This window comes from Kitasatospora sp. NPDC088548, from assembly GCF_044753005.1.
Taxonomy (GTDB): Bacteria; Actinomycetota; Actinomycetes; order Streptomycetales; family Streptomycetaceae; genus Kitasatospora.
In genome coordinates this window covers 39,260-95,815 of the sequence record NZ_JBIVMI010000007.1, presented here as the reverse complement: position 1 = coordinate 95,815, position 56,556 = coordinate 39,260, and the positions used below count along the sequence as shown (strand labels likewise).

At 71.5% G+C, this 56,556-nt stretch carries 51 protein-coding genes (1 of these 51 running past the window's edge); 14 read left to right on the top strand and 37 right to left on the bottom strand.

Features of this window, described 5'->3' with window-relative positions; translation table 11 throughout:
* From ACIP82_RS11905 to ACIP82_RS11885, 5 genes are all read right to left on the bottom strand, one after another.
* On the bottom strand, positions 1–700 hold the 5' portion of the coding sequence (locus ACIP82_RS11905; RefSeq protein ID WP_400653154.1) for an ABC transporter permease. It extends 461 nt beyond the left edge of the window; the window shows 700 of its 1,161 coding nt (coding positions 1–700); the start codon lies at positions 698–700; its stop codon lies off the left edge, out of view.
* A gap of 5 nt (positions 701–705) precedes the next feature.
* Entirely contained in the window at positions 706–2,229 is a 1,524-nt protein-coding gene (locus ACIP82_RS11900; protein WP_400653312.1) for an ABC transporter ATP-binding protein, read from the bottom strand.
* A 344-nt stretch (positions 2,230–2,573) separates the two neighbouring features.
* Entirely contained in the window at positions 2,574–3,635 is a 1,062-nt protein-coding gene (locus tag ACIP82_RS11895) for a BMP family ABC transporter substrate-binding protein (protein WP_363605615.1), read from the bottom strand.
* Between the two features lie 232 nt (positions 3,636–3,867).
* Positions 3,868–5,121 (bottom strand): amidohydrolase, encoded by a 1,254-nt coding sequence (locus tag ACIP82_RS11890; protein WP_400653152.1) that lies wholly within the window; start codon positions 5,119–5,121, stop codon positions 3,868–3,870.
* A 213-nt stretch (positions 5,122–5,334) separates the two neighbouring features.
* Positions 5,335–6,924, bottom strand: a complete 1,590-nt coding sequence (locus ACIP82_RS11885) for a methylmalonyl-CoA mutase (RefSeq protein ID WP_400653150.1) — start codon at positions 6,922–6,924, stop codon at positions 5,335–5,337.
* A gap of 197 nt (positions 6,925–7,121) precedes the next feature.
* Between ACIP82_RS11885 and ACIP82_RS11880 the strand changes: the two genes are divergently transcribed.
* From ACIP82_RS11880 to ACIP82_RS11870, 3 genes are all read left to right on the top strand, one after another.
* Positions 7,122–7,862: an SDR family oxidoreductase gene (locus tag ACIP82_RS11880; protein ID WP_400653148.1), complete on the top strand. Its 741-nt coding sequence runs from the start codon at positions 7,122–7,124 to the stop codon at positions 7,860–7,862.
* Between the two features lie 67 nt (positions 7,863–7,929).
* Positions 7,930–9,585: an alpha/beta hydrolase gene (locus ACIP82_RS11875; protein WP_400653146.1), complete on the top strand. Its 1,656-nt coding sequence runs from the start codon at positions 7,930–7,932 to the stop codon at positions 9,583–9,585.
* Between the two features lie 307 nt (positions 9,586–9,892).
* A complete protein-coding gene (locus ACIP82_RS11870; RefSeq protein ID WP_363605607.1) occupies positions 9,893–10,378 on the top strand; it encodes a 2-oxo-4-hydroxy-4-carboxy-5-ureidoimidazoline decarboxylase in 486 nt (161 codons plus the stop codon).
* Between the two features lie 67 nt (positions 10,379–10,445).
* On the opposite strand, the gene ACIP82_RS11865 is transcribed toward ACIP82_RS11870, so the two are convergent.
* Positions 10,446–11,207, bottom strand: coding sequence for a hypothetical protein (locus tag ACIP82_RS11865; RefSeq protein WP_400653144.1), 762 nt, complete (start codon positions 11,205–11,207; stop codon positions 10,446–10,448).
* Between the two features lie 255 nt (positions 11,208–11,462).
* Here ACIP82_RS11865 and sdhC point away from each other — a divergent pair, with 255 nt between their 5' ends.
* From sdhC to ACIP82_RS11845, 4 genes are read left to right on the top strand one after another with little or no spacing between them, the layout of a single operon-like run.
* Positions 11,463–11,843, top strand: a complete 381-nt coding sequence (sdhC, locus tag ACIP82_RS11860) for a succinate dehydrogenase, cytochrome b556 subunit (RefSeq protein ID WP_363605604.1) — start codon at positions 11,463–11,465, stop codon at positions 11,841–11,843.
* Between the two features lie 8 nt (positions 11,844–11,851).
* Positions 11,852–12,343 (top strand): succinate dehydrogenase hydrophobic membrane anchor subunit, encoded by a 492-nt coding sequence (locus ACIP82_RS11855; protein WP_363605603.1) that lies wholly within the window; start codon positions 11,852–11,854, stop codon positions 12,341–12,343.
* Between the two features lie 39 nt (positions 12,344–12,382).
* The gene (gene sdhA, locus ACIP82_RS11850; RefSeq protein WP_363605602.1) at positions 12,383–14,125 is read left to right on the top strand and encodes a succinate dehydrogenase flavoprotein subunit; all 1,743 of its coding nucleotides are present in this window, start codon (positions 12,383–12,385) and stop codon (positions 14,123–14,125) included.
* Entirely contained in the window at positions 14,125–14,898 is a 774-nt protein-coding gene (locus tag ACIP82_RS11845; protein ID WP_363605601.1) for a succinate dehydrogenase iron-sulfur subunit, read from the top strand. Before sdhA ends, ACIP82_RS11845 begins: the two co-directional genes overlap by 1 nt.
* Positions 14,899–14,957: 59 nt before the next feature.
* Here ACIP82_RS11845 and ACIP82_RS11840 read toward each other — a convergent pair whose 3' ends face one another.
* Positions 14,958–16,619, bottom strand: a complete 1,662-nt coding sequence (locus ACIP82_RS11840) for a hypothetical protein (RefSeq protein ID WP_400653140.1) — start codon at positions 16,617–16,619, stop codon at positions 14,958–14,960.
* Positions 16,620–16,716: 97 nt separating this feature from the next.
* Positions 16,717–16,929, bottom strand: coding sequence for an SCO4848 family membrane protein (locus ACIP82_RS11835; RefSeq protein ID WP_400653138.1), 213 nt, complete (start codon positions 16,927–16,929; stop codon positions 16,717–16,719).
* 86 nt (positions 16,930–17,015) lie between these two features.
* Here ACIP82_RS11835 and ACIP82_RS11830 point away from each other — a divergent pair, with 86 nt between their 5' ends.
* On the top strand, positions 17,016–17,267 hold the full coding sequence (locus ACIP82_RS11830; protein ID WP_400653136.1) for an SCO4848 family membrane protein: 252 nt from the start codon (positions 17,016–17,018) through the stop codon (positions 17,265–17,267).
* 75 nt (positions 17,268–17,342) lie between these two features.
* Here the strand turns inward: ACIP82_RS11830 and ACIP82_RS11825 are convergent, their stop codons facing one another.
* The 13 genes from ACIP82_RS11825 to ACIP82_RS11765 all read right to left on the bottom strand — a co-directional run bounded on the left by ACIP82_RS11825 (position 17,343) and on the right by ACIP82_RS11765 (position 26,796).
* On the bottom strand, positions 17,343–18,521 hold the full coding sequence (locus ACIP82_RS11825) for a methyltransferase domain-containing protein (RefSeq protein WP_400653134.1): 1,179 nt from the start codon (positions 18,519–18,521) through the stop codon (positions 17,343–17,345).
* A complete protein-coding gene (locus ACIP82_RS11820) occupies positions 18,518–18,667 on the bottom strand; it encodes a hypothetical protein (RefSeq protein ID WP_400653133.1) in 150 nt (49 codons plus the stop codon). Before ACIP82_RS11820 ends, ACIP82_RS11825 begins: the two co-directional genes overlap by 4 nt.
* A 339-nt stretch (positions 18,668–19,006) precedes the next feature.
* Entirely contained in the window at positions 19,007–19,204 is a 198-nt protein-coding gene (locus ACIP82_RS11815) for a hypothetical protein (RefSeq protein ID WP_400653131.1), read from the bottom strand.
* On the bottom strand, positions 19,201–19,395 hold the full coding sequence (locus ACIP82_RS11810; protein WP_149030330.1) for a hypothetical protein: 195 nt from the start codon (positions 19,393–19,395) through the stop codon (positions 19,201–19,203). Before ACIP82_RS11810 ends, ACIP82_RS11815 begins: the two co-directional genes overlap by 4 nt.
* Before the next feature lie 100 nt (positions 19,396–19,495).
* A complete protein-coding gene (locus ACIP82_RS11805) occupies positions 19,496–20,344 on the bottom strand; it encodes a helix-turn-helix transcriptional regulator (protein ID WP_033260162.1) in 849 nt (282 codons plus the stop codon).
* Positions 20,345–20,372: 28 nt separating this feature from the next.
* Positions 20,373–20,897, bottom strand: coding sequence for a DUF6879 family protein (locus tag ACIP82_RS11800; RefSeq protein WP_400653129.1), 525 nt, complete (start codon positions 20,895–20,897; stop codon positions 20,373–20,375).
* Positions 20,869–21,129: a hypothetical protein gene (locus tag ACIP82_RS11795; RefSeq protein ID WP_400653128.1), complete on the bottom strand. Its 261-nt coding sequence runs from the start codon at positions 21,127–21,129 to the stop codon at positions 20,869–20,871. The genes ACIP82_RS11800 and ACIP82_RS11795 overlap by 29 nt, the downstream gene beginning before the upstream one ends.
* Before the next feature lie 173 nt (positions 21,130–21,302).
* A complete protein-coding gene (locus tag ACIP82_RS11790) occupies positions 21,303–21,527 on the bottom strand; it encodes a hypothetical protein (protein ID WP_400653126.1) in 225 nt (74 codons plus the stop codon).
* 670 nt (positions 21,528–22,197) lie between these two features.
* Complete coding sequence (locus ACIP82_RS11785) at positions 22,198–22,857, bottom strand: hypothetical protein (protein ID WP_400653124.1); 660 nt, start codon at positions 22,855–22,857, stop codon at positions 22,198–22,200.
* Between the two features lie 88 nt (positions 22,858–22,945).
* Entirely contained in the window at positions 22,946–23,530 is a 585-nt protein-coding gene (locus ACIP82_RS11780; protein WP_400653122.1) for a hypothetical protein, read from the bottom strand.
* Between the two features lie 149 nt (positions 23,531–23,679).
* Positions 23,680–24,054 carry a hypothetical protein gene (locus tag ACIP82_RS11775; RefSeq protein WP_400653121.1) on the bottom strand — a complete coding sequence of 125 codons (375 nt, stop codon included), beginning with the start codon at positions 24,052–24,054 and terminating at the stop codon, positions 23,680–23,682.
* A gap of 80 nt (positions 24,055–24,134) precedes the next feature.
* A complete protein-coding gene (locus tag ACIP82_RS11770) occupies positions 24,135–24,509 on the bottom strand; it encodes a hypothetical protein (protein ID WP_400653120.1) in 375 nt (124 codons plus the stop codon).
* Positions 24,510–25,011: 502 nt separating this feature from the next.
* On the bottom strand, positions 25,012–26,796 hold the full coding sequence (locus ACIP82_RS11765; protein ID WP_400653119.1) for a recombinase family protein: 1,785 nt from the start codon (positions 26,794–26,796) through the stop codon (positions 25,012–25,014).
* A gap of 270 nt (positions 26,797–27,066) precedes the next feature.
* On the opposite strand from ACIP82_RS11765, the gene ACIP82_RS11760 reads away from it, so the two are divergent.
* Positions 27,067–28,266, top strand: a complete 1,200-nt coding sequence (locus tag ACIP82_RS11760) for a D-alanyl-D-alanine carboxypeptidase family protein (protein ID WP_400653117.1) — start codon at positions 27,067–27,069, stop codon at positions 28,264–28,266.
* 29 nt (positions 28,267–28,295) lie between these two features.
* Here ACIP82_RS11760 and ACIP82_RS11755 read toward each other — a convergent pair whose 3' ends face one another.
* The gene (locus ACIP82_RS11755; protein WP_400653115.1) at positions 28,296–29,258 is read right to left on the bottom strand and encodes a YihY/virulence factor BrkB family protein; all 963 of its coding nucleotides are present in this window, start codon (positions 29,256–29,258) and stop codon (positions 28,296–28,298) included.
* Between the two features lie 66 nt (positions 29,259–29,324).
* Positions 29,325–30,323 carry a glycosyltransferase family 2 protein gene (locus tag ACIP82_RS11750; protein ID WP_400653113.1) on the bottom strand — a complete coding sequence of 333 codons (999 nt, stop codon included), beginning with the start codon at positions 30,321–30,323 and terminating at the stop codon, positions 29,325–29,327.
* Between the two features lie 173 nt (positions 30,324–30,496).
* On the opposite strand from ACIP82_RS11750, the gene ACIP82_RS11745 reads away from it, so the two are divergent.
* A complete protein-coding gene (locus ACIP82_RS11745) occupies positions 30,497–34,069 on the top strand; it encodes a CDP-glycerol glycerophosphotransferase family protein (protein WP_400653111.1) in 3,573 nt (1,190 codons plus the stop codon).
* A gap of 115 nt (positions 34,070–34,184) precedes the next feature.
* On the opposite strand, the gene ACIP82_RS11740 is transcribed toward ACIP82_RS11745, so the two are convergent.
* From ACIP82_RS11740 to ACIP82_RS11715, 6 genes are all read right to left on the bottom strand, one after another.
* The gene (locus tag ACIP82_RS11740) at positions 34,185–34,736 is read right to left on the bottom strand and encodes a 2'-5' RNA ligase family protein (RefSeq protein WP_363605588.1); all 552 of its coding nucleotides are present in this window, start codon (positions 34,734–34,736) and stop codon (positions 34,185–34,187) included.
* The gene (gene trpS / locus ACIP82_RS11735) at positions 34,736–35,776 is read right to left on the bottom strand and encodes a tryptophan--tRNA ligase (RefSeq protein ID WP_363605586.1); all 1,041 of its coding nucleotides are present in this window, start codon (positions 35,774–35,776) and stop codon (positions 34,736–34,738) included. Before trpS ends, ACIP82_RS11740 begins: the two co-directional genes overlap by 1 nt.
* Positions 35,777–35,806: 30 nt before the next feature.
* The gene (locus ACIP82_RS11730; RefSeq protein ID WP_363605585.1) at positions 35,807–37,129 is read right to left on the bottom strand and encodes a hemolysin family protein; all 1,323 of its coding nucleotides are present in this window, start codon (positions 37,127–37,129) and stop codon (positions 35,807–35,809) included.
* A 131-nt stretch (positions 37,130–37,260) separates the two neighbouring features.
* Entirely contained in the window at positions 37,261–38,253 is a 993-nt protein-coding gene (locus ACIP82_RS11725) for a malate dehydrogenase (protein WP_363605583.1), read from the bottom strand.
* Positions 38,254–38,455: 202 nt separating this feature from the next.
* Positions 38,456–38,884, bottom strand: coding sequence for a DUF3017 domain-containing protein (locus tag ACIP82_RS11720; RefSeq protein ID WP_363605582.1), 429 nt, complete (start codon positions 38,882–38,884; stop codon positions 38,456–38,458).
* A 20-nt stretch (positions 38,885–38,904) separates the two neighbouring features.
* Positions 38,905–39,759, bottom strand: coding sequence for a bifunctional methylenetetrahydrofolate dehydrogenase/methenyltetrahydrofolate cyclohydrolase (locus ACIP82_RS11715; protein ID WP_350593833.1), 855 nt, complete (start codon positions 39,757–39,759; stop codon positions 38,905–38,907).
* A 455-nt stretch (positions 39,760–40,214) separates the two neighbouring features.
* Here ACIP82_RS11715 and ACIP82_RS11710 point away from each other — a divergent pair, with 455 nt between their 5' ends.
* Positions 40,215–40,979, top strand: coding sequence for an RDD family protein (locus tag ACIP82_RS11710; protein ID WP_400653109.1), 765 nt, complete (start codon positions 40,215–40,217; stop codon positions 40,977–40,979).
* 75 nt (positions 40,980–41,054) lie between these two features.
* Here ACIP82_RS11710 and purH read toward each other — a convergent pair whose 3' ends face one another.
* Both purH and purN read right to left on the bottom strand, forming a co-directional pair.
* Positions 41,055–42,632, bottom strand: coding sequence for a bifunctional phosphoribosylaminoimidazolecarboxamide formyltransferase/IMP cyclohydrolase (gene purH, locus ACIP82_RS11705; RefSeq protein WP_363605579.1), 1,578 nt, complete (start codon positions 42,630–42,632; stop codon positions 41,055–41,057).
* Entirely contained in the window at positions 42,629–43,288 is a 660-nt protein-coding gene (gene purN, locus ACIP82_RS11700) for a phosphoribosylglycinamide formyltransferase (RefSeq protein WP_363605578.1), read from the bottom strand. The genes purH and purN overlap by 4 nt, the downstream gene beginning before the upstream one ends.
* 344 nt (positions 43,289–43,632) lie before the next feature.
* On the opposite strand from purN, the gene ACIP82_RS11695 reads away from it, so the two are divergent.
* A complete protein-coding gene (locus ACIP82_RS11695) occupies positions 43,633–44,283 on the top strand; it encodes a hypothetical protein (protein ID WP_400653106.1) in 651 nt (216 codons plus the stop codon).
* A gap of 76 nt (positions 44,284–44,359) precedes the next feature.
* Here ACIP82_RS11695 and ACIP82_RS11690 read toward each other — a convergent pair whose 3' ends face one another.
* Entirely contained in the window at positions 44,360–45,700 is a 1,341-nt protein-coding gene (locus ACIP82_RS11690; RefSeq protein WP_400653104.1) for a DUF6350 family protein, read from the bottom strand.
* A gap of 135 nt (positions 45,701–45,835) precedes the next feature.
* Between ACIP82_RS11690 and ACIP82_RS11685 the strand changes: the two genes are divergently transcribed.
* Entirely contained in the window at positions 45,836–47,626 is a 1,791-nt protein-coding gene (locus tag ACIP82_RS11685) for a LuxR C-terminal-related transcriptional regulator (protein ID WP_400653103.1), read from the top strand.
* Between the two features lie 72 nt (positions 47,627–47,698).
* Here ACIP82_RS11685 and sucD read toward each other — a convergent pair whose 3' ends face one another.
* The 5 genes from sucD to ACIP82_RS11660 form a co-directional block, all read right to left on the bottom strand.
* Positions 47,699–48,580 (bottom strand): succinate--CoA ligase subunit alpha, encoded by an 882-nt coding sequence (gene sucD / locus ACIP82_RS11680; protein WP_363605572.1) that lies wholly within the window; start codon positions 48,578–48,580, stop codon positions 47,699–47,701.
* A gap of 18 nt (positions 48,581–48,598) precedes the next feature.
* Complete coding sequence (sucC, locus tag ACIP82_RS11675) at positions 48,599–49,771, bottom strand: ADP-forming succinate--CoA ligase subunit beta (RefSeq protein ID WP_400653101.1); 1,173 nt, start codon at positions 49,769–49,771, stop codon at positions 48,599–48,601.
* A gap of 314 nt (positions 49,772–50,085) precedes the next feature.
* Positions 50,086–51,258, bottom strand: a complete 1,173-nt coding sequence (locus ACIP82_RS11670) for a VWA domain-containing protein (protein WP_363605570.1) — start codon at positions 51,256–51,258, stop codon at positions 50,086–50,088.
* Between the two features lie 25 nt (positions 51,259–51,283).
* On the bottom strand, positions 51,284–53,587 hold the full coding sequence (locus ACIP82_RS11665; protein ID WP_400653098.1) for a DUF5682 family protein: 2,304 nt from the start codon (positions 53,585–53,587) through the stop codon (positions 51,284–51,286).
* Positions 53,588–53,624: 37 nt separating this feature from the next.
* The gene (locus ACIP82_RS11660; RefSeq protein WP_400653096.1) at positions 53,625–54,707 is read right to left on the bottom strand and encodes an AAA family ATPase; all 1,083 of its coding nucleotides are present in this window, start codon (positions 54,705–54,707) and stop codon (positions 53,625–53,627) included.
* A gap of 176 nt (positions 54,708–54,883) precedes the next feature.
* Here ACIP82_RS11660 and ACIP82_RS11655 point away from each other — a divergent pair, with 176 nt between their 5' ends.
* Positions 54,884–56,194, top strand: a complete 1,311-nt coding sequence (locus ACIP82_RS11655) for an SWIM zinc finger domain-containing protein (protein WP_400653094.1) — start codon at positions 54,884–54,886, stop codon at positions 56,192–56,194.
* Positions 56,195–56,556 lie beyond the last annotated feature (362 nt).

Sequence of the window (56,556 nt, the reverse complement as noted above, 5' to 3'; positions counted from 1 at the left end):
CGAAGCCGAAGCGGGTGCGGGTCAGGGTGAACTGGAAGACCACGCCGACCAGGGCGGCGATGAAGATGAAGCCCCAGAGCGGGCCGCCGGCCGTGTCGAACGCGAAGAAGTGGCTGGACTGCGAGAGCGGGTCGGTCTGGATCGAGTTGCTGGTGGTGCCCTTCTCCGGCGCGAAGATTCCGGGGACGAGCAGCAGACCGACGATCGCGATCGCGATGGCGTTCAGCATGATGGTCGAGATGACCTCGCTGACGCCGCGGTAGACCTTCAGCAGGCCGGCGATGCTGGCGTAGAGACCGCCGACCAGCATCGCGGTGATCAGCAGCAGCGGGATCTGGATGAACGACGGCAGGTCGAGCCGGCTGCCGACGAAGGCCGCGAACAGCGCCGCGACCTTGTACTGGCCCTCGACGCCGATGTTGAAGAGGTTCATCCGGAAGCCGAAGGCGGCGGCCGCGGCGGCCAGGTAGTAGGTGGTGGACCGGTTGAGGATCGCCACCTGGCCGTCCGACTTGGTGCCGTACGTGATCATCACGTTCCAGGCGTCGAACGGGTTCTTGCCCGAGGTCGCCAGCAGCACCGAGCAGATCGCCACGGAGAGGACGACGGCGAGCACCGGCGCCGCGAGGGCGAGCACGATCCGCTCGCCGTTGAACCGCTGGGCCAGGGTGCTCTTGGCCGCGGGGTTGGGACTGGTCATGGTGGTTACTCCCCCGCCTGCGGGTCGTCGGCGGTGTCGGTGGGGGCGGCGTCCTCGGCCTCGGTGCCCTCGGCGGCGATGGCCCGCTCCTCGGCGACGGCCTCCGCGTCGGACTCGAGGTGGCCGCGGGCCGCACCGGTCATCGCGGTGCCGAGGTCCTCCGCGGTGACGGTGGCCGGGTCGGCGTCGGCGACCAGACGGCCGCGGTAGATGACCCGGATGGTGTCGGAGAGACCGATCAGCTCGTCCAGGTCGGCGGAGATCAGCAGCACCGCGAGGCCGGCCCGCTGGGCCGTCCGGATGTGCTCCCAGATCTGCGCCTGCGCGCCGACGTCCACACCCCGGGTGGGGTGCGAGGCGATCAGCAGCTTGGGCTGGTGGCTCATCTCGCGGCCGATGATCAGCTTCTGCTGGTTGCCGCCGGAGAGCGAGGCCGCGGTGACCTCGATGCCGGGGGTGCGGACGTCGTACTGCTCGACGATCCGCTGGGTGTCCTTGCGGGCCGCGGCCGGGTCCAGCAGCAGGCCCTTGGAGTTGGGGGGCTCCGTGACGTGGCCGAGGATCCGGTTCTCCCAGAGCGGGGCCTCCAGCAGCAGGCCGTGCCGGTGGCGGTCCTCGGGGATGTAGCCGATGCCGGCCTCGCGGCGGGCCCGGGTGAGCGAGCCGGAGAGGTCCTGGCCGTCCAGGGTGACGGCCCCGGCGTCCAGCGGGAGCATGCCCATGATGGCCTCGACCAGTTCGGCCTGGCCGTTGCCCTCGACCCCGGCGATGCCGAGGATCTCGCCCTTGTGGATGCGCAGCGAGATGTCGTCGAGCACGACGCGCTCGATGCCCTCGGCGTCGGTCTTGGCGATCCGCAGGCCGCGGACGTCCAGCATCTCGGTCGTGGTGACGGTGGACTCGCGGCTCTCCGGGGAGGGCAGTTCGGCGCCGACCATCATCTCGGCGAGCTGACGGGCGCTGACGTTCCGCGGGTCGGCGTCGCCGACGGTGGTGCCGCGCCGGATCACGCTGATCGCGTCGGCCACCGACAGCACCTCGTGCAGCTTGTGCGAGATGAAGATGACGGTGACGCCCTCGGCCTTGAGCTCGCGCAGGTTGTCGAAGAGCGCGTCGACCTCCTGCGGGACGAGGACGGCGGTGGGCTCGTCGAGGATCAGGATCTTGGCGCCGCGGTAGAGCACCTTGAGGATCTCGACCCGCTGGCGGTCGGCCACGCCGAGGTCCTCGACCAGCGCCTCCGGGCGCACGCCCAGGCCGTACTGGTCGGAGATCTCCTTGATCTTCGCCTTCGCCCTGGCGCCGATGCCGTGGAGCTTCTCGCCGCCGAGAACGACGTTCTCCCAGACGGTGAGGTTGTCGGCGAGCATGAAGTGCTGGTGCACCATGCCGATGCCGCGCGCGATGGCGTCGCCCGGGGTGTTGAACTCGCACTGCTCGCCGTTGATCGCGATGGTGCCCTCGTCCGGCTTCTGCATGCCGTAGAGGATCTTCATCAGCGTCGACTTGCCGGCGCCGTTCTCGCCCATGAGGGCGTGCACGGTGCCGGTGCGGACGGTGAGGTTGATGTCGTGGTTGGCCACGACGCCGGGGAAGCGCTTGGTGATACCGCGCAGTTCGACGGCCGGTGTCGCCGTCCCCGCGCTGGGGGTACCGCCCTTGCTGAGGGCGGGGTCGGATGCGGTGATGGCGATCTCCTGGTGGTCTGGAGGCGCGTCGTTGCGCTGGAGGGCCAAGAAAAGACGGTGGGGTACGGGACGGGGCCCGGGGGTACGCGTTGAGCGCACCCTGCCGGGCCCCTCCCTGATGCTGTGTCAATCATTGCGCTGCCAGGCAGGTGGCAGCGGCAGCGACGTCCGCTACGCGGCGGCCCTTACTGGGCGGGCGCGGTCGGGACGGTGGTGGCGCCGCTCTTGATGGCCGTGGCGGCCTCGTCGAGCTTGGCCTTGATGTCGTCGATCTTGTTGCCGGTGGTGGCGAGCGAGACACCCTCGGACTTCAGGTCGAAGTTCTTGATGCCGGTGAAGGGAGTGCCCTTCTTGATCGACTCGACGTAGGCGAAGACGGCGTTGTCGACGTTCTTCACCATCGAGGTGAGGATGCTGTTCTTGTACTTCGCCAGGGCCGGCTGGTTGGCCTGGTCGGAGTCGACACCGATGGCCAGCGCGCCGGGCTTGTTGGAGACGGCCTCGATGGCGCCGTTGCCGGAGGAGCCGGCGGCGGTGTAGATGACGTCCGCGCCCTTGTCGAGCTGGCCCTGCGCGGCCTCCTTGCCCTTGTCGGGCGAGTTGAAGCCGGAGAAGTCCGGGGGCGTGGTCAGGTAGGTGACCTCGACCGGCATCTGCGGGTCGACGGACTTCACGCCCGCCTTGAAGCCGGCCTCGAACTTCTTGATCAGCTCGGTCTGCACACCGCCGATGAAGCCGACGTGCTTGGCCTTCGACTTGTTGGCGGCGGCGACGCCGGCCAGGTACGAGCCCTCCTGCTCGGCGAAGAGCAGCGAGGTGACGTTGGAGGGCTGGTCGTCGGCGTGCGAGTCGATGATCGCGAACTTGACGTCCGGGTTCTCCTTGGCGATCTTGTTGACCGCCGGCTGGTACACGAAGCCGACCGCGATGATCGTCTTGTAGCCGCCGTCGATCAGGTTCTTGAGACGGGTCTCCTTGTCGGCCTCGGCCTCGCCGGTCTTGGCGTCGGCCTCGGTGACGGTGGCACCCAGCTCGGCCTTGGCACGGTCCAGACCACGCGCGGCGGAGTCGTTGAACGACTGGTCGCCGCGGCCACCGATGTCGTAGGCCATGCCGACCTTGAGCGAGTTGTCGGAGGAGCCCCCCGAGGAGGTGTTGTCGGTGCTCTTTGCGCCGCAAGCGGCGAGCGAGGCAATGCCCAGGGAACCCGAGAGCACAACCGCGGCGAGCTTAGTTGAACGGCGCAAGGGAGTATCTCCTTCTCACACGCACCCGATGAGCGTGGTCGGACGCCACCGTAACGCGCGTAGAACACGGTTGTATTACGGGGTGGCGGAGCACCCGGGTTGTTACCAAACCGTGGTCTCACGGTCGTCCCGACGCCCCGCTCCCGTCCGCGAACGGTGGTCCGGAACTGGCGACGCCCAGTCTACGTAACCGGGGGAAAGGGCCAGAATCCCGCCAAAACGGGCGAGTGGCTCAGAGCTCGTCCGGCTCCAGCGCCAGCGCGGTGAACAGCTCGACGCCGATCCCGATCGCCCGCTCGTCGACGTCGAAGCGGCCCTGGTGCAGGTCCCGCACGGTCGGGTCGCCGGGGGGCCGGACGCCGAGGCGGGCCAGCGCGCCGGGGGCGTGCTCCAGGTACCAGGAGAAGTCCTCGCCGCCCAGGCTCTGCTCGGTCTCCTCGACCACCTGCCGGCCGCCCTGCCCGAACCGCGCCGTCATGGCGGCCTCCAGCAGCGCCACCGAGACCGCCTCGTTGACCACCGGGGGCACGCCGCGGTGGTAGTCGAGCGTCCACTTCGCCCGGTAGGTCTCGGCGAGCTTGGCGATCAGCTCGTGCAACAGCTCCGGCGCCTCGCGCCAGCCGGCCAGCTCCAGGCAGCGGACGGTGCCCTCCAGCTCCGCGTGCTGCGGGATGACGTTGGGCGCGGAGCCGGAGGAGATCCGGCCCCAGACCAGGCTGACCCCCCAGCGCGGGTCCATCCGGCGGGCCAGCGCCCCCGGCAGATCGGCCGCCATCCGGGCGATCGCGGTCACCAGGTCGGTGGTCAGGTGCGGCCGGGCGGTGTGGCCGCCGGGCCCGTCCAGGTGGAGCACCAGACGGTCGCAGGCCGAGGTGATCGCGCCGGTGCGCAGGGCGATCCGGCCCGCCTCCACCTTCGGGTCGCAGTGCACCGCGAAGATCCGGCCGACGCCCTCCATCCCGCCCGCGCCGATCACGTCCAGGGCCCCGCCCGGCATGACCTCCTCGGCCGGCTGGAAGACCAGCCGGACCGGGCGGCGCAGCTCGTCGGCGCGGGCGGCCTCGGCCAGCACCAGCGCGGTGCCGAGCAGCACGGAGGTGTGCACGTCGTGGCCGCAGGCGTGGGCCCGGCCGGGCACGGTCGAGCGGTAGGGCACCTCGGTCTTGGCGTCGTCGATCGGCAGCGCGTCGATGTCGGCGCGGAAGGCCAGGAATTCGGCGCCGCGCGGGGTGCCGTCCGGGACGATGTCCGCGATCAGACCGGTGCCGCCCGGCAGCACCCGGGGGGTGAGGCCGGCCGCCAGCAGCCGGTCGCGCAGCAGGCCGGTGGTGCGGAACTCCTGGCGGCCCAGCTCCGGGTGCCGGTGCAGATCACGACGGAAGGCGATCAGCTCGGACTCCAGTCCGCCGACCCGGGCGCGCAGGTCTGCGGCGGGGCGGGCAGCGGTGAGAGTGGTGGCCGACTGGGCGGACTCAGGGCGGTTCATCTCATCAAGGGTAGGCCTGTTGGGGGGATTTGGCCCGACTTCCGGGAAAGAAGTCCCCGGATGGGTGCATACCGGCCGCACAGGTGGGTATGACATCTCGTTTCAGCCGCCTCCCCGGGGTCACCTGACCTGTGCAACGACCACCCGGGCCGGGGGTCACGGGCAGGCCGGCAAACCCCACCACCCTTGCCTCCCAGGCACCTTGACGTCCACTCAGAACCGTTCGACGGGCGTGTAGGTGCCCCACACCTCACGCAGCGCATCGCACACCTCGCCGACCGTGGCACGGGCGGCCAGCGCCTCCTTCATCGGGTACAGCACGTTCTCCCGGCCCCCGGCGGCCCGGCGCAGCCCGGTGAGGGCGCGGCCCACGGCCGAGGAGTCGCGCTCGGCCCGCAGCCGGGCGAGCCGGCCCGCCTGCCGCGCCTCGATCGCCGGGTCCACCCGCAGCGGCTCGTACGGCTCCTCGGCGTCCAGCTGGAAGCGGTTGACGCCGACCACGGTCCGCTCGCCGGAGTCGGTCTCCTGCTGGACGCGGTAGGCGGTGCGCTCGATCTCGGCCTTCTGGTAGCCCGTCTCGATCGCGGCCACCGCGCCGCCGAGCTCCTCCACCCTGGCCAGCAGCGCGACGGCGGCGGCCTCCACCTCGTCGGTCAGCGCCTCCACCGCGTACGAGCCGGCGAACGGGTCGACGGTGGCGGTGATGTCGGTCTCGTACGCGAGCACCTGCTGGGTGCGCAGCGCGAGCCGGGCGGCCTTCTCGGTGGGCAGCGCGATGGCCTCGTCGAAGCTGTTGGTGTGCAGCGACTGGGTGCCGCCGAGCACCGCCGCGAGCGCCTGCACGGCGACCCGGACCAGGTTGACCTCGGGCTGCTGCGCGGTGAGCTGCACCCCGGCGGTCTGGGTGTGGAACCGCAGCATCCACGACTTCGGGTTCCTCGCGCCGAACTCCTCGCGCATCACCCGGGCCCAGATCCGGCGGGCGGCACGGAACTTGGCGACCTCCTCCAGCAGGGTGGTGCGGGAGACGAAGAAGAAGGAGAGCCGGGGCGCGAAGTCGTCGACGTCCATACCGGCCGCGACGGCGGTGCGCACGTACTCGACGCCGTTGGCGAGGGTGAAGGCGATCTCCTGCGCGGGGTCCGCCCCGGCCTCGGCCATGTGGTAGCCGGAGATCGAGATGGTGTTCCACTTCGGGATCTCGGCCCGGCAGTAGCGGAACACGTCGGCGACCAGCCGCAGCGAGGGCTTGGGCGGGAAGATGTACGTGCCGCGGGCGATGTACTCCTTCAGCACGTCGTTCTGGATCGTGCCGGTCAGCCGGCCCGGCGCCACCCCCTGTGCCTCACCGACCAGTTGGTAGAGGAGCAGCAGCAGTCCCGCGGGCGCGTTGATGGTCATCGAGGTGGAGACCCCGTCCAGCGGGATGCCGTCGAACAGGACGCCCATGTCCTCGACGCTGTCGATCGCGACGCCCACCTTGCCGACCTCGCCGGCCGCGATCCGGGCGTCCGAGTCGTAGCCCATCTGGGTGGGCAGGTCGAAGGCGACGGACAGGCCCGTGGTGCCGTTGGCGATCAGCTGCCGGTAGCGGGCGTTGGACTCGGCGGCGGTGCCGAAGCCGGCGTACTGGCGCATCGTCCACGGCCGGCCGGTGTACATCGACGGGTAGACACCCCGGGTGTAGGGGTACTCCCCCGGCCGGCCCAGGCGCTGCCGGGGGTCCCAGCCGGCCAGGTCCTCGGGACCGTACAGGGGCTCGATCGGGAAGCCCGATTCGGTGCGGCGCGGCTCGGCTGCCATGGGACTCTCCACGGGGGTGAGGAGGGGGATCGTCGGCCGGTAGTCGGCTGATCCCGCAATGTAACGGGCCTGCTCCCGGCCGGGCGGCCGCCACGACAGCGGGGTTCCCCGCACGGGGGACGGCCGTCTCCGTTGAGATGATCGGGTGAGCGACTGAAGTACTTCCCAAACCGACGTGTTCCCCCGAGGGAGTGGCAATGACCGAGCAGAAGGTGGCCGTGGTCACCGGCGCCAGCAGCGGAATCGGCGCGGCGACCGCCCGCCGGCTCGCGGCCGAGGGCTTCGACGTGGTGCTGACCGCCCGGCGGACCGACCGGATCGAGGCGCTGGCCAAGGAGATCGGCGGCCGCGCACACACCCTGGACGTCACCGACCGGGCCGCCGTGGACGCCTTCGCGGCCCGGGTCGGCCGGGTGGACGTGCTGGTCAACAACGCCGGCGGCGCGATCGGCGCCGAGTCCGTGGCGACCGGCGACCCGGCCGACTGGCTGGCGATGTACCAGGTGAACGTGCTCGGCGTGCTGCACATGACGCAGGCGCTGCTGCCGGCGCTGCGGGCCGGTGGCGACGGCACGGTGCTGGTGCTCTCCTCCACCGCGGCGCTGGCCGCGTACGAGGGCGGCGGCGGCTATGTGGCGGCCAAGCACGCCGCGCACACCATCGCGGCGACGCTCCGGCTGGAGCTGTGCGGGGAGCCGATCCGGGTGATCGAGATCGCGCCGGGCATGGTGAAGTCCGAGGGCTTCGCGGTGACCCGTTTCCGGGGCGACGAGGAGCGGGCGGCGGCCGTGTACGCGGGCATGGCCGAGCCGCTGACCTCGGAGGACATCGCCGACACCGTCGCCTGGGCGGTCACCCGGCCGTCGCACGTCAACATCGACCTGCTGGTGGTGCGCCCGCGGGCGCAGGCCGCCAACCACAAGGTCCACCGGGCCTGACGCCGCGCGGGGCGGACGGCCCAGGGGCATGATCAAACGTGTCGCCCGGCAGTGGTACACACGTGCGATGACATCTCTTCGGGCCGCCCGCCCACGGGTGCTGCTGACCGTGCTCGCGGCCGGCACCCTGCTCCTCGCCTCCGCCTGCGACGACGGCGCCACGTCCGGCCAGGACCGGGCCGCCGGCACCACCTCGCCCGCACCGGCCGCACCGGCCGCACCGACGGCCACCCCGACGCCGGCCCCCCGGCCCACCGGGGCCGACGACCCGGCACTGAAGCCCTTCTACGGCCAGCAGATCACCTGGGCCGCCTGCCCCGCCGATCCCAAGGCCGCCGAGGCCAAGATCGACATATCCGGGATGCAGTGCGGCCGGCTGCACGTCCCGCTCGACTACGCCGACCCCGCCACCGACGCCCTCGACCTCGCGCTGATCAAGCTGCCGGCCGCCAGGCCGGACCAGCGGATCGGCTCGCTGATGGTCAACCCCGGCGGCCCCGGCGCCTCCGGCGTCGAGATGGTCAAGTACGGCGCCGAACGGTTCGACGGCACCCTGCACAAGCGCTTCGACGTGATCGGCTTCGACCCGCGCGGCACCGGCGACAGCTCCCCGGTCGTCTGCCTCGACGACAAGCAGCACGACGCGCTCGGCGAGCAGGACGACCTGCCGGACCCCCAGGCCCGCAAGGCCCGGCACCAGCAGCGGAACGCCGAGTTCGCGGCCGCCTGCCAGGCCGGCTCCGGCAGGCTGCTGCCCTTCATCGGCACCCGCAACACCGCCCGCGACCTGGACGTGCTGCGCGCCGCCGTCGGGGACCAGAAGCTCAACTACCTCGGCGTCTCCTACGGCACCTACCTCGGCTCGCTCTACGCCGAGGAGTTCCCGAAGAACACCGGCCGGCTCATCCTGGACGGCGCCGTCGACCCGACCCAGGAGAGGCTGGACAGCAGCATCAAACAGCAGATCGGCTTCGAGAAGTCCTTCGAGCGCTTCGCCGCCGACTGCGTCGAGAACCACGCCGACGAGTGCTCGCTCGGCAAGGACCCGGCCAGGGCCGCCGAGAAGGCCGCCGACTTCCTGGACGGCCTGCGCGACCACCCGCTCACCGTCAACGGCCGCAGGGTCGGCAGCGGCCAGGGCTGGACCGGCACCATGAGCCTCCTCTACGGCGACGAGAAGACCACGTGGAAGTACCTGCGGCTCTCGCTCAACCTCGCCATGCTGCACGGCAAGGGCGACGGCCTGCTGGCCTTCGCCGACGAGTACAACGGCCGGGACGAGAAGGGCCACTACGACCCCAGCCAGGACGCGCTGAGGGCGATCCGCTGCGCGGACGTCGCAGCCCCGGCCCCCTCCCCCGAGCGGGCCCAGGCGGCGGTGAAGCAGCTCCAGGAGCAGGCCCCGCTGCTCACCAAGGGCACCACCGCCGACGACCTCAGCGAGCCCCAGTGCGCGAACTGGCCGTTCGAGACGCCCGAGAAGCCGCACACCGTCCGCGCCGAGGGCAGCGCGCCGATCCTGGTGGTCGGCACCACCGGTGACCCGGCCACCCCCTACGCGGCGGCCGAGGCGCTGGCCAAGGGCTTCGCCAACGCCACCCTGCTGACCCTGACCGGCGAGGGCCACGGCGCGTTCGGCAAGGGCAACGTCTGCGTCGACCGGGCCATGGAGGCGTATCTCACCGAGGGCACCCTGCCGGCCGCCGGGACGCGCTGTTCCTGACGGCCGCTCCCGTGCGGGGCGGTTATTAGCAGATGAACACGGGGAGGGTGCTGACGCAGAGCTGTCAACGTCACAACTTGATAGCTCGATCGGATGAATTCCGCGTGCGCCCTCCCCAACTGATGACCGCTCAACTACCGTTGAGCCGCTGCCCGGCGGGCGCTGGACGCCGCCCCGCAGCTCCATACTTCAGCTGCTCCACCACCCCATTTCACCGGCACCTTCCCGCCCTCACGAGGAGGACCCGCTGGCCAGCGACATCCCGTCACAGCGGCTCGATCCCAGTTCCGAGCCGACCCTCCTCGGGTTGCACCGCTTCAACGAAGCCGACGTCGGCGCCGCCGAGGAGGCCCTGTTGGCCTGCTGCGGCAGTCACCGCTGGGCCCTCCGGCTCACGGCGCACCGTCCCTACCCCGACATCGAGTCCCTGCTGGCCGCCGCCAGCGAGGCCTCCTACGACCTGCGCCCGGCCGACCTGGCCGAGGCGCTGGCGGACGAGAGCTGGATGCCGCAGCCCCTCCTGGGCATGCGCGCACCCGGCAGCCAGGCGGCGCACACCGCGCTGCGGGCGGCCCACGCCGCGTACGAGGCCAGGTTCGGCCACGTCTTCGTGGTCTGCCTGGAGGGCGTGGCCCCCGAGGAGATGCTCGACACCGTGCTCTCCTCGATCCGCACCCGACTGGCCAACGACCCGGACGAGGAGCGGCTGACCGCGGCCGACGAACTGCGCCGGATCGCCCTCACCCGCCTGGAGCACCTGGTCGCCACCCAGACAACGACCGGGGCGCGCTGAGCCCCGGTCACCACGCCCCGTCCCCTCACCGTCCCCTCACCGTCACCTCATCCCTCCCCACCTCTCCTCACCGCTTCGTCTGCGCGGCGCGCAGCTTGGCCACCTGCTGCCGGACGATCCGCTCGTCCGGCGCGGCGGCCGGCCCCGCGCCGACGCCGACGGTGGTGAAGACCGCCAGCACCGGACCGACCCGGGCCAGCACCGCACGCTGGGAGAGCGTCACCGTGCCCGATTCATTCGTCAGAGTGAATCCGGTCACGGTGTCCGCTCCCCCGTGCGTGGGCGTGTCGTCCCGGCCCAGCCGGTGCCTGGTCCGCACCCCCCGCTTCCCCTTCTCCGCGGGCGGCGGCGGGGCGGTGGAGGCGAACGACGCGCACGGGCCGAACAGCTTCTCCAGCTCCGCCAGGAGCTGCGCCGCCCGCCCCGCCCGGTAGCCGAGCAGCCCGCCGTACACGCCGCCCCTGGGGTCGGCCGCCCGTGCCACGCTCAGATCGGTCTCGGCGTACGGCCGGCCGGGACCGGGCGAGGCCGAGCCGCCACCGGCCGCCACGGCCGGGGTCACCACGTCCAGCAACGGCTGGCAGGCGGGCGTGTCCGAGAACTCCCGGCCGCCACCCGAGCCGGTCTCGCCGTGGCCGGGCGTCATCACCGTCACCGTGTAGCCGGGCCCGAGGTCGCCGTCGGCCACCGCGGCCGCCCGCAGCTCGGCGGCGGACAGCTCGCGCCCGGCCCCGGCCTGGTCGGCGGAGCGGCCGACCGTGGTGCAGCCGGCGGCGAGCAGGACAGAGACGAGGACGGCGACGGACGGTCGGGGCGGGCGGAGCGGCACGGGGGCCTCGGCAGGGTGTCGTCGACGGGAGGGGCCGCCACCGTAGCGCAGCCGAACGGTCACCCAGAGCGAGCAATGGCGCCCCGGTTCCCGTCCGGCTAGGCCAGTCGTGCCTGATTGATCACACCTCGGGCCCCCGGAGGCGGTTCCCGACATCGCGTCGATAGGATGCTGGCGGCCGGTGGACCGTACCCGGCCGGGCTGACCGACACCGAAGCCGGCCGAGCCCCCAATCCGCTCCCGGAGGGTTTTTCCGTGCCGGCTGGAACGCTGTACCGCGGCCGGGAAGGCATGTGGAGCTGGGTGGCTCATCGAGTCACCGGCGTCCTCATCTTCTTCTTCCTGTTCGCTCATGTCCTGGACACCGCCCTGGTGCGGGTGTCGCCCGAGGCGTACGACACCGTCATTCAGACGTACAAGACGCCCCTGGTGAACCTGATGGAGTACGGCCTGGTGGCCGCCATCCTGTTCCACGCTCTCAACGGCCTCCGGGTCGTCGCCGTCGACTTCTGGTCGAAGGGCCCGAAGTACCAGAGGCAGATGCTCTGGACCGTGGTCGGGGTGTGGGTCGTGCTGCTGGCCGGCTCGTTCTACAACATCCTGGAACACACCCTGCTCACGTGGTTCGGGAAGTGATCTGAGACATGTCCACGGAAATCTCCGACGCCCTGGTGGTCCCCTCCGCCCAGGCGCACACCGGCAAGGGCCTCGGCACCGGTAACCCGGCCGACGAGTTCGTCATCGAGCCGCCCCGCAAGCGGACCAGGAAGACGCCGCGCCGCACCCGCACCAACTTCGAGATGCTGGCCTGGCTCTTCATGCGCCTGTCCGGCATCGTCCTCGTGGTGCTGATCCTCGGCCACCTGCTGATCATGCTGGTGCTCGACGGCGGCGTCTCCAAGATCGGCTTCGCCTTCGTGGCCGGCCGCTGGGCCTCGCCGTTCTGGCAGGGCTGGGACCTCCTGATGCTCTGGCTCGCCATGCTCCACGGCGCCAACGGCATGCGGACGGTCATCAACGACTACGCCGAGAAGGACTCCACCCGGCTCTGGCTGAAGGGCCTCATGGGCGCCGCCACGGTCTTCACCGTGCTGCTCGGCACCCTGGTGATCTTCACCTTCGACCCGAACATCTAATCGGACATCGGCAGAGGCCAGAGGCGAGTTAGAACCCCCATGCAGATTCACCAGTACGACACCGTCATCGTCGGCGCAGGCGGCGCCGGCATGCGCGCGGCCATCGAGTCGACCCAGCGCAGCCGTACCGCCGTGCTGACCAAGCTCTACCCCACCCGGTCCCACACCGGCGCGGCCCAGGGCGGCATGTGCGCCGCCCTCGCCAACGTCGAGGAGGACAACTGGGAGTGGCACACCTTCGACACGGTCAAGGGTGGTGACTACCTGGTCGACCAGGACGCCGCCGAGATCATGTGCAAGGAGGCCATCGACGCCGTCCTCGACCTGGAGAAGATGGGTCTGCCCTTCTCCCGGACCGAGCAGGGCCGGATCGACCAGCGCCGCTTCGGCGGCCACTCGCGCAACCACGGCGAGGCCCCGGTCCGCCGCTCGTGCTACGCGGCCGACCGTACCGGTCACATGATCCTCCAGACGCTGTTCCAGAACTGCGTCAAGCACGGCGTCGAGTTCTTCAACGAGTTCTACGTCCTCGACCTGCTGATCAACGACGGCAAGACGGCCGGCGTCGTCGCCTACGAGCTGGCCACCGGCGAGATCCACGTCTTCCAGGCCAAGTCCGTCGTGTTCGCCTCCGGCGGCACCGGCAAGTTCTTCAAGGTCTCCTCCAACGCCCACACCCTCACCGGTGACGGCCAGGCCCTGGTCTACCGCCGCGGCCTGCCGCTGGAGGACATGGAGTTCTTCCAGTTCCACCCGACCGGCATCTGGCGCATGGGCATCCTGCTCACCGAGGGCGCCCGCGGCGAGGGCGGCATCCTGCGCAACAAGGACGGCGAGCGCTTCATGGAGCGCTACGCCCCCGTCATGAAGGACCTCGCGTCCCGTGACGTCTGCTCCCGCGCGATCTACACCGAGATCCGCGAAGGCCGCGGCTGCGGTCCGGACGGCGACCACGTCTACCTGGACCTCACCCACCTGCCGCCGGAGCAGCTGGACGCCAAGCTCCCGGACATCACCGAGTTCGCGCGCACCTACCTCGGCATCGAGCCCTACACGGACCCGATCCCGATCCAGCCCACCGCGCACTACGCCATGGGCGGCATCCCGACCAACGTCGAGGGTGAGGTGCTGCGCAACAACACCGACGTCGTCCCCGGCCTGTACGCGGCCGGCGAGGTCGCCTGCGTGTCCGTGCACGGCGCCAACCGGCTGGGCACCAACTCGCTGCTGGACATCAACGTGTTCGGCAAGCGCGCGGGCATCGCCGCCGCCGACTACGCGCAGACGGTGGGCTTCACCGAGCTGCCCGAGAACCCGGCCGAGAAGGTGCAGGCGCTGGTCGACGGCCTGCGCGAGTCCACCGGCACCGAGTCCGTGGCGCAGATCCGCAAGGAGCTGCAGGAGACCATGGACACCAACGCCATGGTCTACCGCACCGGCGCGACCCTGAAGCAGGCCGTCGAGGACATCGCCGCGCTGCGCGAGCGCTACAAGCACGTCGCCATCCAGGACAAGGGCTTCCGTTACAACACGGACCTGCTGGAGGCCGTCGAGCTGGGCAACCTGCTCGACCTGGCCGAGGTGCTGGCGGTCTCCGCGCTGGCCCGTGAGGAGTCGCGCGGCGGCCACTACCGCGAGGACTTCCCGACCCGTGACGACGTGAAGTTCATGCAGCACACCATGGCGTACCAGGAGGTTGCCGAGGACGGCACCACCTCCATCCGCCTCGACTACAAGCCGGTCGTCACGACCCGCTACCAGCCGATGGAGCGTAAGTACTGATGAGCACTCCGACTGTGGAGAAGCACTCGGCCGCTCTGGACGCGGTCGAGGCGGGCGGTGTCGAGCTGATCACCGTCACCTTCCGGATCCGCCGGTTCAACCCGGAGGAGCACCCGGACCCGGTGTGGGTCGACTACCAGCTGACCCTGGACCCGAAGGAGCGCGTCCTGGACGCGCTCAACAAGATCAAGTGGGAGCAGGACGGCACCCTCACCTACCGCCGTTCCTGCGCGCACGGCATCTGCGGCTCCGACGCGATGCGGATCAACGGCCGCAACCGGCTGGCGTGCAAGACCCTGATCAAGGACGTCAACCCGGAGAAGCCGATCACGATCGAGGCCATAAAGGGCCTCGCGGTCCTCAAGGACCTGGTCGTGGACATGGACCCGTTCTTCCAGGCGTACAAGGACGTCATGCCGTTCCTCATCACCAAGGGGAACGACCCGACCCGCGAGCGCCTGCAGTCCGCCGAGGAGCGCGAGCGCTTCGACGACACCACCAAGTGCATCCTGTGCGCCGCGTGCACGTCGTCCTGTCCGGTCTTCTGGAACGACGGCCAGTACTTCGGCCCGGCCGCGATCGTCAACGCGCACCGCTTCATCTTCGACTCGCGCGACGAGGGTGCGGAGCAGCGGCTGGAGATCCTGAACGACCGCGAGGGTGTCTGGCGCTGCCGGACCACCTTCAACTGCTCGGAGGCCTGCCCGCGTGGCATCGAGGTCACCAAGGCGATCCAGGAAGTGAAGCGGGCGCTGGTCACCCGCCGTTTCTGATCCCGGCCTGAACCGAGGCCCCGTCCGGTCATCCGACCGGACGGGGCCTCGGCCGTTTCTCAGCGCAGCACGCCGAGGTCCTTCGGGGCACTCCAGCCGCTGTACGTCACCAGGTGCCGGTCGGCCGTGACGGCCCACAGGTCCGGCGCACCGTCACCGTCGCCGTCGCCCGAGCTGCCCAGCGTCGGGTACGCCCCGACGGTGAAGCCGCTCGCCACGACACCGGCGGCGGGGTCGGCGAGGGCGGAGAAGTCGAACAGCCCGTTGGCCTGCTTCGGCACCGGGTACGCGTGCAGCGTGCCGTCGGCCCGCTCACGCGCCCAGAGCGTGAGGCTCCCGGACGCGTCCGGACCGGGTGCGATCAGGTCGTAGCCGCTCCAGTCGCCGGTGGTGGTGAGCTTCCGGGCCTTCTGGGAGCCGAACCCGAAGTTGCCGCCCGCGTGCAGCCAGAGGTTCCCGTCCTCAAGCGTCAGCAGCGACGGTGAGGTGGCGTCGGTCACCGGGCCGAACGCCACGACCTGGTCCGCCTTGGACCAGTCGGACGCGAAGTCCGCCGGGCAGGCGACGGTTGCCCCGGCATCGTCCTGGCAGCTGCGCGAGCGCTGGGCGTCCGTCATGTACCCGGTGAAGGATCCGTAGTCGACGTTCTGGTACAGGTAGAGGTAACCGTCGCCCGGCTTGTGGATGAAGAGGTCGTCCGAGGACGGCGCGTGGGACTTCGACCAGCCGTGGTGGGCCACCTGGAACGGCGCCCAGCTGCCGTCGTACGGCGCCCGGTTGCCCTGGATCGTCGAACTCGGAGCGGTGTCGCCCGCGTTGACGCCGAAGTACTGCAAGTTGCCCTGGGCGTCGGGCAGCAGGATGTCCGCGGTGCCGTCACCGTCGACGTCGCCGAGAGTCTTCGGCGGGTTCGGGTTCGACGGGGCGTAGAAGGTGTAGGACATCCGGCCGGAGTTACCCGCGTCATCGATCACCTCGACGTTGAGGGTGTTGGTGCCCCAGTACAGGACCTTCAGCTGGAGGGTGAGCGTCCCGTCGGCGCCCGGCCTGACGGTACCCGGCGCGGTGCAGTCGCCGCCCACGCCCAGCATGTCGAAGCCGTACCGGACGCAGGCGACACCGGAGGCCTCCCCACCGTCCGGGGCCGGGTCGGCGGCGTTGAGCACGAAAGTGCCGACCTGGCCCGCGTACTTGGTGGCCGTGCCTCCGGATCCGTCGGCCGGGAAGTCCGGGGACGCGACCGAGACCGTCGGCGAGGTGGTGTCCACCCGGAAGTGGCAGTCCGGCGCCGGCGCGGAGGTTCGGTCGCCCTGCAGCGCCCAGGTGCGCCAGGTGTAGCTGTGCCCGTCCAGCAGACCGGGGACATTGATGCGCGCCTGCCCGGCGTAGGCCGGGGCAACGCCGCTGAACACGGCGCTGTCGGCGCCCGTCATCTGGTCCCAGACCTCGAAGCGGGCCGAGAGCGAGCCGCTGCCGTCCCCGGCGACCGTGGCGTTGAGGGTGGGATCGCTGCCAGTTCTCGCCATCCAGCCCGGCGTGGCGGTCCAGTCGCAGGCGTCGGTGCGCACACCCGTGGACGAGATTCGCGGCTGCGGATAGGCCGTCGTCCCCAGGACCATCGGGCCCGTGTCGGCCGAGGCCGTGGTCGGCACGGCGACCAGACCGGCGGCCACGACGATCGCGGCGACCCCGCCGAGTCGACGGTGGTGCACGTGGTTCATGAATCCCACCCCTGAAATCGAAGACAGATTCGATATGTGACCAAGCGGTGGGGATCCTGCCAGCGGCCCGGGCGGCCCCGCAACAGGAATAAACCGGTCAGTCGGTGGCCAGGGTGCGGCGGGTCGCGCGCAGGCCGCGGACGCCGACGGTGCCGACCAGGACGCCGAGAACGAAGGAGGTGACGGCCAGCAGGAGGTGGATCCAGAAGAAGGCGGTGGGCTGGGAGTGGTCGCCATTGGTGAAGGCCTGGCCGCCGGAGTCCTTCCAGAGGTTCTTGACGAAGGTCGTTGAATGGAAGACACCCACCAAGATTCGGAGGGCGCCCCCGCCGGACAGCCGGACCGACAGGGGTCACATACTGGGAGAACGCCTCTCCACCCCGAAGGACAGACCCGATGAAGCTCACCCGCCCTGTCTCCTGGTTCCTCGCAGTGTTCGGCGTGTGGTCTTGGGTGATCTGGTCAACCTTCGCCAAGAATCTGTGGAAGGACTCCGGCGGGCAAGCGTTCGTGAACGGCGACCACTCCCAGCCGACCGCCTTTTTCTGGGTCCATCTTCTGCTCGCCATCACCTCGTTCATCCTCGGCACGGCCGTCGGCGTCGTCGGCCTCCGGGGCATTCTCGCGGCCCGCCGCTCCGAGAAGTAGGCGGAGTCCTTAACCAGGAACAGCAGCCCCGCCCATGCGCCACGGGGGAAGCGCACGGACGGGGCCGGTCTCGGGTCAGCCTCGGACGGGAACCGGGTTCTCCGAATGGTCCAGCCACACCGTGTGGCCGTCCGGGGTCACCGTGAGTCCGAACCGGTCGAAGTCGGGGCGGCCCTGGCCGTCCCACCAGCGCCAGGCGGCCTCCACCTCGTCCCAGAGGTTCCGGGGGCCGGACTGGTACACCTCGTACTCGGTGCGGTCTCGCTCGTAGTCGGCGGAGGCCCACGACAGGGTGTCCCGGCTGTAGAGCCACAGCGTGTACGCGCCGTTGTCGTAGCGCTCCGCCCGCCAGAACGTTCCGGGCACGGCCGCCCCGATGACGAACTGCTCGAACCATCCGCCTGTGTCCGGAGGGGCCAGCGTGGTGGTGCTTCTCGCGGCGTCGGCAGGCCATTCCCGGCCACGTAGGTAGTCCTCGAAGGGCGGCCGGTCGGTGCGCTGCTGGCGCAGTCGCATGAACGCCGAGCTTCGGGTGAACGTGCCGTGCGCGCTGGTCCCGTCGTCGTTCACGGTCAGCCGGACGATCTGCTCACCGCCGTACTCAGTGCCGAACGGGGCGACGATGATCCCGCCGGGGGCCGTCTGCTCCAGCCAAGCCGCAGGGATCTCCAGCAGGGAGCACGTAGCGATGATCCGGCTGTAGGGAGCGCCCTTCGGCCAGCCCTGCCGTCCGTCTCCCTCGATCACGGTCGGTTCGAGTCCGGCCCGGTCCAGGTTCTCCCGAGCGCCACGGGCAACGTCCGCGTCGTACTCGACGGTGACCACGTTGGCGTCGCCCTGGCGGTGGGCCAGCAGGCCGGCGTTCCAGCCCGTCCCGGTCCCGACCTCCAGCACCGTGTCACCGGGGCGCAGGTCGAGGTCTCGGAGCATCGAAAACACCATCGTGGGCATGGAGTTGGAAGAACTCGGGGTCGTGCCGAGCCCGTCGCCCTCGTGTTCTCCGTCGTCCCATTGCGTGGTCAGCGGGATGTCCGAGTAGACCGCCCTTCGCCACGCCTCGGGGTCCTGCGACCGGTGCACCACGGGGTTCTGTTTCGTGCCGTCCGCGATGCCCGGCCAGATGCGATCCGGGACGAACAGCTCACGGGGCACGGCCTTGAAGGACGGGAGCCAGTCCGAGGAAAGCGCGCCGCTGGCCACCAGCGCGGAGGCGAGCCCCTGGGGACCCGCCTCCTTAAGCGTCTCGCCGGTCACTTACCGCCGCCACCCGCCGGGCTCTGGCCGTCCGAGGTGTTGCCGCCCTCGTCCGAGCCGCCTCCGCCGTGCCCGGCGCCCTTGTTGCTGTCGTCCTGCTGCCCGCCGCCCTTGCCGTCGCCCGTGCCGCCGCCGCGCTTACCCATTTCGGTACCTCCGTGCCGTTGACCCCAACTGGCTTTTGCCTGCCGGGTTTTGCGACCCGTCCCGGCCATTCCTTCCCCAGGCGGCCGGGACGGGAGTTCTGTTGGGCGCGTCAGCGCCTCGGGTGGTTCGCCTCACGCACCCGGGCCAGCAGCACCGCCCGGCGCTGCCGTTCCTCCGGCGTCAGGGGCACCTCGGTGTGCTCCTCCGGGCTGAGAACGGGCCGGGGCCCGGCGGGCCGCTTAGGGGGCCACGGGTGGGTCCTCAGCCACTCGAACGGGCCCACGGGCTCAACGTCCCCAGAGGGGCCCTGTACGGCCGCCTGCGGGCCGTCCTGGTGGTCACTCATCCGGGTCCGCCTGCGGGTTCGTGCACTCGCCGTCGTCGGCGTGCCGCTGCCGCCACCGGACCAGGTGCCGCGCGATGGTGGGGTTCGTGTCGGCCGGGTACTGCGCTTCGACCCCGTCGAAGTAGACGCATTCAAGACAGGGGTTCTCCGGCGCACTGACAGCCGGGGCGGAAGTCGTGGGCAGCCTCATGCGGCCCCCTTGTCGGGGCACACGTCGGCACCGCAGGTGCAGAACGGCCAGTCCTTGGGGATGCCCCGCCCCATGGCCTTGGCGGCGTACGCCGGGTCGTAGTCGGCCAGCGCATCGCCGACGGGAGCGCGCTGGCGCTGCTCGGCCCGGTACTCGGCGCGGGTCTTGGTCTTGCGAGTGTTGGTGCTCACCGCCATGGGGCCACTCCCTCGGACTGCTCAGAACCGATGAGCAACACGCTAGGGACCTAGGCGAGTTGGACTCTACAAAGTTGCATGAGATTGCACGGATTCACCCCAGTGCCTCAATCGCCGACGTGATCAACGCCCTTGCCTGGGACCCGTGGACCGCCAGCTCTGCCAGCCTCTCGAACGCGCGCCCGTACTCTGCAATCTCGCTGGGGGTCTTGACATTGACTCCTGCCGTGAGCAGTTCCACGGCGACGTGCTGATCATCGAAAATATAGAACGCTTCCAGTGGCCAAATTCGGCGCGGTGCCGTGAACGGAATAATCCCGAGGCTGACCCGAGGAAGTGCCATCACTGCGAGGAGATATCCCAGCTGGGCCGCCATAGCCTCGGAATCACCAATTCGATAGCGCAGGACGGTTTCTTCCATCAACAGTGCGAATCGGTGATTTCCTTCGCGGATCACATGAGCCCTAGCCATGCGGGCCTCGACGGCCTCCGCGACATCATCCGGCGTGCCCTGAAATTCAGTGATGGAGGCCATGAGGGCAGTGGCGTATCCCGGCGTTTGAAGCATTCCTGGCACGACATTGGAAGCGTAAACGCGAAATTGGCGCGTGCGCTCCCAAAGGGGAACGACCTCTTCTTGTGCGCGGCGCATGCCATTGCGCTGCAACTTTTTCCACTGAACGTACATAGAGTCCGCAGTGCGATTTGCCGCAATAAGGTCATCCGCCTGCCCGGCCGCTCCGCACGCTTCACACCAGGAACGTATGTCAGCATCGGAGGGTGGGGTCTTCCCGTTCATAATCCGAGAGGACTTCGAGGGATGCCACCCACAGCGGATAGCCAGCTCCCGCCCCGTCAACCCTGCATCTAGGAGCAGTTCCCGCAGTCGGGCCGCCACGGCTTCGCGGGCGTCTTGAGCACTAGATGATGGAGATGAAGGCATGAGCTAGCTATCCGATATGTTTGATGGGTCAGACTTTGTACTCGTCGTGCGGGATTCCCGAAGCCCAGACCGCCGCAAATGCGGATGCGCACAGCTGGGCAACGTCCGGGGCAGCGCTCAGCTCCTGTCCCGCCCAATCACCGTTTCCAGTGAAGTGGTTGAACAGAACGATTTTCTCGTCAAAGAGCCAGAAGTCGTTTCCGGGGAGCGCGATCCCGGACGCCAGCCGACGGGGAAGCCATCGGATCTCCTCGCCCGCCGCAATGTTCACGACCGTGCCGGCGTGCTCCCACCGGATGTAATCCGTAACCGGCTCCGAAACAATGCGAGCGCGGCGAACCTTGACGCCCCGGGCTACCGTCTCAGAAATGACGGATACCCAGGGAGCCCAGTACGGCGACGTGGGATCAGAATCCCGATTTCCGGAGGTCACCCAGCGGTCGAAATCCTCGGACTCGTCGCCGACGCCGTATGCATCACGCATTTCTAGATGAACTGCGGAGTGCCTGGCATCTTTCAGAAGCTCAAAGAAGTCCGGCTCGCTCTGCGGCATCGCACGCCTCCCTCAGAATAGGAATCATTCGCGTGGGGAACCTGATCACGTCCTCGTTCTCAGGGATTTCGGTAGCGTGCCCGGGTGCCGTGTTCTGTTCACACTGTTCCTTCAAGGCCGGAGACGCCTTCCAGCCCAGGAACACGAGTTCCTTCTGTTCTGCGTCCACCCAGACAGTCGGTGATCCCTGCTGCTGCGTCTCGGGGTCGATCCCGATGAACTCTAGTGCCATCGTGCCCTCCGTGCTGTGCCGGTTGCATGGATGTGCACGACCATCACTCAAAGCGGCGATGTCGTCAAGGCAGCATGCAAGTTGATCATGCGTCAGCCCGAGAGGCGCGCGCCCGAAACAACGAAGGGCCCCCGTCCTGCCCAGCGAGGGGCGGAACGGGGGCAAGGGGCCGCTCAGCGGTCCGGGTAGGGCTTCCGGTGCCAGAGGCCCCGGGCGTCCTGCCAGAGTCCGGCGGTGGCCGGTGGGAGGCATCTGCGGGCGTTGTGCGGGCCGATGCGGTGGGCGTCGCCTGCTCGGGTGCTGGCGAACGTCTCGTGACAGGCCGGGCAGTGCTCGGCGCGCAGGCCGGACCACGCCCGGCCGCATGGCGGATGGACGAAGGGTGTGCGGATAGGCATCTCCAGTCTTGTTGCCAGGGTGGGTACTTGGTGGCCCGTGGCGAGTTCAGTGGACCCGTTGGGCCCCGGCCGGCTGTCGGGCCGACCAGGGCCCCGGGTGGCGCCTCTGTGGGGTGTTCTGGGGCTCGGCGGCCCTCACGTGTGCGTGGGCGGGCGCGCAGGTGCACCCGCGCTGTGCACGCGCGGGTGGGCCGGGCGGCGAATCAGGCGCTGGGCGAGGTCACAGCGGGTGACAGGCGGGCCCGGCCGGAACTCCCAGACCCGTAGAGAGGCTGATTCCTGCTATCGGCACCGATCCCTGAGAGAGGGGGAGGGGAGTCCTCCCCCACCCTCAGGTGCTACGCAACGTAACCAGGGTGCTCGGGTGGCTTGCGCAGCCGTGAGTACCGGCCGCCGGGCTTCCGGCCAGCAGCAGCGGCAAGGCCACCGTCACGGCCCGACTTCACCCCGTGGTGGTAGCCGCACAGCGCTTGCAGGTTGCTCGGGCTGTGGTCGTCGCCGGGGACCACGTGGTCACAGTCGGACGCCACCTCGGGGCAACGCTGGCCCGTGTCCGCCCGCATCCATTCGCACTGCCAGCCAGCGCGCTGCATGACGCTGCGGCGGAGCGTGGCCCAGTTACGCGGCAGGCGTGCCCGCCGGTCACTGCCCTCCCATGCCTGGCCCACGGTCACCAGCCTCGGGTGCCGAAAGCTGCCGACGGAATGGCCATCGGGTTGTGCTCCTCCGCCGGGTCGGCGTCGGGGCTCAGACGGCCGGGCAGGCCGCCGGGGTAGGTGGTCGAGTACTCCAGCCGGTCAGAGGCGATCCGGTCCAGCGCCCGCCGGTCGGTGTCCCACGTGATCCCGCCACGCGGGGCCATGATCCGCCACTGCCGCTCGTTCGCCCCCCACGGCTGGGCAAGGTCGCCGTCCATGTCCTCAACTGCCGTTGCGTAGATGCTGAGTTGATCCATGAGGGCCGTGAGTCGAGCGGTCGTGGCCAGCGCCTCGCTGCGGGTCTTCTCGACCTCTTCGCAGATCGTCTGTCGCCAGTCCGCGCGGGCGGCGATGGCTGCGGCCTTCACCGAGTGAGCCGCTTCGACGGCCAGTTCGTACAGCGGCGTCTGCTGACGCTCGGCCTCGGCAAGCTTGTTCTCCAGCGGCCCCCGGTTGGTGGCCTTGGGGATCGGCTTGCCGTCGCGGAGCGCGTCCTTGGCGGCCCTGGCGTCCTTCTCGTCCAGGCCCGCCAGCTCCACGCGGAGCGCGCCCACCAGGTCGTCCACGGCGTCCCGGCGCTCCCGAGTGCTCTCCAGCTCGGCGAGGGCGGCCCGGACGGAATCCGGAGTCATCAGGTCAACGTAATGCGGGATAGCCATTTCGGCCTGGGTGCGGAGCATTTCAAGGCGCTTTGCGCGTTCCCGCTCAGGCGTCAGGATCTCAGGCAAGGGTGTTCTCCATAGTCGTGTTGAAGGAATGCGATTCGATGAATTCGCGGTTCTCGGCAATGAGCGCATCGGCATTGCTGATCACGTCGGCCCGCTGCGCTACCTTTTCGGCGGCCATGTCGGCGGCATGGTTAGCGGCTTCGCGCTCGGCGCGTGCCGCGCTTTCGGCAGCTTCTCGGGCCTCGGCATCGGCGGCTTCCTGCTGCTCGGATATCTCGACCAACAGGCGCTCGACTGCATTCAGGACAGGGGTGTAGCTTCGCTGAGCCTCGGGCCGGTTGGGCGAGACGCCCAAAAGGAACTCATCGGCCGGCACGCGGATTCCGTCCCCGGTTTCCTTCGGGGAAACCTCGGCGGGGAACATTCCGCGTGCCGCCCCGCTGGCTGCCAGCACCAGCGGAATGGCGTACGGGATCGAGTGCCCGCCGGTCTTCTCGGCGTACGTGAGCACGGGGTCGGAAAGCCAGCCGATCACGGGCCGGTAGGCCAGCGAGGGGCGGCCCTCCGGCGAGAAGGTGAGGACGCTCGCCGTCGCCTCCAGGGCGGGCAGGAAGTTGGCGTTTCGGTACTCAGTCATTCACAGTCCTCCGCCGTGTCGTCGGTGTCGGTCGGGTCGTGCCAGAAGTGCCATCCGAATTGGCCGTTCCCCTTCGAGCCCTCCGGGTTGAGCACTCGGATAGGAGGGTTCGGACTGTCGGGAATTCCACTGCTCTCGGTCATCTGTATTCAGCTTCCCAGTCGGCGAGCCATGATGTTGGCGGCGAGCTTTATCGGGTCAATGTCCAGGTGCGAGGGCGGCTGATCCACTGCGCCGCCGGTCGGAACAAGTGACTTCGGCTGGGTATGCAGGTTTGCGGGCATGGAGCGAATAGCCTCCATGAGGCGATCGGCGTCCGCCTTGATCTCGGCCTCGGTGGTCCCGCTCAGTCGGCCAGCCAGCGCGAGAGAAAGGCCGGAGGACTTCGCCACCTTCTCCCGAATGGCGGTGACCTCCGGCGAACTCACGTCCGCCGAAGTGCCCTGCGCGGGGCGGCCTTCCTCCGATTCGACTTCCTCCACGGCATTGGCAATGGCCGAGTTCACGAGTTCCCTGCGATCCATTAAGTGATCCTTTCGAGTTTCTGCATGCAAAAGCCCCGTTCCGCCGATCAGTGGCGAAACAGGGCTCGATCAGTAGCTATTCAGTTAGAGGCGGCAGCCTTACGCAGCCGGTACGCCTTCTGGCTGTGGGCGTTCGAGCAGTACTTGCGGGCCCGGCCTTCACCTTCCCAACCGGCGTTGTTCCCGCAACCCTCCAGGGCGCACACGACGTCCCAGCGCGCCGCCTCGGCCTCCAGGTACCGGGACCGAGCAGTGTGCACCTCACACCAGGCCCCACGGCCGTTGGCGTAGTCCGCACAGTTTCCGCAGACATCGCAGAGACGCCCGATGCGCTCAGCGTTCGTCAGCTTGGCGTTTCGCTTGAGTGCCTGCCGACACGCGTTCGAACAGACGGCGCGCTGGCGGCCCCGCAGGGCCTTCCCGCACCGATCACAGGCGGTTCCGATGATCAGCATGACCAGGCTCCCGGGACGGTGTTGGGAAAGTGGGGTAGTGGTGATACAGGTTCCCCAGTTACCCCTACAGAGCTATACGGGAGTACTGCTATAGGTAGATACGGAAGTAGGTACAACACTCACTCTCTTTCCTAACGAGACCACCCTGCGACCGGCGTCCGCTGACGTAGGTAGTAACGGGGGGTGGTTAATGGATTGGGCCGCCAGCGCTGGCGCACGACGCACGGGGTCTGTAGGACCCCCACAGCGCGTATCGGACGGCCCCCAAGCAGCATCAGGGCCCGCGCTGCTCGCCGGCCTGGCGGGGTCCTACAAACCGCGCTGTGGCGGGCATCACAGCGGCCGATCCGCCACCACGGGCAGCGAGCGGGCAGAGCGGCCCTGACCGGGGGTTGCAGCGGGGCCCCCTTAGGCGGGCACTGTCACGGCCCTGCGAGGCACCCTGAGGGCATGCGAAAGCCCCGTCCCGGCCGGACGGCCAGAACGGGGCTGCGAGGAATGGTCAGACGACCATCAGGGAACGGTTGTGTCCAGTCATATGCGCCAGCTCCTCGGGCGTGGGTGTCGGCCGCCAATCCAACGTCACCCGATCGGCAACGGGGATCACTGACCGGTCTGCGCGCCGCCCAGGGCCTACAGCCACGCCGGAGAGGAACAGATTGAGGAATTGCCGACGCTTGACGATGTCCCATCCCGCCCATGCGGACTCCGGCCCCAGCGGGTCATCGTCAGCAGCAAACCATTCCGATGGGATGCGGATGGCTTTCGCCGACTTCTCATCCAGTTCCCGCAGGCGCTCAAGGCACCTCTCCTCGTACGCCTGGTATTGCAGCATGGTGCCCCGGAATGCCACTGTTCCGCGCTCTCCCTTGTAGATTCCGGCCTTCCGGTCCTCATACAGCTCTGCAATGGATTGCCGGACGTGCTCAAGGTGGGCCTGTGTTTCGGAACGCTCGCCCTCGACTCCAGCGAGGTCCTGCTGTTCTGCAAATCGTGCAGCGGCCGCCACCAACCATGCCTGGTCTTCGGGGTCCGAGAGATCGGCGTTGCTGATCTTTGCCCAAACCCGGCGGGCAACGTGGTCGTCAAGATGAGTGATCTGCACCGAAAGGCCGCCATGTCCAATGGGATTCGCGCAGTTGTAGTAGCGCCCACTCTTTCCCATCGACCCCTCGCACATTTCGCAGCGGGAAAACTTCCATCCGGAAAGCAATTCCGGCGCGCTGTTCTCGTACTGCCGCTCGGCAAGGCCGCGCTCGCCACGCTTCTCCTGAAGCTCCAACCACACCTGGCCGGGAATGATGCCCTTGTGAGGCGCCAGAGGGACCCCTGACCCGTCCCGGGCGATGACATTGACCAATGTTCCCTTGGGGCCCTTTGGGACGCGCACGGAGGCGAATCCGCCGATGCAGGGATGCGTGAGGATGTGACGTACGGTCTGTGCCCGCCAAATGATCCCGGTCCGCTGTCGCCCGGGGAATCCGCGCTCCCGGACTGCCTTTTTGCGCGCCTCGGTGTTTCGCTGTGCCCTGGTACCCGGGGCTGGCATGTCTTCCTTGTTCATGGTTGCCGCAATGCGATTGTCGGCATAACCCTTGAAGGAAAGGTCAACCAGCTTGCGGACGACATCGGCGTATGCCATTCCCGCCTCTTCCCAATAGTCCTCATCAGGCTCAAGCGTGGTAACGGTAAGTTTCCCTATCACCTCTCGGCGCGCCTTCATGCCGAAAGGCGGAGAGGAGGAATGGCGTCCGCCAACGGCTTGGATCTCTTCCTTTGCCCCGGCAGTACGGGCGGCTTTGATGTCGGAATCCTGCTTGGCCAGTGCGGCGATGAGTGCAAAGATCGCTTCACCGACCGGATTGCTGGTGTCAAGGAAAGGCTCCTGAACACTGACAAGTCGCACGCCGTGCTCGCGTAGCTTCTTGTCAATCGTCATGGCCTCGTAGGCGCCCTGGCGAGTAAGGCGCGAAAGCTCATTGACGACAATGACGTCCAGTTCTCCGCGTTCAACGGAGAGCATCATTTCTTCAAAGTCGGGGCGGACCACCTTCGGGTCCCATCCCGACTTGCCCACGTCCTTGTACTCCCTGACCACCTGCCACTTGCTGGTGGCACGCGCAGCGACCAGGGCGTGACCGGCGCTCAGCTGAGCCTCAGGGGACGCCTCCGAGGCATCCGGCCGCTTGCTGGACTGACGGGCGTACAGCCCGACCCTGACGACGTCTAGTTGGTCTGAAGGGATACCCGGGGAGAGGAACGTTGGCCTGTCCTGAGCCTGCCGCACGGTCTGACCTGCGCTTTCCGCTGTCTCGAAGCTGTCCTGGGTACCTTCTCATCAAAGGTAGTCCAGATGATCATGGACCAGACGCCGAAGGCGGTCAGGAACCAGGAGGTACGGCGGCTGAGCTTCATGGTGGTCCTCGGCGGGCGGCGGTGTGCAGACGGTGTGCTCCCAGTATGCGCGGGCGGCCGGTCGGCGTACGGCGGGCCCCTCCTGCGGGGGACAGAGCCGGAGTGGCGAACAACGAATCCCCGGAGTGGGTACGGTCTGCTGGTGCCCACTCGCCGTAAGCTCACGCACCTGCTCGCCGCGGTCGCCGCGGCCCTCCCGACCCTCCTGGCCACCCCCTCCGCCGTCGCGGCCCCGTACGCACCCGCTCCCCCGCCGGCCGCGGTGGGCGGCGAACGGCTGGGGCTCCCCGGGGCCCAGGTGGCCCCACTGGCCGGCGCCCCCGCGTTACCGGGCGGCCTCACCGGGCAGTCCTGGATAGTCGCCGACGCGGCGTCAGGAGACGTGCTGGCGGCCAGCAATCCGCATCTGCGGCTCGCCCCGGCCAGCACCCTGAAGATCCTCTTCGCCGACACCGTGCTGCCCAAGTTCGACCGCAACACGGTGCACAAGGTCCGCGACGAGGAGATCACCGGGATCGGCGCCGGCAGCAGCCTGGTCGGCATCAAGGAGAACCTGGAGTACCGGGTCGAGGACCTGTGGCGCGGGGTGTTCCTGAGCTCGGGCAACGACGCGGTGCACGTCCTGGCCCATATGAACGGCGGCATCCGGCAGACCGTGACCGAGATGCAGGCCCGCGCGGACGCCCTCCAGGCCCGCGACACCAGGGTGATCTCGCCCGACGGCTACGACATGGACGGCCAGGTCTCCTCCGCCTACGACCTCACCCTGTTCGCCCGGTCCGGCCTGCGCAATCCCGACTTCCGGACGTACTGCGCCACCCGGGAGGCCCAGTTCCCCGGCGCGGTCGACAAGAACACCGGCCAGCGCGGCAGCTTCGGGATCGCCAACACCGACCGGCTGCTCGGCAAGTACCCCGGCCTGATCGGGGTGAAGAACGGTTTCACCACCAACGCCGGTTCGACCTTCGTCGGCGCGGCCCAACGGAACGGGCGCACCCTGCTGGTGACGGTGATGCACCCGGACACCTACCAGAAGGTCTACGACGAGACGGCGGCGCTGCTGGACTGGGGCTTCGCGGCGGCCGGCAAGGTCACCCCGGTCGGGCGGCTGGTGGACGAGGCCCCGGCCGACGGCGTCGAGCCCACACCGACCGGGCAGGCGGGCGGCACCACCGGCCAGCCCGCGCCGCCGCCGCGCACCTCGACGGCGGCCCAGCCGGCGGCCGGCGCCGACGGGGAGTCCGGGATCGGCCTGGCCGGCCGGCTGGGGATCGCCCTGGCCTTCGTGGTGGTCGGCGGCGGGGCGCTGGTCCTGCTCTGGCGGCGCGTCCACGCCGACTGATCCGGTGGGGGAGCCCGTGCGGCCCGGCCTCAGCCCTGATCCTGAGGCCGGGCCTTCCCCTGCTCCGCCGCGGCCGCCCCGGCCCGGTCCGCCTCCGTCAGCATCGCCCGGGCCCGCTCGCGGGCCCGGTCCCGGGCGGCGGCCGGGTCGGCCAGGGCCGTCCAGGCGACGCAGTACATCAGCAGCCGGCTGACGAAGTTGATCCACAGGAGCAGCGCCACCGGCACGCCGAAGGCCCCGTACAGGCTCTTGCCGGCGACCGATCCCAGGTAGGAGGCGAGCAGGATCTTCAGCAGCTCGAAGCCGACCGCGCCGATCAGCGCGCCCTGCAGCACGTCACGCCGGTGCTGGCCGCCGATCCGGGGGAAGGGCGCCAGCAGGTAGGCGAAGAGCAGGGTGTCGGAGGCGACCGCGATGAGCAGGCCGACGGCGGTCAGCAGATAGCCGCCGGGCCCGCCGGTGCCCAGGCCGATCCAGTCGGCGATCCGGCCCGCCAGGGTCGTCCCGGCGGCCGAGGCGGCCAGCGAGAACAGCGAGACCACGCCGAGGCCGAACAGCACCGCGCAGTCCCAGGCCTTGCGCAGCACCGGGTTGCCGTCGTCCTCGGGCAGCTGCCAGATGTCCCGGATCGAGGTGCGCATGGTGTCCACCCAGCCGAGGCCGGAAACCAGCAGCAACAGGCCGCTGACCAGCCCGACGGTACCGGCGTTGGCCACCAGCGACGGCAGGTTGAGCGCGTCCGAGATGCCGGGCAGCTGGTCGGAGACGCGCTTCTCGATGTCGGCGACCCGGCTGTCGGTGAGGGTCGCGACCGCGATCGCCAGCGCCACGGTGAGCAGCGGGAACAGCGCGAGGAAGCCGAAGAAGGTGACCGCCCCGGCGAGCCGGTTGCCGCGGGCGGCGCTGAAGTGCTCGTACACCCGGTACGGGCGGCTGCGCAGGAGCCGGGCGACGAGCGGGCCGATCACCGGGAGGCGGGTGAGAAAGTCCACCGTCCGGTTATACCGGCCGCTCACCCGAACGGTCGTCAGGCTCCCCGGCCCGCCCCCGACAAAGGGTCAGCGGCCCACCAGGCGGCGGGCCCGGCCGAGCGCGCGGACCGTCTGGTAGGTGCCGTAGCAGCCCTGGCTGAGCAGCTCGGTGCGCAGGCCGGCCACCCCGGCCGGCGGCCGGTAGCCGGCCGGGCGCAGCCGGGCGCAGTGCGCGGCGGCCCGGCGGAAGTACTCGCGGCGGTCACCGGGCGGGATCCGGCCCGGCCTGGAGACCACGGTGTTGAGGTGGTGCAGCATCCGGCCGTAGACCACCGGGCGCCAGTGGTCCAGGTCGGGGCGGCCGTCCAGGAAGGCGAAGACCAGGTCGTACTGGGCGAAGACGTCGAAGTGCTTGCGGCTGGCGGTGGCGAGGATGTTGCCGCCCTCCTGGCGCTGGCGGTAGTGCACCCCGACCTGGTCGAGCAGGGTGATGCTCGCGGCGGCCAGCAGCGCCGGGTACGTCCAGGGGGTGTCCTCGTAGTAGCCCGCGGGGAAGGTGAGGCCCTGTTCGGTGATGAAGCCGCGGCGGTACGCCTTGTTCCAGACCACCTGGAGCAGGTCGAGCAGGTCGGGGCGGGCGGCGAGGCCGAAGACCTCCGGGGAGGCGGCGCCGAAGACGTGGGCCGAGGCGGCCCGGGTGATCCGGCCCTCGGCGTAGGTGCGGGCGTAGTCGTAGACCAGGATGTCCGGGTCACCGCCGGCCGCGAGCCGGTCGTCGACGGCCTTCAGCAGGCCGGGGGTGAGCGTGTCGTCGCTGTCCAGGAAGACCACGTACTCGCCGGTGGCGACCGCCAGGCCGGCGTTGCGGGCCCGGCCGAGGCCGACGTTCTCCGGCAGGTGGAGCACCCGGACGCGGGGGTCGCGCGCGGCGGCCCCGTCGAGCATCGCGCCGCAGCCGTCCGGGGAACGGTCGTCCACCGCGATCAGTTCGAGGTCCGGTCCGCCCTGGCCGAGCACGGAGTCGAGGCACTCGGTGAGGTACTCCTGGACCTGGTAGACGGGGACGATGACGCTGAAGCGGGGCATGGGCACAGCGTAGTGGCCGGGCCCCGGCCCGGGCCCATCGCGTCCGGCCTCCGGCGGCCCGGGGGCCCGGAAGGCCGGACGGTAGGATCGACGGGCACGTACGCACCGGTTCAAAGTGCGGTCAGACCCGACCGGGCTGCCACGCTCCTTCCCAAGAAAGGCCTGCGTAGCCGATGGCTCCCCGCCTCTCCATCGTCGTTCCGATCTACAACGTCGAGCGCTATCTCGTCGAATGCCTCGACTCGATCGCCGCCCAGACCTTCACGGACTTCGAGTGCGTCATGGTCGACGACGGTTCGAAGGACGGCAGCGCGGCGCTCGCCGATGCGTACGCGGCCAAGGACTCCCGGTTCCGCCTGGTCCGCCAGGTGAACAAGGGCCTCGGCGCGGCCCGCAACACGGGTATCCGCCACATCGACCCGGACTCCGAGTTCCTCTGCTTCGTCGACAGCGACGACTCGATGCCGCCGAGCGCGTACGAGCTGATGATCAACACGCTGGACGAGACCGGCTCCGACTTCGCCACCGGCAACGTGCTGCGGTTCCGCGCGGTGGGCTACTACCAGTCCGGCGGCCATGTGAAGCCGTTCAAGGAGACCAGGCTCAAGACCCACATCACCGAGATCCCCGCGCTGGTCACCGACCGCACGGCCTGGAACAAGGTGTACCGCCGCTCCTTCTTCGACGCGGCCGGCCTGCTCTACCCCGAGGGCATCCTGTACGAGGACGCCCCGGTCAGCGTGCCGCACCACTACCTCGCCAAGAGCGTGGACGTGCTCTCCGAGCCGATCTACCACTGGCGTGAGCGCGAGGTCGGCGAGATGTCGATCACGCAGATGCGCACCAACCCCAAGGGCCTGATCGACCGGGTGGCCTCGGTGGAGCTGGTCCGCGGCTGGCTGAAGAAGCAGACCGACCCGCGCTTCGCCCAGTACCTGCACTCCTACGACGAGAACACCCTCGTCGAGGAGATCCCGATGTTCTTCTGGTCCGTCGTGGACGGCGACAAGGAGTACCGGGACGCCTACCTCAAGCACGTCAGCCGGCTGCTCCGGGCGATCGGCCCCGAGCACGTCCGCAAGCTGCGCGCGCCGCTGCGGCTGAAGTACCACCTGACCCTCCAGGGCCGGATCGACGAGTTCGTCGAGCAGATGAAGTTCGAGGGCGAGAGCAACGGCGGCGCTCCGGCGCGCGGCCTGCTGCGCCCGTACGCCGACTACCCGTTCCTGCGCGGCGGGCGCAAGAGCGTGCCGGCCGGCGTCCTCAAGCTGGACAACTCGCTGGTCATGCGCAGCCGGCTGTACGAGTCGGCCTGGGTCGGCGGCAGGCTCCAGCTGACCGGGCACGCCTACCCGGAGCAGCTCGGTGCCGAGAACCGGCACGACATGGTCAAGGTGCTGGTGCTGCGCGAGGCCAAGGGCCGCCGGGTGCTGGCCGTGCCGACGAAGGCGCAGTACAGCCCGGAGGCCACCGCCAGCTCCAAGCACGACCTGTACAACTGCGACTGGGCCGGTTTCACCGCCAGCATCGACCCCAAGCGGCTGAAGCAGCGGGGCCAGTGGAAGGACGGCAACTGGCGGGTGCTGGTGGCCGGCGCCGGCAAGGGCGGCGTCTACAAGGGCCGGATCTCGGCCGGCTGGAGCGACACCGCGCAGTACATCCCGGCGCACTGGGTCGAGCCGGACGTGCGGATCGTGCCGTGGGTCCGCGACGGCCACGTCTACCTGCGGGTGGAGAACGTGCGCGCCCGGGTGACCGGCCTGGCCGGACAGGGCGGCCGGGTGGAGCTCTCCGGCGCGGCCCGCTCCGGCCCGGACCTCGCCGGGGCCCGGTTCAAGCTCACCCACGTCGAGTCCGACCGCGAGCTGCTGTACCCGCTGGAGCTCGGTACCCCCGTCGGGATGCTCCAGCCGTTCAGCACCTCCTTCCCGGTGGACGAGCTGACCGCCGTCCGCGAGGCCTGGGCCGCGCTCGACCCGGTCGCCAACGAGCGCAGCCGCGACCGCTGGGACACCGCCCTGCTGCTCGCCGACGGCTCCACCGTCCCGGTGGCGCTGGACGACCGCAGCGCCCCCGAGCGGCTGCACCTCGCGCTGAACCCGCTGGCCCCGGTCCACGAGCGCCGCGCGCTGTACTCCAAGCCCTCCCCCGGCGGCTACCTCCAGCTCTCCGACCAGCTGCTGCAGCCGGTGGTGGAGGAGGTCGCCTCCCGCGGCGCCGACGGCTTCCTGCTCAGCGGCACCTTCCCGCTGCCCGGCACGCACCGCTGGGAGCTGGTGGTCCGGCACAACTGGCGGGAGGAGGAGCACGCGTACCCGGTGGAGATCGCGGACGGCCGGTTCCGGGCCGCGCTGCCGCCGGTGCCGACGGCCTCCTTCGCCGGCCAGGTGCCGCTCGCCCAGGGCACCTGGGACGTCTTCTTCCGCCCGGTCGGCGCCCAGGCCGGCATCACCGCGCAGTCTCCCGCGCTGATCGCGCCCGAGTGCTTCGGCTCGCTGCCGCTGGAGGTGGAGTCGCGCGGCAAGCGGATCGTGCTGGAGCGCCGCCACTACGACGGCCTCTCGCTGGAGTCGCACTCCGCGCTGCTGCCCGAGGAGCGCAGCGGCTACCGGCAGCGCCAGCTGCGCGGTGTCGACTACCCGGCCGCCCGCCGGCACCCGCTGCGCGACACCGTGCTCTACAACGTCGCGCTCGGCGGGCTCTACGCGGACTCGCCGCGGGCGATCCACGAGGAGCTGGTCCGCCGGGGCCTGCCGCTGGAGCACCTGTGGGGCAGCGACGACCTGCAGGCCGAACTGCCGCAGACGACCGGCGCGATCCGGCTCTGGAGCCCCGAGTGGTTCGAGGCGCTGGCCACCGCCAAGTACATCGTCACCAGCGCGCACCTGCCGGACTTCTTCGTCCGCCGCCCCGGCCAGGTGGTCGTGCAGACCTGGCACGGCAGCCCGCTGAAGCAGATCGGGTACGACTTCGAGAAGGTCTGGTTCACCGACGCCAACTACCTGAAGGGCGTCGCCAAGGAGGTCCCGAACTGGAACCTGCTGGTCGCCGGGAGCCGCTTCGCGGCGCCGGTGCTGCGCCGCGCGTTCGACTTCAAGGGCGAGATCCTGGAGAGCGGTTCGCCGCGCAACGACCTGCTGTTCGCCCCCGACCGGGAGAAGACCGCCGAACAGGTCCGCGAGCGGCTCGGTCTGCCCGAGGGCAAGAAGGTGGTGCTGTACGCGCCGACCTTCCGGGAGGACCGCCGCCGTCCGAACGGCGGTTACCAGCTGGACCTGCGGATCGACCTGGAGGCCGCCAAGGCCGCCCTCGGCGACGACCAGGTGCTGCTGGTGCGCCGGCACAGCGTGATGTGCGGTCAGATCCCCGGCGCCGGCAACGGCTACATCTGGGACGTGGGCAGCTACCCCGACATGGCCGAACTGCTGCTGGTCGCCGACGTGCTGGTCACCGACTACACGGCGACGGTGTTCGACTTCGCCGCGACCGGCAAGCCGATGCTGTTCTTCACGTACGACCTGGAGCACTACCGCGACAACCTGCGCGGCTTCAGCATCGACTTCGAGTCGGAGGCGCCCGGCCCGCTGCTGGCCACCTCCGAGGAGCTGGTCGCCGCGCTGGGCCGGGTGGACGAGCTGGCCGGCGAGTACGCCGGCAAGTACACGGCGTTCCGCGAGGCGTACTGCGACCTGGACGACGGCCAGGCCGCCGCCCGCGTGGTGGACGGCATGCTCCGGCAGGAGTAGCGGCGGCGCTCCGCCGCACCCTCCGAGGCGCCCGACGCGACGACCGCGTCGGGCGCCTCGGCGCTCTCCGGCGGCCGGCCACACGCTCGCGGATCCGGGGCGGGCCGGCCTCCGGTCAGGCGAAGGAGTAGCCCCGCCAGGGCCGCCAGACCTCGTCGGCGTCGAACCGGGAGAGGCCGAACCCCGGCACCGGGAAGGACGCCTGGAAGGCCCGGGCCTGCTCGTGGGCCTGGTCCAGCACGTCGTCCGACAGGCCGTGCGCCACCGTGACGTGCGGGTGGTAGGGGAAGGCCAGCTCCCGGGCCAGCGGGCCGGAGCGGATGTCCGCCTCCAGCAGCCGGCACTCCTGCGTGCCCTCCTCGACCCGGACGAAGACCACCGGCGAGACCGGGCGGAAGCTGCCGCCGCCCCGCAGCACCATCCGGAACGGCCGGTGCGCGGCGGCCACCGCCGCCAGGTGCTCCTCGATCTTCGGCAGCAGCGCGGCCGGCACCTCGGTCGGCGGCAGCAGCGTGACGTGCGTGGGTATCGACCGGGCCAGCGGATCGCCGTGCCCGGCCCGCGCGTCCTGGATCGCCGAGCCGTACGGATCCGGGACGCTCACGGACACGCCGATGGTGACGACCTCGGGGAGGTCGCCACCACCGGGCAGGCTCGCGAGCGGCATCACCGCTTGGCGGCCGGGAGGAAGCCGATCCGGTCGTACACCGTCTCCAGCGTCTGCGACGCCACCGCGCGGGCCTTCTCGGCCCCGATCGCCAGCACCCGGTCCAGCTCGGCCGGGTCGTCCAGGAAGGTGTGGGTGCGCTGCTGGAAGGGCGTCACCCACTCGGTGAACAGCTCGGCCAGCTCGGTCTTCAGGGCGCCGTACATCCGGCCCTCGAAGTGCGCGACCAGCTGGTCGATCGACTGGCCGCTGAGCGCGGAGTGAATGCGCAGCAGGTTGGAGACGCCGGCCTTCTCCTCCTCGTCGTAGGAGACGACGGTGCCGGTGTCGGTGACGGCGCTCTTGAACTTCTTGGCGCTCGCCTTCGGGTCGTCCAGCAGGTTCACCAGGCCCTTGGCCGAGGAGGCGGACTTGCTCATCTTGGCGCCCGGGTCCTGGAGGTCCAGGATCTTGGCCGTCTCCTTGAGGATGTACGGCTTGGGCACCGTGAAGGTGGGCCGGTAGCGGGTGTTGAAGCGCTCCGCGAGGTCACGGGTGAGCTCCAGGTGCTGGCGCTGGTCCTCGCCGACGGGCACCGCGTCCGCCTGGTAGAGCAGGATGTCGGCGATCTGGAGGACCGGGTAGGTGAAGAGGCCGACCGAGGTACGGTCGCTGCCCTGCTTGGCGGACTTGTCCTTGAACTGGGTCATCCGGGCGGCCTCGCCGAAGCCGGTGAGGCAGTTCATCACCCAGGCGAGCTGCGCGTGCTCGGGCACGTGGGACTGGACGAACAGGGTGCAGTGCTCCGGGTCCAGGCCCGCGCCGAGCAACTGGGCGGCGGAGATCCTGGTGTTCTGGCGCAGCGTCGCCGGGTCCTGCTCGACGGTGATCGCGTGCAGGTCGACCACCATGTAGAAGGCGTCGTTGGCCTCCTGGAGATCGACCCACTGGCGCACCGCGCCGAGATAGTTGCCGAGGTGGAACGAGCCGGAGGTGGGCTGGATGCCGGAGAGCACCCGGGGACGGTCCTTGACCGGACCAGTGACCGCTGCGTTGACCATGGGGGTCATTGTTCCAGTTCCACCGACCGGTCAGGAAACCTCTGCCCCGGGAGGTTCCGGCAGTGTGACGGCACTCACCCTGACCCGGGCGATCCGGCGGCCCTCCAGCTTCGCCACCGTCAGCAGGACGCCGTCGGCCCCGTCGGCGATCCGGACGTGGTCGCCGTCGGCCGGCAGCCGGCCGAGCGCCGCCACCAGGCAGCCGGCCACCGTCTCGTACGGGCCCTCGGGCAGGGCGACGCCGGTCTCCTCGGCGAAGTCGCCCAGGTTCAGCAGGCCGTCCAGCTCCATGCCGCCGCCGGCCAGCCGGCGGGTGGTGGTGGGCTCCTGGGAGTCGTACTCGTCGCGGATCTCGCCGATCACCTCCTCGACCAGGTCCTCCAGGGTGACGATGCCGGCGGTGCCGCCGTACTCGTCCACCACGATCGCCAGGTGATGGCCCTCACGGCGCATCTCGCCCATCGCCGCCAGCACCCGTTTGGTGCCGGGCAGCAGCTTGACCGGGCGGGCCAGGTCGCGGACCTTCACGGCCTGCTCGCCGCGGGCGCCGTAGAGGTCGCGGACGTGGACGAAGCCGGTCACCGCGTCGTAGCTGCCCTCGACCACCGGGTAGCGCGAGTGCGGGGAGGAGTCGGCCTGCTCGCGGACCTCGGCCAGCGGGCGTTCGGCGTCCAGGAAGGTCACCTCGGTGCGCGGGACCATCACCTCGCGCAGCTGGCGCTCCCCGGCGGAGAACACGTCCGCGATCAACGCCCTTTCGTCGCTGCCGAGTTCGGTGTTGGTGGCGACCAGGCCGCGCAGCTCCTCGGAGCTCATCGAGCCGCGCCCGGCCGCCGGGTCGCCGCCGAGCAGGCGGACCATCAGGTTGGTGGAGTGCCCGAGCAGCCAGATCACCGGGCGCAGCGCCACCGACATCACGTCCACCACCGGTGCGGCGAGCACGGCGATGGAGTCGGCCCGCTGGAGGCCGATCCGCTTGGGGGTGAGCTCGCCGAGCACCAGCGAGGCGTAGCTGATCAGCAGGGTCAGCCCGACCAGGGCGAGGGCGTCGGCGACGCCCTCGGAGAGCCCGGCCCGGACGAACAGCGGCGCCACCTTGCCGGCCAGGGTGTCCGCGCCGAAGGCGGCGGACAGGAAGCCCATGCAGGTCACGCCGACCTGGACGGCGGCCAGGAACCGGTTCGGGTCGGCCGCGAGGTGCGCGGCCCGGGCGGATCTGCGGGTGCCGCGCGCCGCCAGCGATCTGATCTGGCCCTCGCGCAGCGAGATCAGCGAGATCTCGGCGACGTTGAACAGCCCGCCCAGCATGATGAAGACGAGGACGAGCGCCGCGTCCTCGAGGGTTTCGGTCACAGCGGGTCAGTGTAGGACCGGCCGGCGGCCGGGGACGGGACGCCGCGTGGACCGGCCGCCGGCCGGTCCGCACGACGGCCCGCCTCCTCCGGAGAGGCGGCGGGCCGTCGGACGTTCCGTGGTGGCGGGGCTCAGATGAGGCCCAGCTCCTGGACCGCGTCGCGCTCCTCGGTCAGCTCCTGGACCGAGGCGTCGATGCGGGCGCGGGAGAAGTCGGAGATCTCCAGGCCCTGGACGATCTCGAAGGAGCCGTCCTTGGTGGTGACCGGGAAGGAGGAGATCAGGCCGGCCGGGACACCGTAGGAGCCGTCGGAGACGACACCCATCGAGGTCCAGTCGCCCTCGGCGGTGCCGTTGACCCAGGTGTGGACGTGGTCGATGGCGGCGTTGGCGGCCGAGGCGGCCGAGGAGGCGCCACGGGCCTCGATGATGGCGGCGCCGCGCTTGGCGACGGTCGGGATGAAGGTCTCCGTCAGCCAGGCCTGGTCGCTGCCGATGGCCTCGAAGGCGGGCTTGCCGGCGATCTCGGCCTGGAACACGTCCGGGTACTGGGTCGCGGAGTGGTTGCCCCAGATGGTGACCTTCTTGATGTCGGCCACGGTGGCGCCGGTCTTGATGGCCAGCTGGCCGACCGCGCGGTTGTGGTCCAGACGGGTCATCGCGGTGAAACGCTCGGCCGGCACGTCCGGGGCGTTGCGCTGGGCGATCAGGGCGTTGGTGTTGGCCGGGTTGCCGACGACCAGGACCTTGATGTCGTCCGCGGCGTGGTCGTTGATGGCCTTGCCCTGCGGACCGAAGATGCCGCCGTTGGCCTGCAGCAGGTCGCCGCGCTCCATGCCCGCGGTGCGCGGACGGGCGCCGACCAGCAGGGCGACGTTGGCGCCGTCGAAGGCCTCGCCCGCGTTGTCGGTGATCTTGATGTCGCGCAGCAGCGGGAAGGCGCAGTCGATGAGCTCCATCGCGGTGCCCTCGGCGGCCTTGAGGCCCTGCGGGATCTCCAGGAGGCGCAGGTTCACCGGCACGTCGGCGCCGAGCAGGTGGCCCGAGGCGATGCGGAAGAGCAGCGCGTAGCCGATCTGGCCGGCCGCTCCGGTGATGGTGACGTTGACGGGGGTGCGGGTCATTTCTACCTTCTCCAGCAAATCGCCAGGTGCCCCAGGCACACCGGCGCACTGGAGCCGAGGACGGTCTCTCGACATCGAGAGACCGGCGTCAGGTTATCGCAAAGGGAAGCGTACGCCGCGGGTGCGGTCGTGGCAGATAGGTCACAGACGGCGGCGGCCCCCGCCCGGGATGCCGGGCAGGGGCCGCCTGGGGCCGGACCGCTCAGTGCTTGGGACGGCCGATCAGGTTGCCGATGTTGTCCAGCAACGGCATCTCCAGCCACGGGTTGGGCTGGGCCACCAGGGTCAGCAGCACGATCGACACGCCGAGGAAGGTCAGCACGATCACGTCGGTGAAGCGGCTGCGCACCGCCAGCATGCCGACCTCGGGCAGGACCAGCCGCAGCACCGCGCCGAGCAGCACACCGCCGCCGAGGATCAGCAGCCCGTACTTGAAGCCGTCCTTGAAGTCGGCGAACCAGGTGACCGCGAGCCCGGCGCCGACCACCAGCAGGACCAGCGTTATCGGCCACTGGCGGACCGGCAGGGCGTGTTCACGGCCCAGGGCCGCCGCCGAGCCCTCGGGCGGCAGGGTGCCGGTGGTCTTGACCGGCGGCCTGCGCCGGGTCCGCACCGGTCGGGGTTCGCTCATGCCTGGCCGCTCCCCCGGTGTCAGATGCCGGCGCGGCGCTCGGCCGCCTCGACGATGTTGTTGAGCAGCATGGCACGGGTCATCGGGCCGACGCCGCCGGGGTTCGGGGAGATCCAGCCGGCCACCTCGGCCACGCCCGGGTGCACGTCCCCGACGATCTTGCCCTCGCTGCGGCTGACGCCGACGTCCAGCACGGCGGCGCCCGGCTTGACGTCCTCCGGCTTGACCAGGTGCGGCACACCGGCCGCGGCCACGACGATGTCGGCCTTGCGCAGGTGGTAGGCGAGGTCACGGGTGCCGGTGTGGCAGAGGGTGACGGTGGCGTTCTCGCTCCGGCGGGTGAGCAGCAGGCCGATCGAGCGGCCGACGGTGACGCCGCGGCCGATCACGACCACCTCGGCGCCGTTGATCTCGACGCCGTGCCGGCGCAGCAGCTCGACGATGCCGAGCGGGGTGCAGGGCAGCGGCCCCTCGATGCCCAGCGCCAGCCGGCCGAGCGAGGTGGGGTGCAGGCCGTCCGCGTCCTTGTCCGGGTCCATCAGCTCCAGGACCGGGTTCTGGTCGAGGCCCTTGGGCAGCGGGAGCTGGACGATGTAGCCGGTGCAGGCCGGGTCGGCGTTGAGCTCGCGGACGACGTTCTCGACGTCCTCCTGGGTGGCGGTGGCGGGCAGCTCGCGCTGGATCGAGGCGATGCCGACCTCGGCGCAGTCCTTGTGCTTTCCGTTGACGTACCAGCGGCTGCCCGGGTCGTCGCCGACCAGGACGGTGCCGAGGCCGGGCGTGACGCCCTTGGCCTTGAGGGCCGCCACGCGGGCGGCGAGTTCGGACTTGATCGCGGCGGCGGTGGCCTTGCCATCGAGAATCTGGGCAGTCATGAGCCCATTCTCCCGGATCGGGGCGGCCGTCCGTGCCAGGCCCCGGCGGGTACCGGGCATGCTGAGCACGTTGCGGTTGCGCCACAGTCCGGTCCGGCGCGCGGGCACGGCTGGACATCGCCCGGCCGCCCGGTTGACGATATGCGGGCATTCCCCGCCGCTTCCGGCCCTGTGACGGGCCGACGGAACACCGGCGGGGGCGTAACCGGGGGAAAGAACCAGTGAGCCGACCAGACCAGACAGTGCCGCCCGACCACCGCGGCATCGCGTTGTCAGAACCGCGGCCGTCGATGCTCCTGTTCCCACGTCGCTGAGCCGCGTCCGGCGCCGGGCATCCGCGCCGCCCTGTCAGTGCGCTCCGCTACTGTCCCGTCCGGCCGGTGGTCCGTCCCTCCGGTCCGTCCCGGGTCCTCCGCTGTCCCGTCCCCACGTCCCCATCCTGCCCGGAGGCATCGATGAGCTACCCGTCCGACCCGAACAACCCGTACGGCCAGCAGCCCCCGCCGCCGCCGCAGCAGCCGCCCGGGTACGGCTACCCGCAGCAGGCCCCGCCGGCCGCCGGGTACGGCTACCCCCAGCAGGCCCCGCCGGCTGCCGGATACGGCTACCCCCAGCAGCCGCCGCAGCAGCAGGCGTACGGGTACGCGCCGATGCCGGGCACCATCCAGGCCAACAACGGCTACATCAACATCGCGCACCTGGGCACGGTGAAGATCGCCACCATGGGCCAGCGGTTCCTGGCCCGGCTGATCGACTTCGCGGCGGTCGGCGCGGTCTTCGCGCTGGCGGCGGCGCTCGGCCTGGCCAGCGCGGTGGGCATCGCCAAGGACCAGAAGGACTGCGTCTACACCCCGGGCAACCTGACGGCGTACAACGACTGCGTGGCCCAGAACCAGGATGCCGCCAACGGCATCGCGGTGACCTTCCTGATCGGCTTCGGGCTGCTGGCCGCGTTCAACCTGCTGTACGAGTGGCTGATGGTCTCCCTCGCGGGCGCCACGCTCGGCAAGATGGCGATGGGCCTGCGGGTCGTCAAGGAGAGCAACGGCGGGCACCCCGGCGTCGGCGGCGGCTTCATCCGCTTCATCATCCCGATCGTCGGCGGCATCCTCTGCTACATCGGCGCCCTGCTGGTGTACCTGTCGCCGTTCTTCGACAACTCCGGAAAGCTGCAGGGCTGGCACGACCGTGCCGCCGGCACCCTGGTGATCAAGAAGTAACGCGCACCGCACGACAGAGCGGCCCGGTCCCCTCCGCGGAGGGGACCGGGCCGCTCTGTCACGCCGTCACCGGGATCAGTGGAAGAAGTGGCGGGTGCCGGTGAAGTACATGGTCACGCCGGCCTCGGCGGCGGCCGCGATCACCTCTTCGTCGCGGATCGAACCGCCCGGCTGCACCACGGCCTTCACGCCGCCCTCGATCAGGATCTGCAGGCCGTCGGCGAACGGGAAGAACGCGTCGGAGGCCGCGTACGAGCCCTTGGCCCGCTCGCCGGCCCGCTCGACCGCGAGCTTCGCCGAGTCGACCCGGTTGACCTGGCCCATGCCGACGCCCACCGAGGCGCCGCCCTTGGCCAGCAGGATGGCGTTGGACTTGACCGCCCGGCAGGCCCGCCAGGCGAAGGCCAGCTCGGCCAGCCCGGCCTCGGTCAGCGCCTCGCCGGTGGCCAGCGTCCAGGTCGCCGGGTCGTCGCCCGCGGCGTGCACCCGGTCGGCGTCCTGGAGCAGCACGCCGCCGGAGATCGGGCGGACCTCCTGGCGGTTGGCCGGTGCCTCGGGGGCGAGCAGCACCCGGAGGTTCTTCTTGCGGGCCAGCACCTCGACGGCGCCGTCCTCGTACGCCGGGGCGACGACGACCTCGGTGAAGATCGGCGCGATCTGCTCGGCCAGTTCGACGGTGACCGGGCGGTTGACGGCGATCACGCCGCCGTACGCGGAGACCGGGTCGCACTCGTGTGCCTTGCGGTGCGCCTCGGCGACGTCGGCGCCGGTCGCGATGCCGCACGGGTTGGCGTGCTTGATGATCGCGACGGCCGGCTCGGCGTGGTCGTACGCGGCGCGGCGGGCGGCGTCGGTGTCGACGTAGTTGTTGTACGACATCTCCTTGCCGTGCAGCTGCTCGGCGCCGGCCAGGCCCCCGGTGCCGTCCACGTACAGCGCGGCGCCCTGGTGCGGGTTCTCGCCGTAGCGCAGCACGTTCTGCCGCTCCCAGGTGGCGCCCAGGAACTCGGGGAACCGCTCGTCGCTGGGCGCGTAGCCGGCCTCGAACCAGGAGGCGACCGCGACGTCGTACGCGGCGGTGTGCGCGAACGCGGCACCGGCCAGGCGCTTGCGGGTGGCCAGGTCGAAACCGCCCTCCTGGGCGGCCTTCAGGACGTCGCCGTAGCGGGCCGGGTCGACCACGACGGCGACCGACGGGTGGTTCTTGGCGGCGGCGCGGACCATGCTCGGGCCGCCGATGTCGATCTGCTCGACACACTCGTCCGGGGTGGCGCCGGAGGCGACCGTGGCCTTGAACGGGTAGAGGTTCACCACGACCAGGTCGAAGGGCTCGACGCCCAGTTCGGCCAGCTGGGCGCGGTGCGACTCCAGGCGCAGGTCGGCGAGCACGCCGGCGTGCACGCGGGGGTGCAGCGTCTTCACGCGCCCGTCCAGGCACTCCGGGAAGCCGGTCAGCTCGGAGACCTCGGTCACCGGCACACCGGCGGCGGCGATCCGGCCGGCGGTGGAGCCGGTGGAGACGATGGAGACCCCGGCGGCGTGCAGGCCCTGGGCCAGCTCCTCCAGACCGGTCTTGTCGTACACGCTGATCAGCGCACGACGGATCGGACGGATGTTCTCGGAGACAGGGGGGGTGGTGGAGCTGGCACTCATGCCGGGATCCATACCTTTCGGTCCTCGATGCGGTGGCCCTCGCGGGCCAGCCGGCCCACGACGTCGACGAGCAGCTTGCGCTCGACAGTCTTGATGCGCTCGTGCAGCGCTTCGCCGCCATCGGCGTGGTCGGCGTCGGTGACCTCCACGACGCCCTGCGCGATGATCGGCCCGGTGTCCACTCCGGCGTCGACCAGGTGGACGGTGCAGCCGGTGACCTTCACTCCGTACGCGAGCGCGTCGGGGACGCCGCGCGCACCGGGGAAGGACGGCAGCAGTGCGGGGTGGGTGTTGACGATCCGTCCGGCGAAGGCCTCGATGAACCCGGGGCCGAGGATCTTCATAAAGCCTGCCGTGACCACCAGGTCCGGCTCGTACGTCGCGACGGAGGAGGTCAGCGCGCGGTCCCAGCCGGCCCGGTCGGGGAAGTCCTTCACCCGGTGCACAAAGGTCGGCAGGCCGGCGCGGTCCGCGCGCTCCAGGCCCGCGATGGCGTCGCGGTCCGCGCCGACGGCCACGATCTCCGCTCCGAAGGCCGGATCGGCGACGGCGTCGATCAGCGCCTGCAGGTTGGTGCCCGAACCGGAGACCAGCACCACCAGGCGGGCCGGTCCGGGCTTGCGGGGCGGGAAGAGCTGAGCGGGGGCGGCGGCCACTGCGCGATTCTCCGTAGGTCAGGGGCCGCCCGCTGGTACGTCCACCGGCGGTGGGGCCACTACGAACGGCAGGTCGAGCGAGGGGGAACACCCGGGAAACCCGCCGCGACGCGGGCCCGCGGGAACCTGGGTGAGCTGCTGACCGTCACCACGATAACGGCTGGTCGGACGGCCTCCGAAACACCCGGACGGCGCTACGCGCGTAGTTGAGACGGGGATCTCTCCGGACCACCCACCGCGGATCCGGACCCCGACCGCGGGCCCCCGAATCGGCCCACGCGCGGCTGCGGGATCATAGGGTGCGTGGGCACCTGCCCCACGAACCGAGAAGGAATGGCTGAACCATGAGCAGCGGTGACAACACCGGCGAGCGCAACCCCTTCGCGCCGCCGCCGGCGGATGCCCCGGACCAGCCGTGGCAGCCGCGCACTCCCCCGCCCGCCGAGGGCGGGGAGGCACCCGACGACGCGGCCTCCGAGGAGCGTCCGCAGGTCCCGCCGCCGCACCCGTGGAGCCCGGGCCACCAGGGCGGCGGCTGGCACCCCCGGCCGCCCGCGCCGCAGCAGCCCCGGCTCGACCCCGGCGACCCGGCCCAGCGCCGGGCCCGCAACGCGGCCCTGGCCGGGATGGCGTCGCTGGTCTGCGCGATCGCCGGGATCTACTACGTCGCGCTGTTCGTCGGCGCGCTCGCCATCCTCTGGGGCGTCAACGCGATGCGGGCGCCCAAGCCGGCCGCCGGCACCACCACCACCGGCGGCACGCCCACCGCGGCCGCCGCCGTGCCCGCCACGCCGAACCCGCTGACCCCGGCGGCGCTCGGCGGTGTGCTCACCGGGGCGGTGACGGTGGTCTTCGTGTCCTGCGTGATCGGGCTCAGCCTGTACTACAACGACTACGTCACCTGCGTCCGGGACTCGCTCACCGCGACCGGCGAGCAGGGCTGCGACCGGCTCGCGCCCAAGTGGTACGTGGACATCGCCACCAAGGGCGAGTAGGCAGCGGCCCGTCGAGGGGGCAGGTCGGCCGGGGCGGTCGGCGGCGGGAACGGTCGGCGACAGGGGCGGGCAGGGCTCAGCCCGCGCCGTCCGCGCGCCCGCCCAGCCGCACCACCACCGCGTACGCCCGGGCGCGCAACGCCAGCGCGCTCCGGCGCGCACGACCCGCGAGCGCCGGGCCACCACGCAGCGCCCCGAACCGCACCAGCAGCGCGCCCGGCACCGCCACCGCGGCGACCCAGCCCGCGGCCGCCAGGCCCGTCCGCCACGGCACCGGGCCCAGCCGAGCCATCCGGCCGCCGGCCAGCGCGCCGCCCGAGAGCCCGCCCAGCACCGCCGCCGCGGCGCCGGTCAGCAGCGCCGCCGCCAGCACCGCCGCGACCGTCGCGACCGGATGCCACGGGGCGCCCTCGCCGCGCCGCCCGGCCGCCGCCCGGCCCAGCAGCAGGGCCGGCACCACCCCGGCCAGCGCGGGCAGCAGGCAGGCGAGCAGCCGCCAGCCGCCCGCGCCCGACTCCGGCAGCAGCGCGAACAGCGGGAACTCGGGCACCGGCCCCAGCACCGTGCCGGACGGCGCCACCACCGTCCCGGCCCCGGCGGCGAAGCCCGGGCCCAGCGCGTACGCCGTGCCCCAGAGCACCGCGTTGGGCAGCAGGACCAGACTGAGCAGAACCAGTCCGGCCACGGCGGCCGGGCCGGCGGCGAGCGGGGTCGCCCCGCGCCCGCCGCCGGCCGCCGCGTCCAGCAACGCCGCCACGGCGACCACCACCCCGCCCGCGGCCACCAGGGCCGCCCCGGCCGCCAGCGCCGCCGCACGGACCACGGGCGCGCCGCCGGTGGCGCGGGCCCAGACCGGCACCCGCCCGCAGAAGGCCGACCAGCACGCCCGGCCGCGCTCCCCCGACCGGACCGAACGGACACCCGCGGCGGTCGCGGCGGCGGCCAGCAGCGCCACCGCCAGCACGTCCGGCAGCACCCGGCTGCGGAACGCGCCGCCGCCCGAGCACTGCACCACCACCCCGGCCGCCACCGCGCAGTAGCCGGCCCAGACCGCCACCGGGCCGCTCCGGCGCGCCCGCAGGCCCCGGCGGGACGCCACCCGGGCGCCCATGCGGTGGAGCTGACCCACCGCCAGCAAGCCGAGCAGCAGCGGGGTGACGGTCAGCGGGGCGTCCGCACCCCCGCGCAGCACCGGCGCGCCGTGCCCGAGCAGCCAGAGCGCTCCGGCCAGCCGGGCGGCGCCGGGCGCACCGTCGTCCGCGTACGGGGTCACCACCCAGAGCCCGAGCACCGGCACCGCGACCACGGCCAGGCCGAGCAGCGCCGTCCGCACCCCGACGAGCAGGTCGGCCAGCACGGGTCTGGCGCCCAGTTCGCCCGGCACTTCCAGGATCGGACGGCCCATCAGCTGCGTCATGCGCCTCATGGTGCCAAGGCGACTCGCCATGCTCCGTGAAGGGGCAAACCGCCGTCGTGTCCCAGATTATTGGCTTATGCGCATTTTCAGACCATGCCCTCACGCCGCCGCCCCCACTTCGGCGCGGAACGTCTGATGACCACCCCGCCGACCGCCGAGCGCCCCGACGGCTCCCCCGCCGACGGCCAGCCCGCGCCGCAGGACCGTTCGGGAAAGGGCCGGTCCGGGCCCGGCCGCACCGCGAAGGCCGCCGGAGACGCCGGCGCCACCGCCCGCACCGAGGAGGAAATTTTCCGGCTGCTACGGCGGCTGACGCCGCGTGAGGTCCAGGCGCTGGCCCACCTCGCGGCCGGCCAGGACCTCGCCCGGTCGGCGGCGGCGCTCGGGGTCACCCCGGACACCGTCCGCGGCTGGCTGCACCGGGCCATGCGGAAGCTCGGCACCCGGACCCCTGCCGAGGCCGCCGCCCTCGCCACCCTGCTGAGCCCCGCGCGGACCGCGCCCGCGGGGAACGGGCCGGACGGAACCGCCGGGCCCGACGAACCTCCGGGCGTACGCACCCCCGGGCCGGGCGCCGCGACCGCCGGGGACCGCCCGGAGCCGGGTGGCGGCCCCGCCCGGCGGCCCCCGGTGGTCGGCACGGAGCGGAGGCGGCAGCCGCCCGGTACCGGCTCCCCCGACGGGACGGGCACCCGGCCCGCGGACCCGGCCCGGCCGGGCGACGGGCGACAGCCCGTCGTCGGCACCGGGCAGCGGCCCGCGCCGACGGACGCCAGGCCCCCCGGTGAACCGGCCTCCCGTCACGGCGCCCATGACGGCTACGGTGCCCACGACCGTCAGGGGGCCGGCGCCGGGCACCCGGCCGCGTGGTCCGCGGTCACCCCGGCCCCGCCGCCCGCCCCGGCGGTCCGCGCCCCCGTCGCCTCGTTCGAGGAGTCGTACGAGACCGCCCACACCCGGCTGGTGCAGCAGGTGTTCCTCGTCGCCACCTGCAGGCACCGGGCCGTGCACTGCGTCGGCCGGGCCTTCGGGGAGGCCCGGCGGCGGTGGGAGGAGGTGGTGGCCGGCGGCGACCCGGAGGTCTGGGTCCGGGTGCGCGCCTGCGACCTGGCGCTCTCCCCCTGGCACCGGGGCGGTCCGCGCCGGGCGCACGTCTGGCGGCTGCCGCACCGGCGGATCAGGGTCCGCCCGGCCGACGAGTCCCAGCCGGTGCTGCCGGACCACGACCGTCTCACCGACCGCGACCACGCCCTGCTCAAGGCGCTCAAGCGGCTCTCCCGCCCGCAGCGCCGGGCGCTGGTGCTGCACGACGGGCTGGGGCTGCCCGCCACCGCCGTCGCGGTCGAGGTGGAGTCGACGCTGACGGCCGCCGAGGGCCGGGTCTGGGCCGCCCGGACGGCGCTGGCGCACTGGGTGCCGGACCTGGTCGGACCGGATCCGACGGCGGACGGCTTCGCCGACCGGCTCAGCGGGCTGCTGCACCGGGCGGCCGTCCGCGCCTGCCCGGAGCCGCACCGCTCACCGGTCCCGGTGCTGCGCGCACGCAGCGGGCTGCGCAACGCCGCCCGGACCGGGGCGGCGGCGCTGCTCACGGTGGCGGTGAGCGGTGCGGCGGTGGCGACCCTGGCCGGCGAAGGGCCGTCGGTGCTGTTCCGCCCGTCCGCGCCGCCCACCCCGGTGCTCTGCGTCCCGGCCGAGAAGGACGCCGTCCCGGCCCTCCCCGACGGCCCGGAGCCCGGTGTCCGCAGTTTCTGGTGCAGCACCGCCCCGGGCGTCGAAGCCGTCATGGTGGCCCCCCCGCCGCCCCGGGCCGCCCGCCCGTGGGAGCTGACCACCACCAGGCACGCCGCGCCGCTGCCGCCGCCGCCCGGGCCGGTGGACTGCACCCGCCGGCCGCTCCGCCCCTGCGCGGCGGACGACGGCTGAGCACGGCGGAGGCGGAAACGTCGAGCGCCCCTGCCCGGGCCGGACAGGGGCGCTCGACGAGCGGGGCGAGCGTCAGCCGATGAGCTCGCGCGCCAGGCGGGCGGTCTCGGACGGCGTCTTGCCGACCTTGACACCGGCGGCCTCAAGGGCCTCCTTCTTCGCCTGGGCGGTGCCCGAGGAGCCGGAGACGATGGCGCCGGCGTGGCCCATGGTCTTGCCCTCGGGGGCGGTGAAGCCCGCGACGTAGCCGACGACCGGCTTGGTGACGTGCTCGGCGATGTAGGCCGCGGCACGCTCCTCGGCGTCGCCGCCGATCTCACCGATCATGACGATCAGCTCGGTCTCCGGGTCCTCCTGGAACGCCTTGAGGGCGTCGATGTGGGTGGTGCCGATGACCGGGTCACCGCCGATGCCCACGGCCGAGGAGAAGCCGATGTCGCGCAGCTCGTACATGAGCTGGTAGGTCAGGGTGCCGGACTTCGAGACCAGGCCGATCTTGCCGGACGTGGTGATGTCGGCCGGGATGATGCCGGCGTTCGACTGTCCGGGGCTGATCAGGCCGGGGCAGTTCGGGCCGATGATCCGGGTCTTGTTGCCCTTCGAGCCCGCGTACGCCCAGAAGGCGGCGGTGTCGTGCACCGGGACGCCCTCGGTGATGACGACGGCCAGGCCGATCTCGGCGTCGATGGCCTCGACGACGGCGTCCTTGGTGAACTTCGGCGGCACGAAGATGACGGTGACATCGGCACCGGTCTTCTCGATGGCCTCGGCGACGGTGCCGAAGACGGGCACCTCGGTGCCGTCGACGTCCACGGTGGTGCCGGCCTTGCGCGGGTTCACACCGCCGACGATCCGGGTGCCGGAGGCGAGCATGCGGCGGGTGTGCTTCATGCCCTCGGAGCCGGTCATGCCCTGGACGATGACCTTGCTGTCCTTGGTAAGGAAGATAGCCATGGTGTTAAGTCCCCTTCCTTACTTGTTGGCCAGCTCGGCGGCGCGGTCGGCCGCACCGTCCATGGTGTCCACCTGCTGCACCAGCGGGTGGTTGGCGTCGGTCAGGATCTTACGGCCCAGCTCGGCGTTGTTGCCGTCGAGGCGGACGACCAGCGGCTTGCTGACCTCCCCGCCCTTCTCCGCCAGCAGGGCCAGCGCCTGGACGATGCCGTTCGCGACGGCGTCGCACGCGGTGATGCCGCCGAAGACGTTGACGAAGACCGACTTGACGTCGGCGTCGCCGAGGATGATCTCCAGGCCGTTGGCCATGACCTCGGCCGAGGCGCCGCCGCCGATGTCGAGGAAGTTGGCGGGCTTCACGTTGCCGTGCTTCTCACCGGCGTAGGCGACGACGTCGAGGGTGCTCATGACGAGACCCGCGCCGTTGCCGATGATGCCGACCTCGCCGTCGAGCTTGACGTAGTTCAGGCCCTTGGCCTTCGCCGCCGCCTCCAGCGGGTTGGCGGCGGCCTTGTCCTCGAGCGCCTCGTGCCCGGGCTGACGGAACTCGGCGTTCTCGTCCAGGGAGACCTTGCCGTCCAGCGCGATGATCTTGCCCTCACCGGACTTGATCAGCGGGTTGACCTCGACGAGGAGCGCGTCCTCGGCGATGAAGACCTTCCACAGCTTCTGCAGGACCTCGGCGACCTGGTCGGCGACCTCGGCCGGGAACTTCGCCGCGGCGACGATCTCGGCGGCCTTCTCCGGGGTGCAGCCCTCGTTGGCGTCGACCGGGATCTTGGCGAGCGCGTCCGGGTTCTCCTCCGCGACGACCTCGATCTCCACGCCGCCCTCGACGCTGGCCATGGCCAGGAAGGTGCGGTTGGTGCGGTCCAGCAGGAACGAGACGTAGTACTCGTCCCTGATGTCCGCGGTCTGGGCCAGCATCACCTTGTGAACGGTGTGGCCCTTGATGTCCATGCCGAGGATCGCCTCGGCCTTGGCGACGGCGTCCGCCGGGTCGGCGGCGAGCTTCACGCCACCGGCCTTGCCTCGGCCACCCACCTTCACCTGAGCCTTGACGACGGCGCGGCCGCCGAAGCGCTCCGCGATGGCGGCAGCGTCTGCGGCAGTCTCGATGACATCGCCGTCAAGCACGGGCACACCGTGCTTGGCGAAGAGGTCCCTCGCCTGGTACTCGAACAGGTCCACGTGTTTGTCCTTGTTCGTGGTCGCGGATTGTGTCTCTACGAGCGTGCCACGGCAGGATCTTCGCTGCGGGTCGTCGGGGCGGTGCGGGTACGCAGAAGAACGGCCTTGCGGCCCACACAGCCACGGGCGCACACGTCAATCAACACGCGCGTCACGTCCGTCTGGCAGGTTATCCCCGGACGACGGGAGTGTTTCGCCCGGGACCGGCCAGTCTTTGGTGAGAACCGTCACAGCCAGCCTACGGGGGTCTGTCACAGGCCCTGTCCTGCGGCGGACCGGGTTCGCGCATCCGGGTGAATCCGCGCCCCCGGCCATTACACCCCCTGGTCGGGCACCGGTATCGGGCGCTTCTCGATCGCCGCCGCCATGATCTCCGGGAAGACGTCCGGGGTGCAGGCGAACGCCGGGGCGCCGAGCGCGGCCAGTGCCGCGGCGTGCGCGTGGTCGTACGCGGGCGCACCTTCGTCGGAGAGCGCGAGCAGCGCGATGAACTGGACGCCGGCCGCCTTCATCGCCGCCACCCGCTTGAGCATCTCGTCGCGGATTCCGCCCTCGTAGAGGTCGCTGATCAGCACCACGACGGTCTCGGACGGGCGGGTGATCCTCGACTGGCAGTAGGCGAGCGCCCGGTTGATGTCGGTGCCGCCGCCGAGCCGGGTGGCGAACAGGACGTCCACCGGGTCGGTGAGCTGCTCGGTGAGGTCCACCACCGAGGTGTCGAAGACGACCAGCCGGGTGTCCAGGCTCCTCATCGAGGCGAGCACCGCGCCGAACACCGCCGAGTGCACCACGGACGGCGCCATCGAGCCGGACTGGTCGATGCAGAGGATGACGTCCTTCTTCACCGCGCGCTGCGCGCGGGCGTAGCCGACCAGCCGCTCGGGGACGACCGTGCCGTACTCGGGCAGGTAGTTCTTCAGGTTGGCCCGGATGGTGCGGTCCCAGTCGATGTCGCGGTGGCGCGGGCGGTTCACCTTGGCGCTGCGGTCCAGCGCGCCGCCCAGGGTGGCCCGGGTGCGGTCGGCGAGCCTGCGCTCCAGCTCGGCGACCACCTTGCCGACCACCGCGCGGGCGGTCTCCCGGGTGGTCTCCGGCAGCGCGTGCTTCAGCGAGAGCAGGGTGCCGACCAGGTGGACGTCCGGCTCGACGGCCTCCAGCATCTCCGGCTCCAGCAGCAGGTGGTCCAGGCCGAGCCGGGTGATGGCGTCCTGCTGCATCAACTGCACGACGGTGGAGGGGAAGTACTCGCGGATGTCGCCCAGCCAGCGCGCCACCTGCGGCGCCGAGCCGCCCAGGCCGGCGCTGCGGCGGCCGCCCGTCGCGGCCCTGCCCTCCGGCGGAGCCCCGCGGTACAGCGCGGCGAGCGCACCGTCCATGGCGGCGTCCCGGCCGCGCAGCGCACAGCCCGTCCCGTCCGCCTCGCCGCCGAGCACCAGCCGCCAGCGGCGCAGCCGTTCCTCGGCGGCGGGGGAGGTGGTCACTGCCATCGGATGCTCCTTCGGTGGGTGCGGATCAGGTGTCGCGGCCGGCGGCCTGCAGGGGAATCCGCGGCAGTCCGCCGGGGAGGCCGAGCAGGAGGGCGAGGGTGGGCAGCGCGGCGTCGGCCCTGGCCTGGTCGAGCAGGGCCCCGTCCGTCCCGGCCGGGGCCGCAGCGGCGTCGAGCGGGCCGGCCGCGACCCGGCTGCCGACCGTGGTGCGCACCCCCGCCTCCAGCGCGGAGAAGGTACGGCGCAGCAGTGGCAGCACATCGGTGAAGACCTCCGCCGGCACCGCCGTCAGCCAGGCGTCGAGCAGGCCGAGCAGCCGGGGGTCGTGCAGCAGCAGGGCCCCGCCGCCGGTGAGGAAGCCCTCGACCCAGCCGGCCGCGTCCGCCGGGGCGTTGGCCACCGAGAGGACCAGGCCCATCCGGCGGCCGGCCTCCTCGGAGCCGAGCCGGCCGTCGTCGAGCAGCAGCCGGACGGCGCGGCCGCGCAGCAGGCCGGGGACGCCCGTCGCCGGGCCGCCGGTGGGCTCGCGACGGGCGAGCGAGCGCAGGGCGGCGGCCCACCGGTCGGCGAGGTCGCCGGAGGCATCGGGGGCGTCGGCCGGTTCCAGCAGGCCGATCGCGCCGTGCACCTCGTCGAGGTGGCCGCGCATCGCCGTGGCGCCGGCCGCGTCAAGACCGGTGCAGGCGGGCGGCAGCCCGACGCAGATCCGGTCGGCGAGACCGGTCGCGGCCTCGGCGAGCGCGCCGTTGTCGGTGCCCCGGACGTCGCCGTAGCGCAGTGCGCGGACCAGGGCGGGCAGGGCGCCCGCGAGGTGGGCGACATCGGTGTCCAGGGCCGCGCAGTCGGCGAGCACCCGCATCACGGCGGGCAGCGCCCCGCCCAGCCCGGCGAGCAGGCAGGTCTCCACCAGGCCGGTGAGTTCGGCGAGTTCGACGGCGGCCCGGGCGGTGCCGACGGCCTTGCCGACCGCCGCGTCCTCGACCGTGGTGCCCCACTGGGCGGCCTCGGCGATCCGGACCGCGAACTCGGGCTGCCAGCAGAGCCGCCAGCTCTCCCGGAAGGTGCCCGTCGAGTGGACGGCGGACCGCACCGGCACGCCCCACTCGACGCCGAGCAGGCGCAGCCGGTGCAGCAGCCGCGAGCGCGCCGCGTCGTTCTCCTTGCGCAGGTCGAGGTCGAGGTCGCGCGGCTCGACGTCCGGCTTCAGCCGCAGGGAGCGCTGCAGCCGGGACAGGTCCCGTTGCAGCGGCACCGCCGGTGCGGCGTCCGGCACCGTGCCGAGCGCGTCGCCGATCACCAGCCGGTCCCGGACCAGCTCCAGCGCGACGTCCGACCCGTCGCACATCACCGACCGGACGGCGTCGAGCGTCTCGGTCAGCCCGGCCAGCGGCCGGCCGCGCATCACCGCCAGCGTGCGGGCCAGCCGGACGGCCTCGATGACGTGCGCGGAGGAGACCGGGTGGTCCTCGGCCCGCAGCAGCTCGGCGGCCCTGGCCAGCCACTTCGGCAGCGGATCGCCCGACGCGGCGAACAGGTGGTGGTACCAGCCCGGCGAGGCGATCCCGGCGCCGTACCCGGTGAGTCGGGAGAGCCGGCGGTACGTCCAGGGCACCCAGGTGATGTCGGTCCTGACCTTCTTCGGCAGGCCGGCGAGCAGCGCGCGGTCATGGGCGACCGTCGGCATGGCGGCCAGGGCCGGGACGTGGAAGGCGCCGCAGACCACCGCGATCCGCCGGTGGCCGGCCCGCCGGGCGGCGCGGATCTGCTGGCGCATGTACGCCTCCCGCAGCTCGTCGCGCCGCCGCTCCCCGACCCCCTCCTCGCGCAGCGCGGTCATCGCCTCCGCGACGGCCGCGAACGGGGCGAACTCGTCGGCGCCGGGCGTGCGGTGCTCGATCACGTCCTCCCACCAGCGCTCCGGGTCGTCGTGGCCGGCCGCCTCGGCGAGCAGCGCGATCGGGTCGCCGGGTACCGCCTCGTCCGGCCCGGGATCCGCCTCCTCCGTCACGGCGAAGCCGTACGCCGCCGGGAGGTCGATGAAGCGGACCGGGAGTTCGCGCTCGACGCCGTAGCGGATCGCCACCCACTCCGGGGAGAACTCGGCGTACGGCCAGAACGCGGCCCTGGCCGGATCGTCCACGGCGTGGGCGAGCAGCGCGACCGGCGGCACCATGTCCTTCTCGCCCGCCAGCCCGATGATCGGATCGGCCTCCGGCGGGCCCTCGATCAGCACCGCGTCCGGCCGCAGCCGCTCCAGCGCGGCGGCCACCGCGCGGGCCGAGCCCGGACCGTGGTGCCGTACGCCCAGCAGCGTCACCTCTGCGCTCATCGCGCCCTCCCTCCCTGGAACTCGAACGACGGCCGTCTCAGCGGGTGTGCTCGCGGGCGGCACGGTAGAAGTCCTTCCAGCCGTCCCGCTCGCGGACGACGCCCTCGACGTACTCGCGCCACACCGCCTGGTCGGCCACCGGATCCCGGACGACGGCCCCGAGAATGCCCGCCGTGACGTCGCCGGCCCGCAGCACGCCGTCGCCGAAGTGGGTGGCCAGGGCAAGCCCGTTCGTCACGACCGAGATCGCCTCCGCGGTCGACAGCGTCCCGCTCGGGGTCTTCACCTTCGTCCGGCCGTCCGTCGTGATCCCGGCCCGCAGCTCGCGGAAGACGGTGACCACACGCCTGATCTCCTCGGCGCCGCCGGGCAGTTGGGGCAGCTCCAGCGAGCTGCCGAGCTGGTTGACCCGGCGGGTGACGATGTCCACCTCCTCCTCCAGCGAACCGGGCAGTGGCAGCACCACGGTGTTGAACCGCCGGCGCAGGGCGCTCGACAGCTCGTTCACGCCCCGGTCCCGGTCGTTGGCGGTGGCGATCAGGTTGAAGCCCCGCACCGCCTGCGTCTCGCCGCCCAACTCCGGTACCGGCAGCGTCTTCTCCGACAGGATCGTGATCAGGCTGTCCTGCACGTCCGCCGGGATGCGGGTCAGCTCCTCGACCCGGGCGATCTTCCCGTCGGCCATCGCCCGCATCAGCGGCGACGGCACCAGCGCGTCCCGGCTCGGGCCGTGGGCCAGCAGCTGGGCGTAGTTCCACCCGTACCGGACCGCCTCCTCCGGCGTGCCCGCGGTGCCCTGCACCAGCAGCGTCGAATCACCGCTGATCGCGGCCGCGAGATGCTCCGACACCCAGGTCTTCGCGGTACCCGGCACGCCGAGCAGCAGCAGCGCGCGGTCCGTCGCCAGCGTCGTCACCGCGACCTCGACCACCCGGCGCGGGCCGATGTACTTGGGCGTGACCACGGTGCCGTCCGGCAGCTCGCCGCCCAGCAGATAGGTGGCGACGGCCCACGGCGACAGCTTCCAGCGCTCGGGGCGCGGACGGTCGTCCTGCGCGGCCAGCGCGGCCAGTTCGGCAGCGAACGCGTCCTCCGCGTGCTGCCGCAGAACGTCGGTCATAAGGGCTCCTTCGGGTCGGCCGCCGGACACACCTGTGGCAGGCGGCGAGGTGATCGGGGGGAGCCAGGTCGGCGTCCCGGCCTGCGAGAACCACCATGCACCGGGCCACTGACAATCCTGATCGGCCCTCAGTTCGACCGCTCCGGCTGTCAGTCCCCCCGCCTACCGTCGTCGGCATGGAGGAACGCTGGAGCACCGAACACGTCCTGTCCCTCGCGCCCGACGCCGCGTCGCGGAAGGCGGCGGGCAAACTCTCCTCGGCTGCGCCCTGGTCCGGTACCGGCACCGACGGCACCGCGCTCTGGGGCGCGTGCAAGGGCAGCGGCAGCACGCCGTACCGCACCGCCGTGGAGCTGGCCACGCCCGCCTACACGTGCACCTGCCCGAGCCGGAAGTTCCCGTGCAAGCACGCGCTCGGACTCCTCCTGCTCTGGAGCGGCACCCCGGAGGCCGTCCCGGACGGCGCCGAGCCCGCCGACTGGGCGTCCGAGTGGCTGAAGGGCCGCCAGAACCGCGCCGAGCAGCGCGCCGCCAGGGCCGACACCCCGGCCGACCCGGCCGCCGCCCGCCGCCGGGCCGAGAAGCGCTCCGCCCGGGTCGCCGCCGGCGCCGGCGAACTGCGCCTCCGGCTGGCCGACCGGATCCGCCACGGCCTGGCCGACGGGAGCAGCGCCGGCCCCTGGGACGAGGTCGCCGCCCGCATGGTCGACGCCCAGGCCCCCGGCCTCGCCACCCGCGTCCGCGAACTCGACACCACCCCGCAGGACAGCCTCCTGGAGGAGTACGCCATGCTCCACCTGCTCGCCACCGCCGCCACCCGGGTCGACGAACTGCCCGACCCGCTCGCCGCCACGGTCCGCGCGCGGGTCGGCTACACCACCGACACCGCCGAACTCCTCGCCGGACCCACCGTCCGCGACCGCTGGCACGTCCTCGGCAGCCGCGACACCGCCGACGAACGCCTCACCACCCGCCGGCTCTGGCTGCGCGGCGCCAAGACCGGCCGGCTCGCCCTCCTCCTCGCCTTCGGCCGCCCCGGCCAGGCCCCCGACCTCGCCCTCCCCACCGGCCACCTGCTGGAGGCCGACCTCGCCTTCCACCCCGGCGCCCGCCCCCTGCGCGCCGCCCTCGGCGCCCGCTACGGCACCCCCGAACCCGGCCCCGCCGCACCCCCCTCGGGCCTCAGCCCCGCCGAGGCCGTCGCCACGTACGGCGCCGCCGTCGCCGACGACCCCTGGCTCGACACCTGGCCCACCGTCCTCACCGCCGTCGTCCCCGTCCTCACCCCCGACGGCTGGCACCTGACCGACGGCCACCACACCCTCCCCGTCCGCCGCACCACCACCCCCGAACCCGCCCTCTGGCGCCTCGCCGCCGTCTCCACCGGCCGCCCCCTCACCGTCTTCGGCGACCACGGCCACCAGGGCTTCACCCCCATCACCGCCTGGGGCCAGGACACCCGCCCCATCAGCCTCACCACCCCGTAACCCCCGGCCTCCCTTCCCCCCACCGCTCACCCACCCACCCGCTCCCGCCCCTTCCTTCCCCCCTCCTCCCGCCCCCCTTCCCTCCCACCCACCACCCGACCAGGGCGAGAGGGACGCGCTGCGGGAGGGGGCGGCGTACGGGGTGGTCGCGGAAGGGGGCGTGGCGGGTGATTTTCAGACTGCCAACGGCGAAAGCGCCCACCAACAGAATCGGCAGTCTGAAAATCATCCAGCCCCCGGAGCGACCACCCCGGGAGCCGCCCCCCCCCCCCCCCCCCCCCGCCCCCCCCCCCCCCCCCCCCCCCCCCCCCCCCGCGCCCCCCCGGCCCCCCCCCCCCCCCCCCCCCCCCGCGGGGCCCCCC

Bases quoted from the DNA above. Each gene is read 5' to 3' on its own strand.
- ACIP82_RS11900 (WP_400653312.1), bottom strand. From the start codon at position 2,229: ATGGGCGAGAACGGCGCCGGCAAGTCGACGCTGATGAAGATCCTCTAC.
- ACIP82_RS11890 (WP_400653152.1), bottom strand. From the start codon at position 5,121: ATGAACCGCCCTGAGTCCGCCCAGTCGGCCACCACTCTCACCGCTGCC.
- ACIP82_RS11885 (WP_400653150.1), bottom strand. From the start codon at position 6,924: ATGGCAGCCGAGCCGCGCCGCACCGAATCGGGCTTCCCGATCGAGCCC.
- ACIP82_RS11880 (WP_400653148.1), top strand. From the start codon at position 7,122: ATGACCGAGCAGAAGGTGGCCGTGGTCACCGGCGCCAGCAGCGGAATC.
- ACIP82_RS11875 (WP_400653146.1), top strand. From the start codon at position 7,930: ATGACATCTCTTCGGGCCGCCCGCCCACGGGTGCTGCTGACCGTGCTC.
- ACIP82_RS11855 (WP_363605603.1), top strand. From the start codon at position 11,852: ATGTCCACGGAAATCTCCGACGCCCTGGTGGTCCCCTCCGCCCAGGCG.
- sdhA (WP_363605602.1), top strand. From the start codon at position 12,383: ATGCAGATTCACCAGTACGACACCGTCATCGTCGGCGCAGGCGGCGCC.
- ACIP82_RS11845 (WP_363605601.1), top strand. From the start codon at position 14,125: ATGAGCACTCCGACTGTGGAGAAGCACTCGGCCGCTCTGGACGCGGTC.
- ACIP82_RS11840 (WP_400653140.1), bottom strand. From the start codon at position 16,619: ATGAACCACGTGCACCACCGTCGACTCGGCGGGGTCGCCGCGATCGTC.
- ACIP82_RS11830 (WP_400653136.1), top strand. From the start codon at position 17,016: ATGAAGCTCACCCGCCCTGTCTCCTGGTTCCTCGCAGTGTTCGGCGTG.
- ACIP82_RS11820 (WP_400653133.1), bottom strand. From the start codon at position 18,667: ATGGGTAAGCGCGGCGGCGGCACGGGCGACGGCAAGGGCGGCGGGCAG.
- ACIP82_RS11815 (WP_400653131.1), bottom strand. From the start codon at position 19,204: ATGAGGCTGCCCACGACTTCCGCCCCGGCTGTCAGTGCGCCGGAGAAC.
- ACIP82_RS11805 (WP_033260162.1), bottom strand. From the start codon at position 20,344: ATGCCTTCATCTCCATCATCTAGTGCTCAAGACGCCCGCGAAGCCGTG.
- ACIP82_RS11800 (WP_400653129.1), bottom strand. From the start codon at position 20,897: ATGCCGCAGAGCGAGCCGGACTTCTTTGAGCTTCTGAAAGATGCCAGG.
- ACIP82_RS11795 (WP_400653128.1), bottom strand. From the start codon at position 21,129: ATGGCACTAGAGTTCATCGGGATCGACCCCGAGACGCAGCAGCAGGGA.
- ACIP82_RS11790 (WP_400653126.1), bottom strand. From the start codon at position 21,527: ATGCCTATCCGCACACCCTTCGTCCATCCGCCATGCGGCCGGGCGTGG.
- ACIP82_RS11785 (WP_400653124.1), bottom strand. From the start codon at position 22,857: ATGACTCCGGATTCCGTCCGGGCCGCCCTCGCCGAGCTGGAGAGCACT.
- ACIP82_RS11780 (WP_400653122.1), bottom strand. From the start codon at position 23,530: ATGACTGAGTACCGAAACGCCAACTTCCTGCCCGCCCTGGAGGCGACG.
- ACIP82_RS11775 (WP_400653121.1), bottom strand. From the start codon at position 24,054: ATGGATCGCAGGGAACTCGTGAACTCGGCCATTGCCAATGCCGTGGAG.
- ACIP82_RS11770 (WP_400653120.1), bottom strand. From the start codon at position 24,509: ATGCTGATCATCGGAACCGCCTGTGATCGGTGCGGGAAGGCCCTGCGG.
- ACIP82_RS11750 (WP_400653113.1), bottom strand. From the start codon at position 30,323: ATGCCCCGCTTCAGCGTCATCGTCCCCGTCTACCAGGTCCAGGAGTAC.
- ACIP82_RS11745 (WP_400653111.1), top strand. From the start codon at position 30,497: ATGGCTCCCCGCCTCTCCATCGTCGTTCCGATCTACAACGTCGAGCGC.
- ACIP82_RS11740 (WP_363605588.1), bottom strand. From the start codon at position 34,736: ATGCCGCTCGCGAGCCTGCCCGGTGGTGGCGACCTCCCCGAGGTCGTC.
- trpS (WP_363605586.1), bottom strand. From the start codon at position 35,776: ATGGTCAACGCAGCGGTCACTGGTCCGGTCAAGGACCGTCCCCGGGTG.
- ACIP82_RS11725 (WP_363605583.1), bottom strand. From the start codon at position 38,253: ATGACCCGCACCCCCGTCAACGTCACCATCACCGGAGCGGCCGGCCAG.
- ACIP82_RS11720 (WP_363605582.1), bottom strand. From the start codon at position 38,884: ATGAGCGAACCCCGACCGGTGCGGACCCGGCGCAGGCCGCCGGTCAAG.
- ACIP82_RS11715 (WP_350593833.1), bottom strand. From the start codon at position 39,759: ATGACTGCCCAGATTCTCGATGGCAAGGCCACCGCCGCCGCGATCAAG.
- ACIP82_RS11710 (WP_400653109.1), top strand. From the start codon at position 40,215: ATGAGCTACCCGTCCGACCCGAACAACCCGTACGGCCAGCAGCCCCCG.
- purH (WP_363605579.1), bottom strand. From the start codon at position 42,632: ATGAGTGCCAGCTCCACCACCCCCCCTGTCTCCGAGAACATCCGTCCG.
- ACIP82_RS11695 (WP_400653106.1), top strand. From the start codon at position 43,633: ATGAGCAGCGGTGACAACACCGGCGAGCGCAACCCCTTCGCGCCGCCG.
- ACIP82_RS11690 (WP_400653104.1), bottom strand. From the start codon at position 45,700: ATGACGCAGCTGATGGGCCGTCCGATCCTGGAAGTGCCGGGCGAACTG.
- ACIP82_RS11685 (WP_400653103.1), top strand. From the start codon at position 45,836: ATGACCACCCCGCCGACCGCCGAGCGCCCCGACGGCTCCCCCGCCGAC.
- sucD (WP_363605572.1), bottom strand. From the start codon at position 48,580: ATGGCTATCTTCCTTACCAAGGACAGCAAGGTCATCGTCCAGGGCATG.
- ACIP82_RS11670 (WP_363605570.1), bottom strand. From the start codon at position 51,258: ATGGCAGTGACCACCTCCCCCGCCGCCGAGGAACGGCTGCGCCGCTGG.
- ACIP82_RS11665 (WP_400653098.1), bottom strand. From the start codon at position 53,587: ATGAGCGCAGAGGTGACGCTGCTGGGCGTACGGCACCACGGTCCGGGC.
- ACIP82_RS11660 (WP_400653096.1), bottom strand. From the start codon at position 54,707: ATGACCGACGTTCTGCGGCAGCACGCGGAGGACGCGTTCGCTGCCGAA.
- ACIP82_RS11655 (WP_400653094.1), top strand. From the start codon at position 54,884: ATGGAGGAACGCTGGAGCACCGAACACGTCCTGTCCCTCGCGCCCGAC.